Source organism: Kitasatospora sp. NPDC085879 (assembly GCF_040686255.1).
GTDB lineage: Bacteria > Actinomycetota > Actinomycetes > Streptomycetales > Streptomycetaceae > Kitasatospora.
In genome coordinates this window covers 6,705-64,375 of sequence record NZ_JBFBJZ010000037.1, presented here as the reverse complement: position 1 = coordinate 64,375, position 57,671 = coordinate 6,705, and the positions used below count along the sequence as shown (strand labels likewise).

At 69.6% G+C, this 57,671-nt stretch carries 45 protein-coding genes (1 of these 45 only partly in view); 21 read left to right on the top strand and 24 right to left on the bottom strand.

Features of this window, described 5'->3' with window-relative positions:
• From ltrA to AB0P35_RS26050, 9 genes are all read right to left on the bottom strand, one after another.
• A protein-coding gene (gene ltrA / locus AB0P35_RS26090; RefSeq protein ID WP_363515065.1) for a group II intron reverse transcriptase/maturase crosses the window boundary here: on the bottom strand, positions 1-676 show its 5' portion. Its footprint begins 527 nt before the window's first position; 676 of the gene's 1,203 nt are visible here — the first part of the coding sequence; it begins with the start codon at positions 674-676; its stop codon lies beyond the left edge, outside the window.
• Between the two features lie 798 nt (positions 677-1,474).
• Positions 1,475-1,906 (bottom strand): hypothetical protein, encoded by a 432-nt coding sequence (locus AB0P35_RS26085; protein WP_363515014.1) that lies wholly within the window; start codon positions 1,904-1,906, stop codon positions 1,475-1,477.
• Between the two features lie 33 nt (positions 1,907-1,939).
• A complete protein-coding gene (locus tag AB0P35_RS26080) occupies positions 1,940-3,751 on the bottom strand; it encodes a hybrid sensor histidine kinase/response regulator (protein ID WP_363515011.1) in 1,812 nt (603 codons plus the stop codon).
• On the bottom strand, positions 3,738-4,274 hold the full coding sequence (locus tag AB0P35_RS26075; protein ID WP_363515008.1) for a response regulator: 537 nt from the start codon (positions 4,272-4,274) through the stop codon (positions 3,738-3,740). Before AB0P35_RS26075 ends, AB0P35_RS26080 begins: the two co-directional genes overlap by 14 nt.
• A gap of 23 nt (positions 4,275-4,297) precedes the next feature.
• On the bottom strand, positions 4,298-5,119 hold the full coding sequence (locus AB0P35_RS26070) for a methyltransferase (protein ID WP_363515005.1): 822 nt from the start codon (positions 5,117-5,119) through the stop codon (positions 4,298-4,300).
• A gap of 181 nt (positions 5,120-5,300) precedes the next feature.
• Positions 5,301-5,924 carry a hypothetical protein gene (locus tag AB0P35_RS26065; RefSeq protein WP_363515002.1) on the bottom strand — a complete coding sequence of 208 codons (624 nt, stop codon included), beginning with the start codon at positions 5,922-5,924 and terminating at the stop codon, positions 5,301-5,303.
• A 318-nt stretch (positions 5,925-6,242) separates the two neighbouring features.
• Positions 6,243-8,927 (bottom strand): helix-turn-helix transcriptional regulator, encoded by a 2,685-nt coding sequence (locus AB0P35_RS26060; RefSeq protein ID WP_363514999.1) that lies wholly within the window; start codon positions 8,925-8,927, stop codon positions 6,243-6,245.
• 250 nt (positions 8,928-9,177) lie between these two features.
• The gene (locus AB0P35_RS26055) at positions 9,178-9,960 is read right to left on the bottom strand and encodes a hypothetical protein (protein ID WP_363514996.1); all 783 of its coding nucleotides are present in this window, start codon (positions 9,958-9,960) and stop codon (positions 9,178-9,180) included.
• 112 nt (positions 9,961-10,072) lie between these two features.
• The gene (locus AB0P35_RS26050) at positions 10,073-11,122 is read right to left on the bottom strand and encodes a GRAS family protein (RefSeq protein ID WP_363514993.1); all 1,050 of its coding nucleotides are present in this window, start codon (positions 11,120-11,122) and stop codon (positions 10,073-10,075) included.
• A 928-nt stretch (positions 11,123-12,050) separates the two neighbouring features.
• On the opposite strand from AB0P35_RS26050, the gene AB0P35_RS26045 reads away from it, so the two are divergent.
• The 5 genes from AB0P35_RS26045 (at position 12,051) to AB0P35_RS26025 (ending at position 18,023) form a co-directional block, all read left to right on the top strand.
• Positions 12,051-14,351 (top strand): zinc dependent phospholipase C family protein, encoded by a 2,301-nt coding sequence (locus AB0P35_RS26045; protein ID WP_363514990.1) that lies wholly within the window; start codon positions 12,051-12,053, stop codon positions 14,349-14,351.
• A complete protein-coding gene (locus AB0P35_RS26040) occupies positions 14,348-15,310 on the top strand; it encodes a hypothetical protein (protein ID WP_363514986.1) in 963 nt (320 codons plus the stop codon). The genes AB0P35_RS26045 and AB0P35_RS26040 overlap by 4 nt, the downstream gene beginning before the upstream one ends.
• A gap of 117 nt (positions 15,311-15,427) precedes the next feature.
• Positions 15,428-16,534 (top strand): lactonase family protein, encoded by a 1,107-nt coding sequence (locus AB0P35_RS26035; RefSeq protein WP_363514983.1) that lies wholly within the window; start codon positions 15,428-15,430, stop codon positions 16,532-16,534.
• 165 nt (positions 16,535-16,699) lie between these two features.
• On the top strand, positions 16,700-17,194 hold the full coding sequence (locus tag AB0P35_RS26030) for a hypothetical protein (RefSeq protein WP_363514980.1): 495 nt from the start codon (positions 16,700-16,702) through the stop codon (positions 17,192-17,194).
• A gap of 115 nt (positions 17,195-17,309) precedes the next feature.
• Positions 17,310-18,023 carry a hypothetical protein gene (locus tag AB0P35_RS26025; RefSeq protein WP_363514977.1) on the top strand — a complete coding sequence of 238 codons (714 nt, stop codon included), beginning with the start codon at positions 17,310-17,312 and terminating at the stop codon, positions 18,021-18,023.
• 322 nt (positions 18,024-18,345) lie between these two features.
• Here AB0P35_RS26025 and AB0P35_RS26020 read toward each other — a convergent pair whose 3' ends face one another.
• Together AB0P35_RS26020 and AB0P35_RS26015 are read right to left on the bottom strand one after the other, a co-directional pair.
• On the bottom strand, positions 18,346-18,492 hold the full coding sequence (locus AB0P35_RS26020; RefSeq protein ID WP_363515062.1) for a carbohydrate-binding module family 20 domain-containing protein: 147 nt from the start codon (positions 18,490-18,492) through the stop codon (positions 18,346-18,348).
• Positions 18,489-20,318 carry a carbohydrate binding domain-containing protein gene (locus AB0P35_RS26015; protein ID WP_363515059.1) on the bottom strand — a complete coding sequence of 610 codons (1,830 nt, stop codon included), beginning with the start codon at positions 20,316-20,318 and terminating at the stop codon, positions 18,489-18,491. The genes AB0P35_RS26020 and AB0P35_RS26015 overlap by 4 nt, the downstream gene beginning before the upstream one ends.
• A 440-nt stretch (positions 20,319-20,758) precedes the next feature.
• On the opposite strand from AB0P35_RS26015, the gene AB0P35_RS26010 reads away from it, so the two are divergent.
• Both AB0P35_RS26010 and AB0P35_RS26005 read left to right on the top strand, forming a co-directional pair.
• Positions 20,759-21,406: an RNA polymerase sigma factor gene (locus tag AB0P35_RS26010; protein ID WP_363515056.1), complete on the top strand. Its 648-nt coding sequence runs from the start codon at positions 20,759-20,761 to the stop codon at positions 21,404-21,406.
• The gene (locus tag AB0P35_RS26005; protein WP_363514974.1) at positions 21,403-22,179 is read left to right on the top strand and encodes a hypothetical protein; all 777 of its coding nucleotides are present in this window, start codon (positions 21,403-21,405) and stop codon (positions 22,177-22,179) included. Before AB0P35_RS26010 ends, AB0P35_RS26005 begins: the two co-directional genes overlap by 4 nt.
• Before the next feature lie 19 nt (positions 22,180-22,198).
• Here the strand turns inward: AB0P35_RS26005 and AB0P35_RS26000 are convergent, their stop codons facing one another.
• From AB0P35_RS26000 to AB0P35_RS25980, 5 genes are all read right to left on the bottom strand, one after another.
• Complete coding sequence (locus AB0P35_RS26000) at positions 22,199-22,498, bottom strand: hypothetical protein (RefSeq protein ID WP_363514971.1); 300 nt, start codon at positions 22,496-22,498, stop codon at positions 22,199-22,201.
• Positions 22,499-22,504: 6 nt separating this feature from the next.
• Entirely contained in the window at positions 22,505-23,062 is a 558-nt protein-coding gene (locus tag AB0P35_RS25995; RefSeq protein ID WP_363514969.1) for a GNAT family protein, read from the bottom strand.
• Positions 23,063-23,141: 79 nt separating this feature from the next.
• Positions 23,142-23,801 carry a hypothetical protein gene (locus tag AB0P35_RS25990; protein WP_363514966.1) on the bottom strand — a complete coding sequence of 220 codons (660 nt, stop codon included), beginning with the start codon at positions 23,799-23,801 and terminating at the stop codon, positions 23,142-23,144.
• A 139-nt stretch (positions 23,802-23,940) separates the two neighbouring features.
• Positions 23,941-26,115 (bottom strand): endonuclease/exonuclease/phosphatase family protein, encoded by a 2,175-nt coding sequence (locus AB0P35_RS25985; protein WP_363514963.1) that lies wholly within the window; start codon positions 26,113-26,115, stop codon positions 23,941-23,943.
• A gap of 84 nt (positions 26,116-26,199) precedes the next feature.
• Positions 26,200-27,363, bottom strand: coding sequence for a class I SAM-dependent methyltransferase family protein (locus AB0P35_RS25980; protein ID WP_363514960.1), 1,164 nt, complete (start codon positions 27,361-27,363; stop codon positions 26,200-26,202).
• Between the two features lie 353 nt (positions 27,364-27,716).
• Between AB0P35_RS25980 and AB0P35_RS25975 the strand changes: the two genes are divergently transcribed.
• The 6 genes from AB0P35_RS25975 (at position 27,717) to AB0P35_RS25950 (ending at position 37,034) form a co-directional block, all read left to right on the top strand.
• A complete protein-coding gene (locus AB0P35_RS25975) occupies positions 27,717-30,608 on the top strand; it encodes an AAA family ATPase (RefSeq protein WP_363514957.1) in 2,892 nt (963 codons plus the stop codon).
• Between the two features lie 683 nt (positions 30,609-31,291).
• Positions 31,292-31,918 (top strand): DUF1349 domain-containing protein, encoded by a 627-nt coding sequence (locus AB0P35_RS25970; protein WP_363514954.1) that lies wholly within the window; start codon positions 31,292-31,294, stop codon positions 31,916-31,918.
• Positions 31,918-32,652: an aspartate/glutamate racemase family protein gene (locus tag AB0P35_RS25965; RefSeq protein WP_363514951.1), complete on the top strand. Its 735-nt coding sequence runs from the start codon at positions 31,918-31,920 to the stop codon at positions 32,650-32,652. Before AB0P35_RS25970 ends, AB0P35_RS25965 begins: the two co-directional genes overlap by 1 nt.
• 42 nt (positions 32,653-32,694) lie before the next feature.
• Positions 32,695-35,397 carry an AAA family ATPase gene (locus AB0P35_RS25960; protein ID WP_363514948.1) on the top strand — a complete coding sequence of 901 codons (2,703 nt, stop codon included), beginning with the start codon at positions 32,695-32,697 and terminating at the stop codon, positions 35,395-35,397.
• A gap of 190 nt (positions 35,398-35,587) precedes the next feature.
• Positions 35,588-35,785, top strand: a complete 198-nt coding sequence (locus AB0P35_RS25955; RefSeq protein ID WP_363514945.1) for a hypothetical protein — start codon at positions 35,588-35,590, stop codon at positions 35,783-35,785.
• Positions 35,786-36,032: 247 nt separating this feature from the next.
• The gene (locus AB0P35_RS25950; protein WP_363514942.1) at positions 36,033-37,034 is read left to right on the top strand and encodes an NlpC/P60 family protein; all 1,002 of its coding nucleotides are present in this window, start codon (positions 36,033-36,035) and stop codon (positions 37,032-37,034) included.
• Positions 37,035-37,331: 297 nt separating this feature from the next.
• Here the strand turns inward: AB0P35_RS25950 and AB0P35_RS25945 are convergent, their stop codons facing one another.
• The 3 genes from AB0P35_RS25945 to AB0P35_RS25935 form a co-directional block, all read right to left on the bottom strand.
• Entirely contained in the window at positions 37,332-38,210 is an 879-nt protein-coding gene (locus AB0P35_RS25945; RefSeq protein WP_363514939.1) for a histidine kinase dimerization/phosphoacceptor domain-containing protein, read from the bottom strand.
• A gap of 1,309 nt (positions 38,211-39,519) precedes the next feature.
• A complete protein-coding gene (locus tag AB0P35_RS25940) occupies positions 39,520-39,948 on the bottom strand; it encodes a DUF6192 family protein (RefSeq protein ID WP_363515053.1) in 429 nt (142 codons plus the stop codon).
• 1,177 nt (positions 39,949-41,125) lie between these two features.
• Positions 41,126-41,515, bottom strand: coding sequence for a WhiB family transcriptional regulator (locus tag AB0P35_RS25935; protein ID WP_363514936.1), 390 nt, complete (start codon positions 41,513-41,515; stop codon positions 41,126-41,128).
• 198 nt (positions 41,516-41,713) lie between these two features.
• Between AB0P35_RS25935 and AB0P35_RS25930 the strand changes: the two genes are divergently transcribed.
• Positions 41,714-41,851, top strand: a complete 138-nt coding sequence (locus AB0P35_RS25930; RefSeq protein ID WP_363514933.1) for a hypothetical protein — start codon at positions 41,714-41,716, stop codon at positions 41,849-41,851.
• 682 nt (positions 41,852-42,533) lie between these two features.
• On the top strand, positions 42,534-43,046 hold the full coding sequence (locus AB0P35_RS25925; RefSeq protein WP_363514930.1) for a L,D-transpeptidase family protein: 513 nt from the start codon (positions 42,534-42,536) through the stop codon (positions 43,044-43,046).
• A 176-nt stretch (positions 43,047-43,222) separates the two neighbouring features.
• Here the strand turns inward: AB0P35_RS25925 and AB0P35_RS25920 are convergent, their stop codons facing one another.
• Positions 43,223-44,068 (bottom strand): tetratricopeptide repeat protein, encoded by an 846-nt coding sequence (locus AB0P35_RS25920; protein WP_363514927.1) that lies wholly within the window; start codon positions 44,066-44,068, stop codon positions 43,223-43,225.
• Positions 44,069-44,685: 617 nt separating this feature from the next.
• Here AB0P35_RS25920 and AB0P35_RS25915 point away from each other — a divergent pair.
• Positions 44,686-47,037: an isoamylase gene (locus tag AB0P35_RS25915; protein ID WP_363514924.1), complete on the top strand. Its 2,352-nt coding sequence runs from the start codon at positions 44,686-44,688 to the stop codon at positions 47,035-47,037.
• Between the two features lie 156 nt (positions 47,038-47,193).
• Here AB0P35_RS25915 and AB0P35_RS25910 read toward each other — a convergent pair whose 3' ends face one another.
• The 3 genes from AB0P35_RS25910 to AB0P35_RS25900 all read right to left on the bottom strand — a co-directional run bounded on the left by AB0P35_RS25910 (position 47,194) and on the right by AB0P35_RS25900 (position 51,421).
• Positions 47,194-47,637 (bottom strand): DUF6009 family protein, encoded by a 444-nt coding sequence (locus AB0P35_RS25910; RefSeq protein ID WP_363514921.1) that lies wholly within the window; start codon positions 47,635-47,637, stop codon positions 47,194-47,196.
• A 135-nt stretch (positions 47,638-47,772) separates the two neighbouring features.
• The gene (locus AB0P35_RS25905; RefSeq protein ID WP_363514918.1) at positions 47,773-49,356 is read right to left on the bottom strand and encodes a phage/plasmid primase, P4 family; all 1,584 of its coding nucleotides are present in this window, start codon (positions 49,354-49,356) and stop codon (positions 47,773-47,775) included.
• Positions 49,357-50,647: 1,291 nt separating this feature from the next.
• Positions 50,648-51,421, bottom strand: a complete 774-nt coding sequence (locus AB0P35_RS25900; protein ID WP_363514915.1) for a ricin-type beta-trefoil lectin domain protein — start codon at positions 51,419-51,421, stop codon at positions 50,648-50,650.
• Between the two features lie 171 nt (positions 51,422-51,592).
• Here AB0P35_RS25900 and AB0P35_RS25895 point away from each other — a divergent pair, with 171 nt between their 5' ends.
• The 5 genes from AB0P35_RS25895 (at position 51,593) to AB0P35_RS25875 (ending at position 56,540) form a co-directional block, all read left to right on the top strand.
• A complete protein-coding gene (locus tag AB0P35_RS25895) occupies positions 51,593-54,742 on the top strand; it encodes a BTAD domain-containing putative transcriptional regulator (protein WP_363514912.1) in 3,150 nt (1,049 codons plus the stop codon).
• Between the two features lie 143 nt (positions 54,743-54,885).
• Positions 54,886-55,257 (top strand): DUF4259 domain-containing protein, encoded by a 372-nt coding sequence (locus tag AB0P35_RS25890; RefSeq protein WP_363514909.1) that lies wholly within the window; start codon positions 54,886-54,888, stop codon positions 55,255-55,257.
• A 73-nt stretch (positions 55,258-55,330) separates the two neighbouring features.
• Positions 55,331-55,834, top strand: coding sequence for a PaaI family thioesterase (locus AB0P35_RS25885; RefSeq protein ID WP_363514906.1), 504 nt, complete (start codon positions 55,331-55,333; stop codon positions 55,832-55,834).
• Between the two features lie 65 nt (positions 55,835-55,899).
• Positions 55,900-56,169: a hypothetical protein gene (locus AB0P35_RS25880; protein WP_363514903.1), complete on the top strand. Its 270-nt coding sequence runs from the start codon at positions 55,900-55,902 to the stop codon at positions 56,167-56,169.
• Between the two features lie 29 nt (positions 56,170-56,198).
• Positions 56,199-56,540, top strand: coding sequence for a hypothetical protein (locus AB0P35_RS25875; RefSeq protein ID WP_363514900.1), 342 nt, complete (start codon positions 56,199-56,201; stop codon positions 56,538-56,540).
• A gap of 175 nt (positions 56,541-56,715) precedes the next feature.
• On the opposite strand, the gene AB0P35_RS25870 is transcribed toward AB0P35_RS25875, so the two are convergent.
• Positions 56,716-57,399 (bottom strand): tetratricopeptide repeat protein, encoded by a 684-nt coding sequence (locus AB0P35_RS25870; RefSeq protein ID WP_363514897.1) that lies wholly within the window; start codon positions 57,397-57,399, stop codon positions 56,716-56,718.
• Positions 57,400-57,671: the final 272 nt, after the last annotated feature.

Here is a 57,671-nt window from a genome sequence, read left to right as displayed (position 1 = left end):
ACAGGACCACGAAGTCATCGCAGTAGCGCACCAACGTCCCCAGCCGCCGGCCGTGCGTCTGCCACGCCTCGTCGAGGACGTGCAGGGCCACGTTGGCCAACAGCGGAGAAATCGGTGAGCCCTGCGGGGTCCCCGCCCCGGTCGGGGAGGTCACCCCGCCCTCCAGCACTCCCATCCGCAGCCACGCCCGGATCAGCTTCAGCATCGACCGGTCCACCACACGCCTGGCCACCTGGGCCATCAGCGCGTCGTGATCGATCGTCCCGAAGCAGTCCCGGATGTCGGCCTCGAACACCCACTCCTGCCGCTGGTTCGCCGCGACGCGCACAGCCTCGCACGCGTCGATCGCGGACCGTTTGGGCCGGAACCCGTAGCTCGCGTCAGTGAAGTGGGCCTCGAAGACCGGTTCGAGAACAAGTTTCGCGGCCGTCATCACCACCCGGTCCGCCACGGTGGGGATCGACAGCGGCCGCAACTCCCCCGGCCGCCCCGGCTTGGGGATCTGGACCCGCCGCAGCACCGACGGACGATACGTATGCGTCCGCAACCGCTCCGACAGGTCCTGGAGGAACTCATCCACCCCGGTGGCGGCCACCGCGTCGACGGTCACGCCGTCCACGCCGGGGGCTCCCCGGTTCGCACATACGCTGGACCACGCCCGCCACAAGACGTCCATGCGGTGGACGTGGCCGTACAGGGCGTGGAACCGGCGTTCGGGTTCTTGCTTGGCACAGCGGTAGAGCGTCCACTGCAAGGCTCGGACCTTGTCCAGAGGACGCCGCTCAGCGCGGCCTGTGTCCTCCCGGCGGGCGGATCTAGCCGTTTCGGCACTCACCCGGGCACCTCCTTGTTCGTGTCACGCATCGATGAAGCAGGGGCCCTTCGCTCCTGACGGGTTGTGTTGTCCCGCCGATCGGCACTACTACGACCCCCTCCGACTGCCTCTCGACAGCCCGCCACTTCCCGGTTCCGCCGGTTATAGGCGAGCCACACTCCCGGGCCGCATGCCCGGGGCCGAGTAGGCCCTCTCCAGTTCCCTGGACACCCTTCCGACCATTCCACGCCCCTTACACCGGGAGGTTCTTGAGCGCCCGCTCCAGGATCCGGGACGCCTTCCATGGCCTTCGCCCTACAAGCACAGGCTCGGCTCCTCCTTGGCCCACCCCTTTCGGAGCGGGGGTTAAATGACGGTGCTGCAGGCTTCACTTCATGTTGCGGACTGGTCGGTCGCACGCCTCCGAAGGGCGCTTGTCACTCCACTTCGACGCCGCCCTCTCGAACGACGCCGGGAGTCAGCTACCGGGGACCCTGGCGTCTCCCCGGACCGGACTCGCACCGGCTGGCTGCCCTGAGCTTGACGCCCGGTTACATCCGAACCTCCTCTCACCTGCTCGAATGCCCGAGCTGCTGGACGTACGCTTGATCTTCAACCTCTGCCCGTGGGCCTGGGGCTGCCGGGGTCTCGTCCGACTGATCAGGAGGGCGCTTGGGTGAACTTTGCTGTGACGATGTCCGCCATGGTGGAGGCCAGTTCGCTGTCGATCCTCAGGGCGTGCTGCAGGCCGGCCAGCAGGCTTTCCGCCTTGGCGGTCACTCCCCCGGTTGCGTGGGCGAGTTCGAGGCAGCAGTGGAAGGTCTTGTGCCGCAACTGTCCGGATTCGATGCTCTCGACGGCGGAGATCGCCAGATCGAGGCTGCCACGGGCTTCGGTGGCCTTGGCCTTGGCCGCCTGGTAGTACTGCTGGAAGTCCCTTCCGTGGAACTCCGGAAGGCCTTTGGCGTAGGACTCGATCAGGGCGAGCTGCTGCGAGGCCACGTGGCCGTCGATGAAGCAGACCAGCATCATGGCGTGCACCATGATCACTTTTTGCTGGGTCGCCTCCGCTGATTCCGCGGGTAGAGGCATGGGCGTTCGGTCTCCTGTCGAAGCGCAGGTGGATCAGGCCGGGGCGGTAATGGCGGCGGCAACGGCGACGCCTGACTTGTCCTCGCACACGCGGGGAAGGTCGATCGTGAAGCGGGTCCCCTCGCCGGAAGCGGTGTCGCATGCGATCGAGCCGCCCAGGATGTCCGCCATGATGTTGCGGACGATCGCCAGGCCCAGTCCCGTGCCGCCGAGTTCCCGCCCCGACGTCACGAACGGCTCGAACATTCTGGGTCTGATCTCCTCGCTGACGCCCCGCCCCTCGTCGGCGAAGACGAGCCGGAATCCCTCCCCGTCCGGTCCTGCACCGATGTCGATGGCCACCGGTCCGCCCTCGCCGGGCTCGTACGCGTAGCGGATGGCGTTCTGCAGCAGGTTGATGACGACCTGGCTGAGATACCCGGGGTAGCCGTTCCACCCGAGGTCCAGCTCCGGCGCTGCGGTGACCACCACGTCGATACGGTGCTTCTTGAGCTCTGGTCCGATGGTCTCCACGCAGTCGTCCACGACCGTCCTGATGTCCACCAGGACGTGCTGGTCGGACATCTGCGAGGTCGACAGCGAGCGGAAGCTCCGGATCAGTCGGTGCGCGCGGTCCAGGTTCTTGTTCATCAGGCGGACGGACTCGCCCAGGTCCCCCACCAGCTCTTGTTCCTCCTGCTCCCTCGCACGGTCTCCCGGCCCGACCGACGCGATGAACCTCGTGGCGAGATCGCCGATGAGGGAGCCTGCCGTGCGGGCCACCCCCAGCGGGGTGTTCAGCTCGTGCGCGACACCGGTGACCATCGCCGCGATGCTCTCCAACCGGTCGTGGTACATCCGCTCGCGCAGCTCCTGCTCGTGCGCCAGCCGCTCACGCAGGCGCAGCGTCGCATAGGCGATGCACCAGTTCTCGGTGAAGAGACGTGCGTCTGCCAGGAGGTCCCGGCGGGCGTTGTCCGAGATCGCGTGGCTGTGGGTGACGAACACCAGGCCGCCCCGCGTCGGCGGCACCGTGGTGCTCTTCACCGCGGTCGCGCCGGAGGCCGCATCGGCCCGGTCCTCCTCCCGTGCCTCGAAGATGAGCACCGAGGTGTCGGGCTCCAGCCCGCGAAGGCCCAGCGCGGCCCCGTGGTGTGCCTCCATCAGTGCCAGCCCCTGCTCGTGCGCGCTGCGCAGCGCCGACAGTGCCGCGTCGAACCGGTGCCGCTCGCGTGCCGGCGAGTTCGCGGTGCTGATGAAGGCATCCGACTCGGCGTCCAGGTCGTAGTTGAAGACGGCGGTGCACTTGTGCTTGAGCTCGAGGAACTGCAGGGCCTCCCCCATGAAGACCTTCAGGTCGTCTGCGGTGCTGACGTGCTGAAGGGCCTTGGTGAAGCTCTGGAGCTGCTTGCCGTAGGCCAGCAGTGTGGAGATGTCCTGCGCGCTGCGCAGGCAGGCCCGTACGACGGAGAACAGCCTGCTGGGGTCCATGTCCAGTTTGTGCATGTAGTAGTCGATGTCGTACTCGTTGAGGATCGTCTCCTCCGGGACGGATCCGGCCTGGCCGGTGCGCAGGATGATGCGTGTCGACCGTGGGCACCTGGACCGGATGAGCCCGCACAGCTCCAGGCCCGAGTTCTCCCGTTCCATCACGACGTCGACGATGGCGACGTGGTAGGCCTCCGCCCCGCCGGCCAGCAGGCTCTCCGCCTCCTTCTGGCTGAAGACACTGGTCAGTTCGAACCCCTGGTCCCGCCAGCGCTTGTTCCTCAGGACGAGCTGGGTGACCGCGTGGACGTCGGGGTCGTCGTCGACGACCAGGACCCGCCAGGCCTGGGCACCGGCTTGTCTCTCACGGTGATTCAACACGGAACTCCGCCCAGGTGGAGTCGGAGTCCATCTCCCGTACGCTCTCGTGGGCCGTCTCCAGACCCCGGCGGCGTGCTTCCAGGCGGACAAGCTCGTCGTACGCCTTGAGCGCGGTGCGCACCACGGTGATCAGCCGGGTCGAGGTCAGCTCGGCCTTGGGGAGGTAGCCGTCGACGCCGTAGGCTTCGACGACCGTCTCCTCCGGCGCGCGACCGGGCTGGCCGGTGCGCAGCAGGATCCGTACGAAGGTGTTGCCCAGTTGGTCGCGGATGGCCCGGCAGGTGTCCAGTCCCGCGTGGTCGGATTCCATGACCACGTCCAGCAGGACGACCCCGATGTCGGGATGCTCCCGCATCAGCTGCAGGGCTTCGGTGGCGGACCGGGCCGACAGCAGCTCGACAGGCCGGCCCTCGTGGCTCAGCGTTCGCAGGGCGATCCTGGTGATGTGCTGGACGTCCTCGTCGTCGTCGACGACCAGCACCGTCGGCGGGTGCTGCGGCGAATGTGTGCGGATGTGCATGAGGCTGCCCCTGTTCCTCGGATTCAGCTCTTCGTGGCAGACAGGAGGATCTGTGGATACGTCGCGACGAACCGCGCCAGGTGGCTGTCCCGGTCGGCCTGGAATCCCTGGTGGATGCTGTGGAGTTCGGTGACCGGCAGGAGTTCCGGGCTGGTGTGATGGAGCACGCGGGAGGCCTGACAGAAGAGGTCGAGGAAGTCGTTGCCCATCTCCACGTTGTTCCGCAGCACGATGTCGTAGTCGGTCACCTCGAACCCTGCCTCCGTTACGAGGCCCGGGAGTTTGCGTCCGACGGACCCGTCGCTGCCGCCTGCCTGGTAGACCCGGGACCAGGCGGAGGTGGCCTTGTCGTACGGCGCCCATGCGGGGCCGGCGGCGAAGTAGAAGTGGTCCTCCTCGATGATGTAGAGGCGCCCGCCCGGGGGGAGGGCGTCGTGCACGGCCCTCAGGAGATCGACCGGGTCCGAGACGTGCTGGAGGACGAACCGGAGGAAGCACTGGTCGAATGCGCCGGAGAGTTTCACCGGCAGCGGGTCGCTGCCGACCGTGCAGAGGTCGATGCTGTAGTTGCTCGGCGCACGGGCGGCGTCGAATCGGGCGATCAGGTTGCCGTTCGCCTCGAGGCCGTGAATACGCAGGTCGGGAAAGCACTGCGCCAGGTAGGAGCCGTAGTGGCCGTCACCGCTCCCGGGCTCGATCACTCCCCGGCCACCACGGCCGAACCCCTTGGCCCGCAGCCAGTCGACTTCGCCCGGGCCGAGCAGCCTGGTCTGTAGGTCCAGCATCGCCTCCCATGCGTTCAGGAGGGCCGGATCCTTGATCTGGTCCATGATCCCGAGCTTCATCCATGGATTGTCGCCGTCTCGGACGATGTCATCGACGAGGTTTCCCGAGAGGTCTAATCCGGGCAGGTCAGGGAATTGATTCATGTCGGTCCTCTGTTCGGTTCGCCGGTTTCTGTGCAGGATCAGGCCGCCATCAGGTCACATGCGACGGTCCATCCGGGTTCGGGGCGGGGCCGGCCTGTCACCGCGACTGCTCCTCGACGGACAGGTGGCATTCCGTTTCGTCGTCGGGCCTGAACGTGAAGGTCGTCGTTCTCACCGACCCGTTGAAGGTGACCGGCGCGGTGACGCGGGTGCCGACGCAGATGTTGTCGTCGCCGAAGCTGTCGTAGTCCCTCAGGCTCACCCGGAAGCGGACGACGTCGCCCGGGGCGACGGGAAGGTCCGCCCAGTTCGCGTGGTACCCGGTCTTCGTGTGGCCCGTCTCGCCCGGCGTGGTGTTCGGCAGTGTCACCAGCCGCGCATACGCGTCGGAGAACCTGTAGTAGGTATTGCGGGTGACGTACTTCGGAATGCGGTAATACCTTTCGTTCCATTCAACGTGGCCCGAGTTGTCCTCATCCGCGAGGATGAACGTGTATCCGCCCGGTCGGCCGATGCCGTCGGGCCGCATGACGTCGACGGTGATCCGGCCGTACAGGTCCGCCGTCCGCTGGCAGGGAAAGAGCCAGCCTCCGCCGTCGTCGCACAGGTGCGGGAACATGACGTCCTTCAGCCAGAACCGATACATGCCGGTCGGCGCCAACGGCGCACTGATCGGCGCGTCGGGCGGCGTGTCCGGGTCGTCCGGCTCCTCTGAGTCCACGGCCCCCGCCGTACCCGACAGTGTCGAAAGCATCGTCGCTGCACCGGCGAGAGCGAGCCCTGCCCGCCACCATGACGTCATCGGCGTGTCCAATCCCCCGAGATCTGCACGAGGATCGTCAGCTTCCAGCAACTCGGCGCCGACCTGGAGGGTAGTGAATACTCATCGCCGGAATCGACCTGCGGGCTGATGCCGTCTACTGACAGAGTCCCAGAACCGTCCTTGCCGAGACCGTGGACCGCTCACCTTCGCAGCCCTGCCCGTTGCCGGGGCGACCTGTCCATGTCGCCCCGACAACTGCACGATGCCGGCCACAGGTCAGCGGTCTGCCGGGTCCCCCGCCGCCGGGCCGAGCAGACCGAGTGCGCCCGCGAGCTGCCGGCGGGAGGTCACTCCCAACTTGCCGAAGACACGCTGGAGATGGTTGTCCACGGTACGGACCGACAGGTGCAGATCCGCCGCGATGTCCCGGCTGGGGGCGCCGCCCGCCGCAAGGACCGCCACCTCGCGTTCGCGGCCGCTCAGCGGCTCCGGAGCCTCGATGATCATCAGCCCGGGCGTCGTCGCTCCCTGGCAGCGGGCGGCCAGTTCCGTCGAGCGCAGCGCCGCCGCGCTGGCCGCTCGGGCTCCCCCGTCCTGCCGCAGTACGCACGCGGCGGCGGCCGCGGCCTCCGCGGCGAGGAGCAGTGCGCCGATGGATTCGAGCTCCTCGGCCACCGCCAGCAGGGCGGGGCCGTCTCCGGCCGCCAGCGCATGGGCGAACCGCGCCCTGGCTCCGGCGAACACGCCGTCACAGGTGGCGGCCAGTTCCGCCAGCCGGCCGGCCGCCTGCTTCGCCCCGCCGAGCCTCGACGCCTCGGTCAGCAGCAGCATCTCGGAGGTGGCATACCCGGCGTCGGCCGCCCGGTCCGCGCCCTCGAACAGCAGCCGGCGGGCGTCGCTGCTCCGCCCCCGGGCGGCCAGGAGCCAGGCCGGACCGAGCCGGTCCTCGCCGGGCAGGAAGCACATGTCGGGGAAGGTGTCGTGGTCGGCGAGCGCCGACTCGGCCGGGCCGAACAGGCCGAGGACGGCAGCCGATGCGGCCAGGCCCGACGCGGCGGGCCGCAGCACCAACGGAATGCCCTCGTCCAGCCCGACTGCCAGCGTCTCCGAGAACCAGCGGTAGGCGTCGCCGATCCTGCCCTGGAGCCAGGCCGTGCGCCCCAGATCGAACGAGAGCCATGCCGCCGGCTGGACCGCGTTGTCGGCCAGGGCGTCGTGGTGGCCGCGTTCGGCCGCGCGCCGCGAGCCGGCGAGGTCCCCGTGGGCTGCGTAGGCCAGCGAGAGGACGGAGAGGCCGGCCGACGGATGTTGAATGATGATGCGACGGCTGGCCTCGACGTGCGCGTCGTAGGCCTGCTCCCCGAGCGCGACCGCCTCCGTGGTCCTGCCGACCGCGCTCAGTCCGAGCACCTTCATCGCGGTCGCGTAGATGCGTACCCGCTCGTCGGGCACCCGCTCGATGTCGCGGAGAATGTCCAGGCCCTCCCGCGGCTGCCCCGCGAATATCCGCATGGCCCCCTCGTTGGCGAGCAGGGCGTCGCGCACACCGGAGTCCGAGGTACGGCCGAGCGCCCTCGTGTTCACCTCGATCGCCTCGGCGGCGCGGGCCGCTCCCCAGAACAGGTTCTGGGTGCGTTCCACCGTCACCCGGAACAGCTCGCCGTCCGTCTGTACGGCGTCGCACGCCTCGGCGAACACCCGCTCGGAGTCGGCGAAGCGTCCGAGCAGGTAGTAGGCCTCGCCCAGCTGGAGCCTGCTGTCCTGCGTCGCCGCCTCGGGGGCGAGTCGCTCCAGCAGGTCGACCACCTGCGGGTAGTCGTGGCCGTGCCGGGCGAGCCGGGCAGCCTGCAGGATGATGTCCGGATCGACGGAACCGGCCGCGCCCAGCTGCCAGGTCGCCACCCGTAGCGTGTCCTCGAGGCGACGGGCGCCCTGGGCCAGCACGCGTTCCGCGCAGTCGGCGAGGATCTCTCGACGGCGGCTGACGGGCATCAGCCCGCGCAGAACCTCGCCGTACAGGGGATGGGACAGGGTCACCGACGTCCGGCGTTCGGAGCCGTGCACATGGATCAGGTCGGCGGCCTCCAGGTGGGCCAGGACGTCGGTGGACGCCCTCCGGGCGAGCTCGCTCAGGCTGATGGGCTCCGCCGCGGCCAGCGTTTCCAGTACCTTCCGGCCCTGTTCCCCGACCCCGTCCAGGCGGGCCCGGACCAGGGAGTGCAGGCGTGGCGTCCCGGACCGAGCCCCGGCGAACGTGCCGGCCAACCGCCACACACCTCCGCTGCGGACCAGCGTCCCGGCCGCGAGCAGGCCGACGACCAGCTCCCGGAGGTAAAGCAGGTTGCCGCCGCTGTACCGGTGCAGCTCGTACCCGGTGCGCCGTTCGACGACCCCGCCCAGAGCGGCGGCGAGCACCGTCTCGACCTCCTGCCGGTCGAGGTCGCCGAGGCCGACATGGACCGTCTGGTCGGTCCGGTCCAGCGCCGCGACGGCGTCGGACAGCGGCTCGTCCGACCGTAGGGTGCTGATCAAGAACACCCGGTCGGAATCCAGCAGTTGACCGATCAGCATGGCCGAGGTGGAGTCCAGCAGGTGGAGGTCGTCGACCAGCAGATGATAGCGCTGCCCGCCGGCATCGGCCATCGATGCGGCGACGGCGTGGAAGGCCGCCGGTGGATCGGCCAGGTCCAGGCCGGGCGGCAGCAGGTGGGCGACCGCACCGAGGGGGATCGCGGCCGCGGCGGCGGTGGCCGTGGCTCGCCCGCCCCGGTGGCCCGCATCGAGGGCCTGCTGCCAGACGGCTCCGGCGAGCCGCGTCTTGCCGACGCCGGACCGGCCGCGGATCAGGATTCCCCGACAGGCGCGGTCCTCGACAGCCGTACGGCTGGCCGCCAGCTCGGTGGCCCGGCCGGTGAGCGGCCAGATCTGCTCCACGGCGTAGCGGCCGGATGGGGAAATCATGATCAGGGAAACCGCCTCGGAGGTCACGGGCTCGACAGGGTGCCGAGCACCCTACCCGCCGGCCCGGACAACGGCCGCGTCCCTGTCAGGGCCCGCAGTGGCCCGGCCTGCGGCCGCTCCATGGTCCCCCGCAGCCGTTGAGATGTCATCTCACTTGTGGCGAAGGCTGCGACGTGGTCGCCGTCGCAGTCGTGGCGACGGTGAGCCTGCGGGAGCCGCCGTGCGGTGCGACGGTCCGTTCGGCGGCAGCCTATCGAGTACCAGCCGGGCCGAACAGAGCCGCCATGTGCTGCTGGAGACTTATCACATCCGTCACCGTATATCCCGGGCCATGGGCGGATTCACTTCCCCGCGGTCCTTCTGGATACGCCGCTGCTACGGCCTTGACCTGTTGAGCAGGATCCGGCAGATAAGTCAGGCCCGAAACGTGGAGGCGGGCATGGGCTGCGGGTCGCGCAGCCCTGCGGCGCATCAGATCGGACATGGTGGGGGGCTCGGTGAACGTGCCTGCATAGAACTCAAGCCTGGGTGTTTCGTTGAATCCGGAAACGCCCCACACGTAAGCGGCGTGAAAGCGTCCGCCCAACTCGATGGAGAGGACGTCACCTGCGCGCAGGAACGTAGTGGGTCTGGAAACACTCGGTTTGCGAGTGAGTGGCAAGGGAGGTGCTGATAGGAATTTCTTGATGTCATCCGACTGCCGCTCGAAAGCGTCGGACAGGACAACATCACGGTTGAGCTCATCGATCGCCGTGACCGCCTGCGCGGTAATATCCGCATCCTGGAATCCATACTTGTGCAATACAGTGGCGAGCGCCACCCGTACCACGTTCTTCCTCGAGGGGAGGGCATCGTCACCGTCCAGCAGGCAACGCCAACGGGCGAGTATCGGGATGATGACCTTGCAGGCAAGTTCCTCGCGTGCAGCCGGCCGGGCGTACATCTGCTGGCGTACCCGGTGCGCGACTTCCCAGTCCAGCGCCTGCACTGCCCCTCTCGCGGCCAATTTGTCCAAAATCTGCTGATGCCTCACGCCGTCCCTCACTGTCGTCACCCGTGATCCGCGCGTAGCCGCGAGTGGCCGACCCACCTGCGGCCACGTCAGGCCCAGAGGGCTGTTCCGGTCCATTCCTGCAGGGCAGCGGTCAGCGAACGGGTTCAGCCACGATCACCGCAGCGACGGGCGTGTTCTCGTAGGCCAACTCGAGGTGCGTACGACGGGCGACAGTCGTGAAGCCCTCGGGCTGACCGGTGGGCGGCTGCGGCAAGGAGACGGGAGTGAAACCGCAGTCAGTCAGACGGTTGATCCATGTGAGTGTCGGTTCGTGCCGTTCGTAGCGGGTCTCCTCACTGGTGGCACCCACGACGTTCTCGATCTCCCGACCGAAGAATCGCTTCATCTCGTCCTTCTGATCGCGGGTGGCGCCAGTGGCGTCGATCGCCGCGAAAACGGTGCCGTAGTGGCGCCAGGCGTTGGCCAGCCGGACCGGCAATGGAACACGGTGGTGATCGCTGTCGGGTTCACACAGTGCCAGTGCGGTCGGCTCAAGCAGGCGCAGTCGCCGCAGAAGTGCCGTGCGGGCGTCCCCTTCTCCCGGACGGTCCAGCATGTGGTGAAGGGCGAAGGAGGCCGTAATCAGGAGAGGGCGAGGCAAGTGCTCGATCATCGCCCATACATCGTCGCCTATGCCCTCGCTGGCGGCCAGGACGGGGCGAAAGTCGACCGCGGCACGGACGGGACTCTCCGGGCCTGTCAGAACCCGTTCCGCCGCGTCAAGGATCTGCCCGGAGACATCGACGCCGACGATGGTCACCTTCTCCAATGCAGATCGAGCGACCAGGTCCATCTCCTGACGCCCCTGGCCGATCCCGAGGGAGAGGATGGTGGCACTTTGGTGGCCTGCGCAATATTCCAGCAGGGCATCATTGGCCAGTGTGCCGGCCTGCAGGAAGGGCAGGTGCTGGTGCATGAGATAGAACAAGTCGATCTGTGGCGCCCCCTTGACCCTGAGGTAGAGATTGGCATGCCGTTCACCCTTGAGATGGGCAGCCAGCCCGGAAACGAAGTAGTCACTCAGGCCCGGGCTGACCTCGGAGGGCTCACCCGCCTCCCGCAGACACATGCGCAACTCTTCCAGATCGCCCGAATCTGCGGCCGATGCAGCCCTCTCGATAACCGGATACACATTGTCCACGGTGGAACCTGAACCTATCGGTCGAAGTAAATCGGCAAGAAATGCAGAGCAGTCAACAGTGGCCCGAGCATTCCGCAGCGACAAGAGTGACGGCTACTCAATCGGTGCACCGGTCCTGTCGCTGCGCCCGGCCACGGCTTCGAGCCGATCCCGCGTCAGGGCGGCGCGGCGCAGCTTCTCCGGGTTCGACGGCTGAGTAGCGATCGCTCATGTCCGCTACGGGCCGGCCGTGTTGGGATGAGGCCAGGAGATGCGCACTGGTGCGGATATCCGATGTAACGCAGCGTGTTCAACGTTTACCGAATGGTGACTCCACCAGATCATCCCGAGGAAAACCGTGATCAAGCTTCGGACCCGCACCACCCTGATCGCCGCTCCGACATGCTCGGCACCGGCTCTGCGCCCTGGCTCTCCTGCATCGATCCAGCCTCGTCCACCGGCTTCGCCCACTGCCCGACGCCCTCGGCCCAAGCATGACAGGGTCACGACATCCGAGGGTCATCGTCCGGTGATCAGGTGGGCTGTCGGCTCCGTCTGCGCCTTCTCGATCTGCAGTACCTGACCGTCACCAAAACCATGATGGCGCGTCTGATCCCGGACCGGCGCTGCGGGAATCTCCGGGGCCGGCCGAAGGCCCCGATGCCATCCTCTGCGCCTGCTGTCCTCCTGCTCCCGGTTCGTCCGCCGAGGACGACCTGACACTGTGCACCGCCATTGCTCGGCTTGTGCCGGCCTCGGCTTGCCGACCCAGCGGCAGCACCGCCGCGTTCACCGGGATCGGCCGCCGGCCGACGGACAGTCACTGCTTTGCGTCTCGCACCGACACCGGCCCCGTGCTCAAGCGGGTCCGGACACCGGGAGGGGCCTGCCTGCCGTGCAGCTGCCCCGTACTCCCGTACTTCATTCCGTTCACCGAAGGGGATCCGAAGTGCCTGGCCTCTATGCCCATATGGACATCGCCCGCAAGGCGCTGTCCAACCTCAGCGCCAACCCCGGGGCCGCGGCCCTGTTCGCGTCGGGCGGCCCGTCGGCCGCCACCCTGGAGAACATCGCCAAGAAGAATCCCGCCTACACGGCGCTGGGCGCGATCGGCCCGGACATGTTCTTCCTGCTGCCCGACTTCAAGAAGGGCATGGCCGAAGGTCTCTGGGGGGCATCCCAGACGATCAAGGACCTCTACACGTGGTGGGACGAGAACTTCCTGGAGCCCTGGGAGGAGACCCTCGGCCCGGTCGCCATGAACAACGCCGACACCTTGGGCGCCCTCACCGGCGGCGTCCTCACACAGCTCGGGGATCTCGCCTCCAACGCTCTCTCGTTCCTGATCACGTTCGTCGAGGACTTCGCCGTCCGGCAGTTCGACGCCTTCGGTCTGCTCGGAAGCGGAGTCCCGTCCGGCTACGACGAGCAGACGTTCTTCTGGAGCGACATGTTCCACTACCGGAAGACGTTCGAGTTCGGCCATCACCTCTTCAAGAAGGCCAAGGAGGCCGGCAACGAGGCGCACATGGCCTTCGCCCTGGGCTGGATGAGTCACCTCGCCACGGACGTCACCGGGCACGCCTTCACCAACGAGAAGTGCGGCGGCCCGTACCGGCTGCACTGGCAGCGCCACCACCTCGTCGAGAACCACATGGACGCCAGGCTCTGCGACAGCGAACACGGCGACGACGACATCTACAACATGCTCAACAACTCGGCCCAGCACCTGTGGATCGCCTTCAACGGCGACGGATCCTCCCGGCACGACTTCTTCGCGGCGCAGCCCGGCCCGTCCTACGCGACCGGGGACACGACACCGGACATCCTCGACCGTGCCTCCAAGTGGGACGTGGACTCCGATCTGCCACCGGACCTCGCGGAGTTCGTCTCCGGGGCGGCCCGGGAGTTCTTCACCGCGGAGAACCTGCACGTGGATCAGCCGACCGGGGCGAGCGCCGCTCACCCCACGATCATCGCGGACCACGACCACGCCTCCGCCGGCTACGCCGACGCCGAGGCGGTGACCACCCTGTACTGGTGGCTTTACCACTATCTGAAGTGGACCACCACGGACTACTACAAGATGCGGCGGCCGGAGTTCTCCGTCGTCGTCGTCCCCCCGTACCCCTCCCCGCCGGGATCGGGCATCGCCGCCCCGGGCCCCGGTGACGACGACAGCTCGATCTGGCAGGACGCCTTCAGCCTCCTGCTGGCGATCCTCGCCTGGATCCTCTACATCGGCCAGGTGATCTCCTGGGGTGTCACCGCGCTGACCTCGATCGTCACGTCGTTCAGCACCGCCCCGCTGCGCTACTTGGTCTACGAGTACCTGGAGCTCCCCCTCTACAACGCCTGGAGCTCACTGCACTGGTACCTGGCCCACACCGGCTTCGTGCTGCCGACGAAGGCCGAGACGAGCCCGGGCCTGATGACCCTGGGCCTGGCCCCCCAGGACTCCTGGTCGGAGCTCGAAAGGGCGCTCGACAACCTCTCGGGCGGCATCGACGGTGCCCGCGGCACGGGCCCGACGGCCGCCACGGAGCCCTCCGGCGACCCCCACGAGGAGCTGCCCAAGGAGGTTGTGGTGGACCCGCCCGGCTTCCTCCCCGAGGCCGCGACCCTGCAACAGGGCCTGACGGGATCGGGAACCCCCGGAGGCCAGATACCCAGCGAGTTCCTGCGACCGTGGCTGTACCCGTCGAAGAACCAGGACGGCAGCGCGGTGAAGACAGAGCCGTCTGCCTCTTCCGACGCCCGCGTGCATCTCAGTCCGTACGGGATCGGCCAGGACGCCACGGTGCTGCTCCAGCCGACGCGGGGCGACGCTGGCGCGAGGACGCATTTCGAAGGGGCACGGAGCGAGGCGCAGACCCTGGAGTACCAGCGCACCCACCTGCCCAGGAACGAGACGCTGGGAGGACCGATCGACTTCACCGGCTACGTCGTCGCCAAACTGACCCGCGACGACCCCGGCGCCATCCCCAACTTCAACCTCGACTCCGACCGCGGCTACGCCTATCTGTGCTGGGACTGGCTGCGCACGAAGGACTCGCTGGCTGCCCCGGGGCCCTATCAGGACGCCGCGAACCCGGCCCGGTCCGGTCACCAGTACCACCCTCCCGTCGCGCCGGGCCACGGCTGGAACGACGACGACGTCATCAGCGGCCCGACGCCGCCCCAGCACGACCCCAAAACCCCGCAGCCGGTACGCCTGCGCTACATCGACCGGGAAGAGAAGTTCGCATGAGCAAGCAGCCACCTTCCGACCCGACCTTCGACAATGCGCCCGGCCGCAGCGTGGGGACCAGCACGGATCCGCTCGACTGGTACGGGCTCCCCCGCGACGAGTTGGAGCGCAAGCAGCTCCAGACGATCCAGCGTCGGATGCAGCGCCGCATGGACTCCAACACCACGGTGTTCCGGCCGCACCTGCTGACGCGCACCCGCACCGCGGACCGCGGGGCGCGGCCCCTCTCGGGGGTGTTCTGGGAGAGCCCCGACATCTGGGTGGCCGTGGGCGCCCCGGACTCGAACCCCGCGATCCCCACCACCACGAGGGTCAGCAACCCGACCGTGGGCAAGCCACACACCCTCTACGCCCACGCGTGGAACCTCGGACTGGCACCCGCGATCGGGATCACCGTGGAATTCCTGGTCTTCAACCCCTCCATCGCCTTCGACGGCCAGCGGCCTCTCTTCCGCGCAGTGACCAGGGTCGACCTCGCCGGGCGGACCACGCCCGCCGAGTGCCACCGCCTGGTGAAGTGCCCGACCGCCTGGGTGCCCACCTCGGACAACAACGGCCACGAGTGCATCATCGTCCGCGTGTCGGGGGTCGGCGACACGCTCCAGCCCGCCCATCGGTTCGAGCCGGCGTTCGACCGGCACGTGGCGCAGCGGAACCTGCAGGTCTCGCTCTTCGGTGACAACCAGAGCGCCCTGCTCGGGTCGCTCTCCGGCACCCTGCCCAAGGGCGGCCGGCTGAAGTACGTCGTGGCGGGCGCCGAGGCGCAGCAGACCGTCGACCTGGTGGCGCCCGGCCTGCTCGTCGACCCCCGGGCCACGCCGCGGGTCGTGCAGGACATCAAGGAGGCGCCCAAGCCCGCGCCGGGACGAGCCACTGTGGTGCGGATCGAGGGTGTGGGTCCCGGAGGGGACACCGTGGGCGGCTACAGCATCGTGATGACCGCTCAGCCGCTGGGCTGAGGTCGGGCCGGGCCGGCCGTCGGACCCGGCCCGGTCCTCCACCTCATGGGAGGTCGCGCGTCGCGGCCTCCGTATCCGGCCCATTCCAGCCGGTTCGACACTATTGGAGAAGAATTGATGAGTACGGACATCTCACGCCGGGGTGCCCTGCAGCTCACCGGCGCGGTCGCCGGTGGCCTGGTTCTCGCCGGCGCCTTCCCTGCGGCCGCCGGCGGCAAGCAGCGGATGTATGTGGGGAGCTACACTGGCTCGGGCGGCCCGGGCGTGGGCGTCGGCCGCATCGACGCGGCCACCGGTGCGTTGGAGGTCGACTCCTGGCTGCAGGGGCCGACGAATCCCTCGTGGGTGGCACTGTCACCGGACCGGCGGACGCTCTGGGCCGTGAGCGAGTCGGTGCCCGGCGGGCTGATCGCCACCTTCCGCCCGGGGTCCGCCGATCGTCCGGGTCCGGCTGACGGTGTGCCGACCGGAAGCGGCCCTGTGCACCTCAGTGTCCATCCGTCCGGCCGCTACCTCTTCGCCTCGATGTACGACGGAGGGGAGATCGCCGTACATCCCGTCGGGCCGGACGGAGGAGTCGGCCCCGCGACCGAGACCGTTCGGCCCTCGACGTCCGGGCAGTCACGGATACATCAGACGATTGTCGACCCGTCCGAGCGATGGCTGCTGTCCGCAGATCTGGGCCGAGACCGGGTTCTGGTTCACCGGCTGGACGACAACGGCCGGCTCCACGCGGCGGGGGAAGCCCGGCTGCCGGCCGGAGCCGCGCCGCGCCACCTCGCATTCCACCCCCAGGGCCGGCACGCCTACTCGGCCAATGAGGGAGACTCCACCGTGACGGTCTTCCGCTGGGACAACGGGAGGCTGACCGCCCCCCGTTCCTTTCCCACTCTGCTCGGGCGCCCCGCTGTGCGCAACCACCCCGGGGGGCTCGCCGTCTCGCCGGACGGGCGTCACCTGTACGTCAGCAACCGCGGCGACAACAGCATCGCCGTCTTCGCCGTCGAGGACGACGGCGCGCGCCTGCGGCTGGTCGCCACGCCGTCCTGCGGAGGCGACTGGCCGCGGCATCTGGCGATCGACACCTCTGGGCGGTGGCTGTGCGTGGCGAACCAGCGATCGGACGAGGTGGTGTGCTTCGCCCTGGACCGCGAGACCGGGACACCTGTCCGTGAGGCCGGCCGACTGGCCGTACCCGCCGTGGCGCAGGTCCTGCTTGCCTGAGGGGGGAACGGGTCGTGGCGCACGGCCTGGACGTCGATGCCGGGGGCGGCGCCGCGGTCGGTGGTCGTGGTGCGGTGCGGGCATCGGCGGGGGGCGTGAATCCCCCGACGGCAGGTCAATGCCCGCATCGTATGGCGGCCGTTGACGCATCTGTAGTCTGTCGCCATGCGGATGCGGTCGATCGAATTTCACCTCGTTCCCCACCCTGCCGCCCGGCATGTCGAAAGCACCGCGCCGATCGTGGACATCCTGGTGGACGGTGTCCGCCTTGTGGAACTGGCGCGGACGGCCGAGCTGCCGTTTGCGGAGGCCGAGCAGTTGGAGAGGGCCGAAGAATTCTCTCCGGACGCCGCTCCACTGCTCGCCGGTGACTACATGCCTCTGTCGTCGGCCTTCGGCTGGCCCCGCCGGCACTTCCTTGGCGAGCCGAGGACCCTGCCGTGGGGCGGGGAGGAGGGCGAGGTCATGCTGCTGGGCTGCACGTGCGGCATCGACGAATGCTGGGCGCTGATGGCCAGGATCACCGTGGCGCCGCAGACGGTGACCTGGTCGGCATTTCGAAACAATTGCCGCGACTGGGATCTGAGCTCCATGGGCAGCTTCGTCTTCGCGCGTCAGCAGTACGAGGGTTCCCTGCGTGAAGCAGCACTGCACTCCTGACGGCACTTCCGCTGACTCTACGAAAATACGGCGGGCGCCGATGCGGGGCTGCCCGTACCGCGGGGGCGTTGCAAAAGGAGTGTGAGGCCGCCGGCACGCGTGTTGTACTTGGCGAATGCGGGTTGATGACGGCCGGATGCGGTTGCGGGTGACAAGCCATCCTGTTGCCGATGCCCGATCCGGGCTCCGCCGGATCCTGAGCACCGGTCCGATGCTCGGCCAGACTTTCGTATATCCGCCCGACCACCGAGTCGGGTATCTGCACGCCAGCCGCGCCGATCTCCTTCGGCTCGGCGCTCTGTTCCGTGTCGCCGCGGCGAGCTCGCACAGCGCGATCCACATCCCGGTCCCGCCGGGCGCCCGACCGATGACCTACGCCGACGGCGCCATCCATCCGCTGCCTGTACTCCTGGCCCGTGAGGACACCGGACTGCGGCCTTCCAGCTGGCCCGATCTGCGGCAGAGGATGCACCGTGCGTCGACGCCTGTGAAGGTGACCGCTCCAGCGGTACGGTCCCCCGACCGTCCCGACGACGTTCGTCGCCGCGCCGATGGCCGTCCTGCCCGCTTCGCCGAGCACGCCGCGACGATCGTCATCACCGCCCGTGCCGAACTCCTGTTCTGGATGGGCGACTGGCTCACCGCCATCGGCGACCGCGTCGCCCAGGACCCCCATGTCCACCGGCACGGCGAGAGCCTCCTCGGTGACATGGTCGGCTTCTTCGACCCCCACCGCACGGACCGTCCCATGCACGCGTTCTGCGTCGTCGCCGTCGAACCGATCTTCCACCGGGACCGCTGGCGGAAGCAGCGAACACCCATCGGATAGCCCGATGCCGGGCATTCCGTCATCGGCAGGCGGCGGGCAGGTGACTTCGTCCCCGGCACAGCGTCCGCCGGTACCGGAGAGAACCCGCACCAGCGCCGCCACTCCGGATGGCGGAAACGTCTGCAGGATCGGCGGATGGCGCAGCTCCCTTGACCGTTCCGGCCCGCGTGATGCGATATCCGTAACAGCGCATCAGCGGCCCCAGAACCTCTTCTCCGGGGACACGTCGTAGGGGGTAGCAACTGCCACACACTTTCCGGTCATTCTCGGTCGTCTCACCCTGTGGGCCCGTCCCGAGAGGGACGGGCCACTGGGGCATGGGTCAATTGCGCCAGGTGTCGGCCAGGGTGACCCGGCCTGAAGCCGGGACGACCGCTGTGCGGTTCGCCCCGGACTCCCAGGTGATGTGGCCTGCGGCGTCCGTTCGGACGTACTTGTATTTGAGGACGGTACCGGCCGGGAGTGTCAGGTCGCCCTTCCAGACCGGGTGGGCGGCAGGGTCGAGCTTGAAGGCAGCAGAAGGACCCAGTTGCCGAGGGCGGCGCTGTTGCCGACGACCCGGATGTCCTGGCCGACAACGGTGCTGCCCGTGGAAGCGAAGGAGACGCCGGCCGGTTCCTGGCCGTGGCAGGGGTTGCCGACGGTGACGGCGCCGGCCCTGACAGCGCTGGCGCCGGTGCCCAGGGTGTAGTCGGCGGTGCGGTTGTTGTCCCAGGTGCCGGCACCATTGGTGAAGGCGACCTTGAGGGCAGTGGCGGATCCGAGGGGGACCGTCTTTCGCATCCAGCCCGCGCAGGCGGCTTCGAGGGCGGCGCCGGGCAGGGTGGTCCAGGTACCTCCGTCGGGGCGGAAGTGGGCGTAGTAGGCCGACCAGTTCCGGTCGGTCGAGTAGTAGATCGTGGCGGTGTTGCTCGGGGGCCTGTGGCCGCCGGCACCGACATAGAGGGCGACGGCATCGTTGGAGCCGACAGTGGCGCTGAACCTCCCACCGCTGTCGACGGTGTAGGTGGGGCCGGTGCAGCCGCCGTCCTCGGTCGGGTCGCCGTGCTGCACGTCGCAGTAGGTTCCGGCCGGCAGCGAGGTCTGGAAGGTACGGGCGACCGCTTCGCCGCCGTGGTTGATCGCGACGTATGTCCGGTCGCCTCGGCCGAAGCCGATGGCGTTGTCGCCGTCGTCCCACCAGTTGGTGATGCCCCTGTCGCCGGCGGCATTGCGGAAGCCGACCATGTTGGCGATCTGCCGCCACGCGTGCTGGCACTTCCAGCCGTCGCTGTAGCAGGAGTTGACCGTGCCGCCGTTGGGGGCGCCGTCGCCGTTGCCGGAGAACTCGTAGCCCGAGTGGACGGACGGTGTGCCGTAGGGGTGGGCCAGCATGAAGACGTGGGCGAGGGTGTAGTTCGCGCCGTCCCGGTAGCTGAGGCTGGAGCCGTTGCGCTCGGTGTCGTGGTTGGCGACCATCGTTCCGGACCGGCCGGAGGGCATGTAGCCCCAGGGCTCTCCGAAGTTCCTCAGGTAGGAGAGCTTCTCGTTGGTGAAGACTCGCTTGAGGTCCTTGGTGTAACGGAACTCCTGGACGTCTCCGACACCGAGGTACTCGTCCGGCGAGACGGCCTCTCCCTCGCCGTGGATCGCCTCCTGCACCCAGTAGATGTCCCGGTTGCTGAGTTTGGCGCGGATTGCCGTGAGGTCGCCCACCGGGATGTGCTTGACCGCGTCCACCCGGAAGCCGTCGGCGCCGAGGGAGATCAGGTCGTTCATGTAGTCGGCGATCTTGCCACGGACGTAGTCGCTGCCGGTGTCGAGGTCGGACAGGGAGGGTTCGCCCGCCCCGCCGAGCTCGCATTCCTGCACGTTGTAGCGGCTCCGGTAGTCGCTGCCGATGGGGTTGCGGCAGCGGTGGAAGTCCCAGTCGGAGTAGAGACCGGGATAGTCGTACTTGGTGTATGCGGTCCCGTCAGTACCGGTGCCGGACCCGGACGTCATGTGGTTGATCACCGTGTCGACGATGACGTCGACGCCGGCGTCGTGGCAGGACCTCACCATCGCCCGGAAGGCCGTGCGGTCGCCGAGAGGCCCGGCGATCCTGTAGCTGACGGGCTGGTAGCCGGCCCACCAGGCGGTGCCCTGGATACGCTCCTGCGGCGGAGACACCTGCACGTAGCCGTACCCCTTCGGCCCCAGGGTGTTGGTGCACTCCTGGGCGATGGAGTCGAACTTCCACTCGAACAGGACTGCGGTGACCTTCTTGCCGTCCCGGCCCACAGGCGCGGCGGCCGCCGGCTGGGCCGGGGCCATCGAGGCGGTGGCCAGCGCCAGCACGAGGCCGATGCCGGCCGTCGACGCAACTCTGGAGTGTCTGCTGCCTAATCGCACGGGCGAGGACGTGTCAGAGGCGCTCATGTCTTCTCCTTCGGTGGGGGCGGTGCCCGGCCGAGCGGGAACCGGAAAGGTGAGACGGCGGCAGGCGCATTGCGCTCATGCCGGCATGGGAAATCTGGATGAAATCTTTCTGCAACTTTCCAGAAGTTTGGCAAACCCTAGAGTTGCAAACTTGATCCGTCAACGCCTGTGCGGCTCGTGCAGGCTTGTTGACGTTCCGTTACCCTGACCGTTCTCGTCGACCGTCGGAGGTCGACGACGATGGGGTGGGGATCGCCCTGAGGCGTCTGCGCCGAAGTGTCGCGAATGTGGTGCAGATCACTGGAATTCGGCTCGCCGGACGGACAAGACAGCACGTGGATTTTTCTTTACATGCCCGGATCCGGGCCGGCGATCCTGAGGCCTTCAGGGAGATGTTCAACGACCATGCCCAGCTGGTGTATCGGCATGCGATGCGAGTGACCGGCGACTGGTCCCTTGCCCAGGACATCGTCTCCCTGACGTTCCTGGAGGCCTGGCGACTGCGTGTCAGACTCCGGGACGAGGGCAACAGCCCGCGGCCGTGGCTGATGGGCATCGCGACGAACGTGCTGCGTAACACGACACGGGCCGCCCGCCGCCACGAGCGCGTACTGGCACGCCTTCCCGTAAAGGACGCCGTGCCGGACTTCGCCGATGAGCTGGTCGGACGAATGACGGACGCTGAGCAGCTCTCGGCAGCTCGGGCCGGGTTGGCGCAGCTCCGGCGCTCCGAGCGGGAGGTCTTCACCATGTGCGTGTGGTCGGGTCTCGGCTATGCGGAGGCCGCAGCTGCCCTTGGAGTCCCGGTCGGTACGGTCAGGTCGCGGCTTTCGCGCGCCCGGACGCGGCTGCGCAAGCTCGCCGACAAGGAGCTGAAGAAGCGACGGGCCCGCCAGGAAAGTGTGGAACCGGTGGCCGGAGGCGGACAAGTACCGGGTGGCCGCACCGAGGCGGCCTGGTCGAACGAGGAGAGGAACCGATGACCTTCCATCCGTGGCGACGGCAGGAACCGCTGGACCACACGGAGCTGGCTCGGCTGTTGCCGGCGCCTGGTGATCCGGTTCTGCCTCACGATCTCCAACTCACTCTGGAGGCAAACCTGATGAACGCCATGCTCGATGAATCGTCCCGCCCCGCCCGGCGCCGGAGTCCGGGAGTGCGTATCGTCCTCCCGGCGGGACTGGCCGCAGCCGCGGCTGCCGCTGTCTTCGCGCTGGGCCACTCCGGCGCACCGGTCACCGCAGCCGGGACCGCTCCGTCCCAGAGCGCGGCCACGGCCGGCGGTGCCGGTTCGCCGCTCAAGATCAGCACGGTGTCCTACAGCATCGAAAAGAGCCCCACGGGCACCGTGAAGCTTATTGCGGACAACTTCTCTTCCCCGGCCATCGACGTGAAGGGCCTGCGCGCCGACCTGGCCAGGATGGGAATCCCCGCCCGGATCTACGTCGGCGACCGTGCCTGCAAGGAAGGGTATCCACCCCACCCCACCACCCAGGAACAGGCCCATCGAGACCAAGCCACCCTGGACGCCGCAATGACCCTGACCACCGACCGCGAGCACGGCTTCATGATCTGGACCATTGACCCCGCAAAGATTCCGGCGGACCGTACCCTCGCCCTCTACTACCCTCATGGCACCACAGGCTCCGGGAGGCTCGGCGTCGTAACGCTCCTCCTACCCGGGGACGGGCCCAGCTGTGCCCCTTACTACCCTGCGCCCGGGGACCCGGCACCTGCCTCCACCGGACGCGGCTGATCGGAACCTCAGGCTGCCTTCAGTGCGGCGGCGCTGGCTGAGGACACCGCCCGGCCGACCTCTCCACGACCCAGCGGCGGGGCAGGACGATGAAGCCCTGGGCGTCCGGCGGCCGCTCGACCACCTCGATGGTGATGCCGAGTTCTCGCCGGACCCGGGCGACGAGTTCGCCCACGTACGCGGAATCCGCCCACACGACGGCATTCCCGGGGTGGACGGCGTACAGCCGGGTGAGGAGCTGGCGAGCACCGTCGGGATCGCCTCCGCCCTCGCCCGGCTCCGCCGCACCGTCCGCCACTGGCAGGAACGCTTCGTGCACAGCGTCTCAGGCCGGATGACGATCGTTCAGAATCCGCTGGAACAGCAGGTGGTCCCGCCACTCGCCATCGATGTGCAGGTACCTGCTTGCCTCGCCGATGAGGTCGAACCCGCTCTTGGCGAGCACTCGCTGGGATGCCGCATTCTCGAGCACGGTGCCGGCTTCGACCCGGTGCAACCGGAGATGGTCGTCGGCCGCTTGGCAGGCCAGGTCGACCGCTGCTGTGGCCAGGCCCTGCCCCATGTGCGCGGCATCGATCCAGTACCCGAGATTCGCGCTGCGGAACGGCCCCAGCGACACGTTGGACAGCGTCACCCCGCCAATGATCTCGCCGTCCCGATCCAGGACCCAGGGAACCAGGCGCCCGGCTTCACGCTGCTCCAGCTGAGCCCGCAGGCGCGCTGCCTGTCCTGCATCGGTGAAGAAGTCTGCGCCACGCCGGGGTTCCCAGGGTCGCAGATGGTCCCTGTTGCGCAGATATGCCCGGCAGAGAGCCCGGGAGTCTTCCTGCCGCACAGGGCGCAGCAGTACATCGGGACGAATGGCAGCAGATAATTCGATCACCGCCCCATGCTATGTCAGCTCCCGTGGATCCGTTGACCTGCGTGATCGGACATCTGTTCCGCCGGCCGGCCAGGGGCGATCAGCGGATGTCGAAGCGGTCGTGAACGTTCCAGGCGGCCGCTTCCTGGACGTCGGGCTCGTTGAGCTGAAGGCCATTCTGTTGGAAGTCGCAGAACAGGGCGACGGGCGCTCCGTCGTCCATGCCGAAGAAGGAGACATGGCCTCTGGCGCCGAGCTCCTCGGCGGCTGTCCCTGCAAAGATCAACGGGCGGCGGTAGTCGCAGTATGTGTCGAAGTCGCGAAATGATCCGCCCACCCTCACATCGGCGTGATTGTTCAGCGAGATGCCGTCGACCCTCAGCCGGGCCGGGGCGGGATTGGCGTGCAGGTGGTCGAGGAGGGCGTTCACCCGTGAGTCCCGCCTCAGCTTTCGAGTCTCAAGGAGGTAGATTCCCGGCATCCCTTCGTCGTCCACCGCCGGTCGCCATTCCGAGATGTCGTCCGCCGTGATCTCGTGGCCGACGCGCCGCAGCTCGGCCAGAGCCTCTTCCAGGGTGGTGGCGTCCTCGACGATCAGGTCGGTCAGCAGGTCCTCCTCGAACTCGTCGAACTGTTCCGCGAACCGGTGGATCGACTCCAGTCGCACCCGCTGCTCGATGAGGACCCGCTCTCGCCACACCTCGAATGCTTCGCGGGCGTCGAATATGATCTGCATCTGAAAGGCTATGTCGAACGGCATTGAGTGGTCTCCTGGTTCCGACGGCCGGATCCGGTCGTTCCAGCCGCTCCGGGGGCGCAGCACCGACGGAACAGCACCCCACCCGCCGGTGGCCGTCATGCGTCGTCGCCGTCGGGCGATCATATTCCTGCAGTCACGGTCAGTCGTCGAGCCTGCCGGTCACCCGGTAGAACAGGTAGTACTCGCCGTCGCGGGTGAACGCCATGTAGTCGTCGACCTGCGAGCCGTCGGCGTTGGCCCGGACGATGCTGCTGCCCACCGCGTCGTCGCCGCCGTTGAGGCCGTCGTCCTCCTCGATGACGCGCGCCCTGATCTCGTGGTTGAAGCCGATCTCCCGCATCCAGGCCGGCGCCTCCTTGGTCTGCTTCTCGCTCATCTTGGAGAGGAAATCGTGCCGTTCGCTGCCGCCGTCGACGGATGTGTAGAGGTGCGGCTCGTCGTGGCCCAGGTGGTCGTTCTGGACGGAGATGTAGAACTGCTGGAACCGGGCCTGCCGGTAGTCGGAGGTGCGTGTGATGCTGTAGGTGCCCAGGGCCGGGCCCTCCCGCTCCACCGTGAAGTAGAGCCGCTGGGCGTCCCCCAGGATCGGGGATGTGGCCGGGTCCACGCTCAGGGTGGTTCCGGAGTAGCCGGCGGCGCTCTGCAGCGCCGGCGAGAAGGCGTTCCCGGAGGCGTCCAGGGCCTGGATCCTGAGTTTGAGTCCGAGGCTCTGACTGCCAGTGGTGAAGGTCAGTTTCTGCTTCTGTCCGCTCAGCAGCGGGTGCTGCCGGTACATGTACCAGACCTTGGTCATCGGAGCGGTGACGAAGGGACTCATCTGCCGCTCGTCGGCCCGCACCTCGAAGGGGTCGAGGACCACGGCATCGTCCTTGGTCGCTCCCATGTGCCGGTGCAGGGTGAGGTCGTAGGCGCCGGTCCATCCGGGATCGGCCGAGACTCGCACGTAGAAGGGTCTGTTCGGGGCGTAGACGACGCGTTTGGCGGGCTTGTCGAGGTACTCGGCACCCTCGGCCGCTGTGAGCGGTGTGGAGAGGTCGTCGGCCGCGAACGCCTGGACGTGGAAGCCCGAGTGGACGCCGTTCTTGCTGTGGGCGGAGAAGTCGTAGGTTCCGGGCTCGAATCGGTACCACTGGTACCCGTGATCGTGCTGGATCGTCCGGCGGTGGGTACCGGTGTCCAGGCCGACCGCCGCCCTGGCGGGGCTGCACTGGGCGGCGTCCTTTCCGACGACGGCGGAGACGCCGTAGTGGTCGGAGAGATCGGTGGACACCCACGGGCCGCCGATGGTGAACGGGCTGTCGCCCTGGTAGAACATCTGCCGCTGCAGCCAGGCGTGCTGGAAGCAGGAGGGCACCTCCGCGTTCTTCGCCTGCCGGAAGAGGATGTAGTCGAGCCGGTTGTCCCTGGCGGGGTCCGGCGGGGCGCCGCCGGCCAGGACGGAATTCCGGGTGGAGACCGAGTACTGGTGGTCCTCGGGGGCCGTGAAGGTCCGGCTGTCCACGAATCCGAGGGGGCGGAGCCTGCCCTCCACCGTTCGAAGGTATTCCGCGGACGGCGTCGCCGAGGGCTGGGTCTCGGCGGGCACGTTCAGGTCGCCCATGAGCACGGCGTCGTGGTGCGGGTCGGAGTAGCGCGTGGTGAAGGCGGCCATCTCGTCGAACTGGTCGCTCCGGGTGGCGGTGTTCGTCGGCTCGTCGCCGCGGTTGTCGGACTGCGTGTGGGTGAAGAACACGTCCAGCGGCCGGCCCGCGGCGGGATTGTCGACCTGGACATGGGCGATGCCCTTCTGCGCCAGGTCGTCGGGGTGGTCCCCGGCCTCGTACCGGTGGAACTGGGCCCGGCAGTCCATGAGATGCGTTCCGGCGTGCGGCGCGGGGTCCACGCACTCGAGGGCGTTCTGCTCGCCGGTGCGCCTGATGGGAAACCTGGAGAACAGCATCAGCCCGGAGTCCTCCTCGACGCCGCTGCCGGGGCTCAGCAACTGGTCCACGTGGTGCGGGTAGGCCGGGGACAGCATGGCGAGGAGGACACGCCGCACGTCCTCGTCGAAGGCCTCGTTCAGGGTGATGATGTCGTAGTCCTCGGCCAGGATCCGGTCGGCGATGAGCCGGGCCCGGTTCTCCTGGTCCATGCCGTAGACCTGGGAGAGGTCTCCCGACCCCGCCGACGGCGGCAGGGCCTGAATGTTGTACGTCATGACGCGGTAGGTCTCGCCCGTGTGGGCCGACGCCGGGGGCGTCGACGTCACCGTGGACGCAGCGGCGAGGATCGAGGTGGCCGCGGCTCGGGCGAGGACCCTCTTCGCCGTCCTCATGATCAGCTGTGCCTTTCTGCCGTTGGGGATGGTGCCGGGCCGGGGATGTCGGAACCTGCCGCATGCCGCCGCCGGATCGACGGCTCAGCGCTTCACGCACTCGGCGAACAGGTTGATGCCCTGGGCCTCGTACCGGATCCGCGTCGCGGATCGGCCGAACCGCGAGGCCAGGAAGAGGCGGTGGAGGTCGTCCTCGGTCCGGTGGATGAGTCGCCAGTGCAGCACGTGGTCCATGAGGGCCCTCGACGTGTTGCGCGGGTGGAAGTTGCCGAGGATCAGCCGGCCGCCGGAACACAGCATCCGGTGGGCCACGTTCATCAGGGAGACGACGAAGCGGTCGGGGAAGTAATCGATGAGCCCCATCGAGTAGACCAGGTCCTGGTCGGTCACCGGGATCGGCCGGCGGCCGGTGGTCAGTCGCACCAGGTCCTCGCGGATCAGCGTGACCTGCGCGGCGAGGTGCGGGGTGTCGAGGTGCCGCGCCACGTGGTCGAGGGCTTCCTGGTCGTGGTCGAGCAGCGTCGCGACCAGGTCGCCGGGATCGGTCAGGCCTGCGAGGACGTCGCGGACCTCTTGGGCCGGTCCGCAGGCCAGGCTGGTCACGTGTGCCGGGCGGCCGTGGGCGGCTGTGACGGTCGCTCGGATCTCTTCGGCCAGCAGGGGCCGCCGGTTCTTCACCGCACGGGCTGCCTGGATCTCCAGGAACCCCCGGTCGAGGGCCGGTCCCAGCCGTCCTACGCCGCGCGCACGGTCCTCGTACACCTGGGCGATGGTCAGGTAGTCCCCGGCGTAGCCGCGCGGCTTGGAGTACCACCGTTCCGCGTGGTGCGACATCAGGACGTACGGCAGCAGTTCCGCGTGGACGCGTGCGCCGATCTCCAGCGCGGCGGACTCGTCGCCCTCGGCCTCCGCGGAGATCACCGTGTCCAGCAGCACCTCGAACTCCGCGAGGGCCGTCCGCACCTGCTCGGTGAAGTCGGAGGGCAGGTGACCGGTGTCCAGTGCGGAGCGGTCTCCGTCGGCCAGCAGCCGCTTGAAGGCGTTCAGCTCGGGCGCCAACCGCGCCCAGGCCCGGTCGACCCGGTCGGGAGTGGTGGGGGTGTCGCCCGGGCCGGTGGTGTCGCCGGATTCCGCTGGTGCGCGCAGGCCCTCTCCGTCCGAGCGGTCCATGGTTGCGACGCCGTTGGTCCGACCCTTCTGCGCAGCCGGGTCGGGCATGTCTGCGAGGCCCCCGTCGGCGACCGTCATGAAGTCCTGCCTTTCTTGCGGTTGGTGTGGGCCGGCGCCGCACGCTGCGTGGGCGGGACGTCGGATCCTCCGTCCGTCACAGGGCGCCGGTGGGCGCCGAGCCTGCCAGGAGGGCGGGGCCGGGCCATCGGGAATTCCCCCGACAAATCCGCGTTCCGGTGCCGCGGCGCACCGCTGTCCGACGATGCGTAGTGGGGCAGGTGCGCAGCGTGAGATTCGAATTGTCGGGGTGTCCGGATTGCCTGTCGCCGGGGGTCGTACCAAGGACCCGGAAATCCGGGGAATAGACTTGTGCGGCACATGGCGGCGGGTGGGCCCGTCGACCGTGGCGCAGAACGGACGAGAGGTGAACGGTGCGATTTCCCGGGCCGCCGGACGGGAGCGAGGAAATCCGGATTCTTGAGCGGAACGGGGAACGGTCCGCTCTGGAACGGTTCCTGCGTGGCACCGCGGAAGGCGCCGGTCGCGCTGTCCTTGTCGAGGGTGCCCCGGGCATCGGGAAGTCGACGCTTCTGCACTGGGCCGCTGCGGCGGCCTCCGGTGAAGGGCTGAACGTCCTGCGGGCGCGGAGTACCGAGATGGAGCGCAGATTTGCGTTCGGCATCGTCCGTCAGATGTTCGGTGACATTGTCCGGCACGCCGACGGCCGGGAGTCGTGGCTCCGGGCCGCCGACCTCGTGCCGGCTCTCGCCGCTCTCGGGAGCGTGGACGACGAACGGTTCTCGGAGGGGGACTTCGCCGTTCTGCACTCCCTGCACCAGCTGGTGGTCCGCTACACGGAGGCGCACGGGCCGGTCGTGCTGGTGGCGGACGACGCCCACTGGGGCGACAGCGCGTCTCTGCGGTTCCTCGCCTACCTGCTGCCGCGCCTGGGCGGCCTGCCCGTCCTCCTGCTGATGTCCAGCAGGATCCCGACCGGGCCGGAGGCGGTCGCCGTCCCGCAGCTCGCGCAGGACCCGGACTGCGAGGTCGTCCGTCTGCGGCCTTTGAGCCTGTCGGCCGCCGAGGACTTCCTCCGGGTCTCCTTGACGCGGCCCGCCGAGCCGGAGTTCGTCGACGCCTGTCACGCGGTGTCGGGCGGCAATCCCTATCTGCTGACCGAGCTTGTACGTGTGCTGTCCGCGGAGGGGATCGAGCCCACGGCCGCGAACGCCCCCTGGGTGACGGGGCCGGGCGTCGGGGCCGTTCACCGCCGGGTCGCCCTGTGGCTGCAGAGGCACACCGAGAGTGCCGGCGACGTCGCCCGGGCGGCCGCTGTGCTGGGGCCTGACGCGTCCTTGGGCCGGATCGGCGCGATGACCGGCCTTGCCGTCGTCGATGTCGCCCGGGCCGTCCAGACTCTCGAACAGATGGAGTTCGTCCGGCAGGTGCGGACCCACTGCCCCACCCGGAGCGAGACCGTCGTCGAGTTCGTGCACCCCCTGGTCCGCGCCGCCGTGTACGAGAGCGTCGGCCTCGACGAGCGCATCCGGGCGCACCTTGCCGCGGCGGACCTCCTGCGGGCCGAAGGGCTCAGCGCCGAACACGCCGCGGCGCACCTGATGTCGACGCCCGGTGCGGGTTCGCCCGAGCATGCGGCGGTGCTGCACCGTGCCGGCACCGACGCGCTGCGCCGGGGAGCGCCCCAGGTGGCGCTCGACCTCCTGAGGCGCTGCCGGGCCGAGGGCGGCCCGGCCGACCGGCACACCGCGCTGCTGGGCGATCTCGCCGCGGCCGCCGAGCTGGTCGACACCACCGCCACCCTCGGGTACCTGAGGGAAATGCTGGCGCTCACCACGGATCCGCTGGAGAGGGCCGTGGTCACCGCCCGGGCCGGCATCGCGCTGTTCAACACCGGTGGCTGGGAGGAGTTCCGGAGCCTGACCGAGCAGTCGCTGCGCGAACTGGCCGCGGCGGCCGTCGACTCGGACCTCGCCCGCGCCCTCGAGGACGCGATGCAGGCAAGCATGGTGACCGCCGACTACTTCGCCGTCGGGGGGTCGGCGCCGCCCCAACCGCTCCAGGGCTTCCGGGAGGAGCCGCCCCGTCCGGGTTGGGGAGGCCGGGTCCTGGACGCCCTGGTCGCCACCGTGGACCTGCACAGCTGCCGGGCCGACGCGCCGGCCAGAGCGCGCCGGGCGCTGGCGGGGGACGAGCTGCTCCTGGCCTGGGGTGCCGACGGGGCCGTCTCCGCGGCGTGGTTCACGTTGATCGCGGCGGAGGACGTCAGTGTGCCGCCGCGCCTGGACGCCGCGCTCGAACGCGCCGGACGACACGGCGCCCTCCGCAACGCGGCGGCGGCACGCAGCGCCCGGGCGCTGGTTGCCCTGCGACGGGGTGAGCTGCCGACCGCGGCCGCCGAGGCGAAGGAGGCGGCTCGCGCCGCCTCGGCCGCCAACAACCACGTCATCACGGTTGTGGCCCACCACGCCATGGCCGAGGCGGCGCTGGACCGCGACGACCTGGCCGCTGCCGAGGCCGTTCTCTCCACCGACATCGTCAGGGACATCGTCGAGGGCTCGTTCAGTGTCTACTCCCTTGTCCTGAAGGGAAGTTCCTGTCGGCTGCTGCAGGCCCGGGGGCACCTCCAGGAGGCTGCCGACAGGTGGCTCGAACTCGGCGCGGAGTACGCCGCGACGCCCCTCGCGGGACGCAACCCGGCGTTCCTGCCCTGGCGCACGGGTGCTGCCGCATGTCTTCGGGCCACCGGTGCGATCCGGGAGGCCCGGCGGCTCGCCGAACAGGACCTCGCCGCCGCCAGGCAGTGGGAGGCCCCCTCCCCGATCGGGCGCGCCCTCCGCAGTCTGGCCTCCACCCTGCCGGCGGCGGACGCTCTGCCGCTCCTGGCGGAGTCCGCGGACGTGCTGCAGCACTCCTGGGCCCGGCTGGAGTACGCCAGGACGCTCCACGCGCAGGGAGTCGTGCTGCGCGACAGGGGCAGCCGAAGTGACGCCCGAAAGGCGCTGGAGAGCGGACTGGCACTCTCGCAGGCCTGCGGCGCGGTCCACCTGGCCGAGCGGATCCGGGTCGACCTACGGCTGGCCGGCGGCCGGCCGCCGAGAACGGGCGTCCTGGGCGTCGACTCCCTGACCCCGCGGGAGCGGCGCGTCGGTGACCTGGCCGCGGCCGGCAGGTCCAACCAGGAGATATCCGAGGTCCTGTTCATCACGCCCAAGACGGTCGAGACCCACCTGGCCGCGGTCTACCGCAAACTCACGGTCACCCGGCGCGAGCTGATCGCGCGGGGAACCGTGGAGGAGGCCTGAGACGCTGTGCCGCGCGCCCGCCGCAGCTGCCGCGGGCGCGCAACACGGGCTTCCCGGCACGGTCCCGCGCGTGCGTCACCTGCCGAGTGCCTCCGCAGGCCGATCGAGGTCCAGCAGGACGTTGCCCCGGTTGAACCAGGCCATACCCGGCCAACCATCACGCTCTCCGTACCGGGGAACCGCGGAAGCCACGCGATCGTAGTCGGCCAGCGCCTCTTCACGACGGCCCAGCTTAGCCCGCGAGTTGGCCCGGTTGACGTAGTCGTAGCCGCACCCGGCCTCGAATGGTTCGCTCGCTCCCGGCCTTCAAGCCTCCCCGGAGCCGCTGCGCTCCGGTCCCCCGCGGTCTGTACCGGGAACCACCCGCCCGGCTCGGCAGTACGTCACGCCGCCGGGCCCCTCGATCCGGCCGACGGACCGGTCCCCTGCCCGAAGCAAGCCTGACACACTCACCCGCGGACACGGCACCGGGGCGAACCCCTTACAACGACTCGGCCCCACCCCACGGATGCGACGCACCGTCCGGGCCGACGCGACCGGCGACCGGCGACCGAACCGTACCGCTCCCGGCAGGACCAGGGCCGATGTCGGGGATTGCACTGATGTCACCGGTCATGCGGGACCGCAGACTGCGAACACGCGCCCCCGCACAACGGGCGGCCGATCGATCAGGAGCGGCACCGATGCACCAGCCACACGACGTCACCCTCGCCTCGACCGGGCAACTGTCCTGGCTCAACGAACCGACGAACTGGCGGCTGGAGGGCGACCGGCTGACGGTCACCCCGGAGACCGGCTCGGACTTCTGGCAGGGCACCCACTACGGCTTCCGTGAGGACACCGGGCACTTCCTCCACACCCGCCGCACGGACGACTTCCTGCTGCAGACCCGAGTGCACCTTCAGCCGCGCTACCAGTACGACCAGGCCGGGTTGATGGTCCGCCTCTCGGCGGACACCTGGATCAAGACCTCACTCGAGTACGAGCCGACCGGCCCCAGCCGACTGGGAGCGGTCGTCACCAACCACGGCTGGTCGGACTGGTCGACCCAGGACATGGAGGTGCCCGACGACGCCATCGGCTTCGCGATCACGAGGTCCGGCGCCGACTTCGTGATCGAGGCCGAGATCGCCGGCCGCTGGAGCCAGCTTCGCATCGCGCGCCTCCACGACATGGACGACCGCGCTCCGCTGCAGTGCGGCGTGTACGCGTGCAGCCCCAAGGGCGCCGGTCTCCGGGCCACCTTCCACGACCTGTCGATCGGCACGACGGCGGCGCCCGACATGCCGGCCGCAGGAGAGACGCCGTGATGAACCGGCCGACCATCGGAATCCTCGCCGGGATGGGACCTTCGTCCACCGGCCCCTTCGTCGACCTGGTCGTGGCGGAGTGCAGGGCCCGCTACGGGGCTCGCGACGACATCGACTTCCCCAAGATGGTGATCCTCTCCCAGCCGGCGCCCTTCTATCACGACCGGGAGATGGACAGCGCCGCCGTGGAAGCCGCAACCGTGGAGGGACTGCAGCACCTCGAGCGGGCCGGGGCGGATCTGATCGGCATGGCCTGCAACTCCGTGCACATGTACTTCGACCGGCTGGCCGCATCGATCAGTGTGCCGTTGCTCGACATCGTCGCGGATGCGCTCGATGCACTGCCCCCCGGGACGCGGTCCGTGGCGATTGCGGCATCCCGCCCGCTCGCGGCGTCCGGGCTCTACCAGCGTGCCGCGGCCGACCGGGGACTGACGGTGGTCGAGCCCGCGTGGCAGTGCCGGATCGACGCCCTGCAGGAGATGGTGAAGGGCGAGACGGACGCGCACCTGTGCGCCCTCGCCTGGCGCGAGCTGTTCCAGCGGCTCGAGGACTGCGACCACGTGGACGCCGTGATCATCGCATGCCTGGACATCTCGGGCGTCTTCCGTTTCGCGGACCCGCCGGTGGCCACGGTGGACTCGGCCCGTTCCCTGGCGGCACGGCTCGTCGAGGACTGGCTCGCGGGCTGCACGCGCCGTCCGCTCCCGTCGTCGCGCTCGGGCCCCGCGTAGCGGGACCGGGGTGACCCGGGTTCCCGACAGTTCAGCTTCACGGTGGCCGATCTGCACAACCCGGCCCGTGTCGGTCCGTACATCCCGGAGGTCTTCTTGTCAGCCCGCACGCCCGATCCTGGTGCGGCACACGGGCGCTGGCCGTTCATCGGACGTGAGGCCCAGAAGGCCAGGCTCCGCTCCGCCTGGGACGATCCCGCCTGCCGAGGAGTGGTCATCTACGGGGATGCGGGAGTCGGGAAGAGCCGACTCGCCGAGCGGCTCTGGGAGGAACTGGTAGCGGACGGCTTCCGAGGCGGAAGGACCGTGGCGAGCGCCGCGGCAGCCACGATTCCGCTGGGTGCGGTCGCGCACCTGCTGCCGCCGGGCCTGGGCCTGTCGGATCCTCCCGCCGCCTTCCGGGCAGCAGCCAAATCCTTTGAGACCGGTGGCCGGGGCCGCTTCGTCCTGCTCGTCGACGACCTGCACCACCTGGACCCCGCCTCGGTCCTCCTGGTGACACAACTGCTGGCCGCCGGGGCCGTGTTCCTCGTGGCCACCGTGCCCTCGGGCCACGCGGCCGCCGATGCGGTTCGGGCCCTGAACCACGGCGACCGGATGCACCGCATCGACCTGACGACACTTCGGCCGGAGGAGACCGAGGCTGTTCTCTCCTCCGCCCTCGGCAACAGTGTCGAGCGCCGGTCGAGTCTTGAGCTGCACCGGGCGAGCAAGGGCAATCTGCTGTTCCTGAGGGAACTGGTCCTCGGCGCCCTGGAACGGGGCACCCTGGCCTGCCACGGCGAGTTGTGGCGCATGTCGGATCGGCCGACGGGCACTCGGTGGCTGACCGAACTGATTGAGGACCGGCTCGCCACCATTGACGCGGCCGGCCGCCGCGCTCTTCAGCTTCTTGCCCTCGCCGAGCCGCTCAGCGTGCACGACCTCACCGCCCATGTACCCCTCGTCACGGTGGCCGAACTCGAAGCCGCCGACCTGATCCACGTCCACCTGGACGGCCGGCGCACCAATGTGACGCTCGCACACCCCCTCTACGGCCAGGTCATCAGCGCGCTGCTTCCCGTTGTCGCCCGTCGCGATCTGCTGCGCGGGCTGCTGGAGAGCCTGGAGGCCCGGGAGCCACGCCGGCAGGAAGACACCCTCCGGATGGCCTCCTGGCAGCTCATGGCCACCGGAACCGCCGACCCCGAGCTGATACTCCTGGCCGCCAGACTCGCCCGCCACGGCCATGACTACGCACGGGTCCTGACCTTTCTGGAAGCGCTGCCGGACGCGCACCGGTCGGTCGACAGCTGGATCCTCGAAGGGGAGTCGCTGCACCAGCTCGGCCGCCTGGGCGAAGCGGAGACGGTACTGTCGCACGCACACGCCCTGGCCCGCACCGACGAGGAACGCCTCATCGTGACGGTGGAGCGAACACGGAATCTGCTGTGGGGCTCGGGAAGGTCCGAGAAGGCTGTTCAGACCCACCACGAAGGGCGCGCCGGCATCAGGGATCCCGGCCTGCGCGCAGCCCTCGACATCAACCGGGCGGCGATCCATGTCGTCCGGGGACAGCCGCACGTCGGGCTGCGCCTCCTGCAGGAAGCGGAGAACGTGACGGACGATCGCGTCCGCAGCTACGGGATCCGGATGAAGGTGCTGGGCCTGGGGTTCACCGGTCGCACGGCCGAGGCCATCGTGCTGGGGCACGCCGCCTACGAGGAGCATGCGCGTGCCGGCAGGCGTGAGGCCGTCCAGCATCCCTCGATGTCGCTGTCCGACCTCTCCCTGGCCTATGCGGCCGCCGGCGACCTCGAGAGCGCCCGCCGCATCGCGGAGAGCGGTCACGCGAACGCCGTCGAGGCGGGTGCCGTCCAGCCGGCCGCCTGGCTGGCCTGGGGGCTCGGGCGCATTCACTGGCTGGCCGGCCGGGTCGCGGACTCCCGACGCTGGTACGCCGAGGCGTTCGCCGTCGCCCACCAGCAGAATCTCTCCGTTCTTCTGCGGCTCACCGCGTCCGGACTGACCGCCTCGGCCGCCCTCATGGGCGATACGGAAACCGCGGAGTCCGTCCACGCGGATTTCGACAGCTACCCGGACTTTCCGCTGCTGGCCGGGGAGGACAGCCTGGGACGTGCCTGGCTGCTGGCGGCCAAGGGTGATCTGGTGGCCGGCCGCAAGGTCCTGCTCCAGGCCGCGGCCCGTGCTCGCGCCGCCCAGCACAGCAGTTCGGAGATGCTCCTCCTGACCGAGGTGGCGCGCATCGGCGGTGCCCGACAGGTCTGCGAACGCCTCACCACGCTGGCGGCCTCGTGCGACGGGAACTTCGCCGGTGCGCGGGCGGGCCTGGTCTCCGCCATGGCCGCCCGGGACGCCGAAGGACTGCTCAAGGCAACCGATCGGCTGCACGCCATCGGGGCCCACCTGCTTGCGGCCGAGGCGGCGGCCGAGGCAGCCGGAATCCTCCGTGGCGACGGCCTGCCACGAGCGGCCACCGCGGCGGAGGCACGGGTGAGCCGGTTCACCCGGACCTGCCAGGGCGCCGTCACCCCGATGCTGGCGTTCACCTCCGCCCCCCTGCCCCTGACAAGAAGGGAATCGGAGATCGCGCTCCTGGCCGCGTCGAGGCTCTCCAGCAAGGAGATAGCCGTTCGGCTGACGCTGTCCGTTCGGACGGTGGACAACCATCTGCGCCAGGTGTTCACGAAGTTGGGGATCACCAGCCGCCGCGAGCTGGTCGGCGCGTTGCGGCGGAATGAGTAGCCGTCGTCGTACGGCAGATTTCACCTCCTGATTGAGTACCGCCTGCCCAGGTGCCGAACACAGAACAGTGATCTGCTGGGCTTGCCACTCCAACGATTCGTGCGCGCCACGCCGGTGGAGATGCCAGCCCCTCACCTGTTCCCACGGACACGCGTGGTCGAGGTCGCCCCGGAAGGGAAGGCAACGGGAAATGTTCGACGACCAAGCAGGACAGTTTTCTCGCGAGGATCTGCTGAGCCTGGCCCACGAGAAGGGCCTGGAACATGTGGAACGGCTCGTCAAGGACTACGTGACCTGTGCAGAAATATTCACGGAGATGATCGAGGAGGAGAACCGGAGGCTACAGGAGAAGATCGACCGGCTTCTGGCCGAGCTGGAGGATTTATGACGCCCCGGAGCAGCCGGGCGCCGACGGGTCCGAGTGCCGCCGCAGGCCGCCGTCGAACCAGATGAGCACTCTTTACTCATCGCCTGCAGGGCAGCTCGTGATTCCCTGTCGTAGGAAGATCGAATCCTCGAAGGGGCCCCGGGGCCCCGCGGCGCTTGGGACAAGGTGCCTGCAACCGCCGTCGCCCGTACTCGATGAGGCTCGCTGATTCCGGCGGGCCGTACGACAGCAGGAGTGACCACACGCCATGGGGACCCGACGCAAGCCCGCTCCGCCCAGCCGCGCCCGTATCGCCCTGGCGACGGCCCTCACCGGCTCGGCCCTGCTCGCCTCCGCGGGCGGCGCCCATGCCGAGCCGTCCGCCGACGTGGCCTCCGTCAAGACCCAGGTGGACGAGCTGAACGAGCAGGCCGAGGCATCCACCGAGAAGTACAACAAGTTCGAGGAGGACCAGCAGCACCTGCGCAAGGAGGCCGGCCAGCTGCAGGACCAGGTGGCCACCGGGCAGGAGCGGATGAGTGGGCTGAAGGAGTGCCTGGCGGCCGTGGCCGGCGAGCAGTACCGCACCGGCAACGTGGACCCGACGGTCGCACTGATGTTGTCCTCCGACCCGGACAACTACCTGCGGCGGGCCTCCGCCCAGGACATCGCGGCCAGCTCGCAGCGCGACCTGCTTCGCCTGCTCCAGTCCCAGCAGCGCCGGCTGGACCAGCGCCGGTCCGAGGCGACGGCGCTGCTCGCGCGGCTCGACGAGACGGAGCGCGCGCTCGCCGCCGAGAAGAAGCGGGTGCAGGCCAAACTGGCCGAGGCGACCCGGCTGCTCAACACCCTGTCGGCCGCCGACCGTGCCGGGTACAACGCTCAGGACCTGCAGTCCTTCCGCGAGACGTACAACGGCCCGGCGTCCGGACGCGCGGCGGCGGCCGTCCAGTTCGCCTTCGCCCAGCTCGGCAAGCCCTACAAGTGGGGTGCCGTCGGGCCGGGGAAGTTCGACTGCTCGGGCCTGACCGGCGCCGCCTGGAGCGCGGCCGGGGTATCCCTGCCGCGGGTCTCGCAGAGCCAGTGGAACGCCGGCCGGCGCATCGCTAAGAGCGACCTGCAGCCCGGGGACCTGGTGTTCTTCTCCAGCCTGCAGCACGTCGGCATCTACATCGGCGGCGGCAGGATGATCCATGCGCCGCGCACCGGCAAGAACGTCGAGATCACCCGGATCGACGTCATGGCCTATGTGGGCGCCGTACGCCCCTGAGCCGACCGTCGCGTGCCGAGCATCGCCCGCGGCGCCACCGAGCCTCTCAACGCCTGGCCGCGTCTTTGACTGATCGCGCTCGTCCTCCGCGCCAAGCGCGCCGTCTCGTCACCTTGGAGACCCTCTCGGATCAGGGTCCGGTCGTCGGCGATCAGGACGCGGACGGGCGGGTCACCGCGGCTCCTCGGTTCCGGCGGCTGGGAGGAAAGCGGGGGTGGGCTGCGGGTCGAGGAGCTCGCCGTCCGTGGTGTCGGAACGCAACAGGCCTAGGATGCGGTGCAGTTCGGCGAGGCCGTCCTAGGCGTTCCGGCGGATGACGGCCAGGGTCTCGGGGGTGCCTCCCGGCGTGTGTTCGATGCGGTGGGCGGCGGCTTCGGCATGGACGGCGATGACGGTCAGATGGTGGGCGATCACGTCGTGCAGCTCCCGCGCAAGGGTGGAGCGCTCCTGGAGAAGAACCCTGAGGGAGTGTTCGCTGGTGGTTGCGGTCTCCTGCACCGGAAGGAGACGGGCGGGTTCCCCACTGCCTCGCAACGCCATCCCGGTGGCCAGGGCGGCTCCGGACAGTATCGTCAGCAGCATCCCGTTGCCGTGCAGCCAGCCGAGGTGGAAGCCGAATTCGGAGTGGGCGGCAGTGCCCATACGCTCTCGCAGGGAAGCCGTGCGTTCGGTCTGGGCAATGGCAATGTACGAGCCCAGCCCAACGGTCAGGCCGGCGCCGAACACGACGGTGACGATCCACGCGGCTACAGCGCCCCGCGGCCGGACTCCCAGCCCGACCAGGAACAGCACCCCCACCTCGATGAGCAGCCCGGCCGCAGTCCAGGGCAGCGACACCACATACAGACGACCTGTCCCCGTCACGAGCAGCCATGCGGTGACGGCGGTCATCGCCAGGGACAGCCACCAACCGACCATCGGACGCCGTAGCGCCACGGGTAAGCATGCTGCGTGAGCCGCTGCGAGCGCCCCCGCCTCCGCGGGCGGCACCGCCGCCTCGGTGTCCGGGAGGCCGACCACCATGAGGAACAGAGCACTTGCCCCGACCGCCACCGACAACCAGCGCCTCCGGCCGGCCGACCCCGCTCCCCGGTGCGGAATCTCCTCCCATGAAAGCAAGTCTTTGACAGAACTGCGCGCGGCCGACACGCCTGAAGAAATGAGGAAGATAGTCACCCGGACAACATAGCCGAACCCCTCATTCCGCCGCTTCCCTCCGAAGGTGGAGGGCGCTCCGGCTATCACGAGCCACACTTTTCGGCCGACCCGTACCGCAGCCGGAATATTCAGTCGATCGTGTGTGGTGAAAGAGTATTGAATACTCCCCTGCAGCACCACAACCGCCTTCTTCGGGAAATCTCATGTCACGGATGCGCCGCACCGGGGCGCGGGCCGCACGGGTAGCTGTCGACCCAGGCCCGCACCCGCGACAGGAGTCGGCCCGAAATGGCCCGGCGCGTGCCAGGTCCCTGCGCGCATCGGGGTCGGAGGACACCCCGGTGCCCACTGCACGAAATACACCCAGCTCCGGACGATCCACCTCCGCCGCCGGACGCGCACGACGGTCCCGACAGCCGTCACATCGCGGTAGTGGACGACTCGGTCACCGACCCGGAACTCGGGCATGGCCATGCAAAACATTCCGATCCCGCCGAGAGCAGCGCGGCGCTAAAGGGACACCAGGCGCCGAACACCCTAAGGATTCGGCCGCGGAACCGATTGAGTAGCGTCAGCTCAACTTCAAGTCCGGAAGCCCAGGTTGCCCTGCAACGACGCCCGATCGGTCGGCGCGATGCCCCGGCGGCGAAGGATCCGGCCCCCACCCAGGGACCGCCCAGGGTCATCCCGGGGCGGCCGGTCCTTGTGCCTGAACCCTGCGGGTCTTCAGAGCAGCAGGACGGGCAGGCGGGAACGCTCGATCGGGACGAGGTGGGCCGGTCCGCGCGCCTGGAGCTTTCGACGGGCAAGACTGAGTAGAAGCTGCTGAGTCGAGAGGGCACTCCGCCTGGAACGATGCCGACTGCAAACATCGGTGGTCAGCCATCTCATCGTCGACGGAGGCGCTCATGTCGCAGGATCAGCCGGAAGGTCCGGGTCGCGCGCACTTCGTTCGCACCGGGGTGGAGGAGCCCGCAGCGGCGCCGTCTTCGCGATGGGGGCGATTCATCCGGTTCGTTTCCTCGGTGGTGGTGGCCCTGCGGTCGGACGCCAGAAACCCGTCTGCGCCGACCGGGGAAGACGCATCCGCCGGCCGCTACTACTACAGGGGTTTCAACGCCAACGGCCGCGACCGCGGGGGTGCTTGATCGGCCCGGTGGCCACCGGGCCGATGTGATCAGGCGACTCCCCCGGCTCGTCGGGGCGTCGCCGCGGCAGCCGAGCGCACCCGTTGGCAAACTGACGCGCCTGGTCATCAGAGTGGTCGCGGCGCAAGGGATCAGCGACTCGGCGCTCCGGATGAGGCGTTCGTAGTCGCGGGCGCGCGTCAGCCAGGCCAGCGAGCTCTCGACCCGGCGGCGGGACAGCACGACGAACCCGACTGCGTCCTTCGGGCGGCTGACCTTCTTGACCGTGCGGAGCCGGTCGTGGATCTGTCCGACGACGCCGGCAGCGGGCCCAGCGGGCCAGGAATCCGTCGACCGCGTGCCAGAGCGGGAAGTGCCCTGGCAGGGCCCGCCACTTGAAGCCGTGTCGACGACGTACCGTCAGAAGACGGGCCGGCTCGTCTTCGACGTCCACCGTGCCAGTGGCGGACCGCGGTCCCGAGCCAGTCGCGAGTCGCCCGCATCCGGGCGAGGTTCTCGTGCGTGATCACGCGCTCGTCGCCGAGCCCGCGGTCGCACAGGCCCGGAACGGTTCGACCGGCCGCGCCGACGATCGCGTGGCAGGCCGTGACCAGGTCGAAGGACTCCACCGTCCGGTCGATCCGCCTGACCGCCTGCGTGGCGGGGCCGGTCTGCCCGAAGTGCCCGCGTCGACAGCCCGTGAATCCGGGCACCCCAAGATTCCTGGAACCCGGCTCTCGGCAAGGCCCGTCGATCGTGCGCCTTGTTGGCCATATTCGTGGACTTGCCCGATTTTTGAGTACCGATCACTCATACGGCGCAGCAGATTCCGGGTGATCATGGTGATGAGCGCCGCCTCCCGATCTCCCCCCTTCGGGAGGCGGCGCCAGTCCACTCCAGCTGCAGACCGTGATCTCCATGCTGCACCTGGGGCGGCTTGATGGTGGTAGCGGCAGGTCGGTGCCAGTTGGCGATCACACCGCAACCGATCCGCCCCGGAGAGTCGTCTGCGATCGTGGCATCTGACGTGACAGGTGATCAGGACCCATGCCGTCAGGTCGGCGCATGGGGTGGTGGAGCGAACGGGGGCGTGCCATGCGTCGAGCGGTGGGCACAGTGCTGGGGGTCGGGGTCCTGACGGTGCTCGTGGGGGCCGGGGTGGGTCTGTACCCGAACCCGTACGGCAACGACGGACACAGCACGCTCTACTGCGGTGCCGGCTTCCGAGGCCCCGGATACTCGGCCGACTTCAACCCGGGGTGCCCCGGCGAGCGGGAGGAGATGCGCCGGACCGCGTGGCAACTGATCGGGGCGGGGGCCGCCGTGGCGGCTGGTGCGCCGGCGCTGGTGCTGATCCGGCGCGCCGGTGGCCGCCGCCCAGGCAGCGGGCCCCGTTCGGACGGTACGTCGACCGTAGATCTTGCTGGGTGAGACCGGCGACCTGAAGAAAGGCACCCACAGTGTCGCGGCCGCCCCGCGACCGCTCTCACACGTCGTCGGCTGACCAACCCACATCCCCTCACGTGTCGTACAAGCCGTCCCACGGCGCGCTGAACCCGAGCCGATTCGGATCAGTCATGGCCGCACCCTACGTGCCGACCACGACAGCACGGATGCCTTCTCGTGGTGGAGCTTGCCGGGCCGGCTGCGCCGGGCCGCGCAGACCCTCCTCCGTGACGTGTTTTCAGCCGCTCTCATCCGATGGGCAATCAAGCCGAGGAGGGATCGACGGCATCCACCGCCGAGCGGTGCCGACCCCGGGCGCTGCTCCCGAGAGCCACCCGGATCCGGGCCCGTTGGCCCGGGTCATTCCTTGTGGTCGAGATAGCCCGCTCGTCGTCGGTCTCGGGGAAGTTCGCCGCCCCACACGCCGTAGGGTGTGCGCAGGACGCGGCCGGCAGCGCGGCACGACCTGGCTACGGGGCAGGATTGGCACCAGGCCGCCGCTCTGCGCTGGTCGGCCGCCAGCCTGGAGAACCAGAGCTCGCCGCCGCGGGTGAGACAGGGAATGCGGTCGGCGGGGTAGGTCAGGACCAGGTCACGCAGTGACTCGGCAGTGACGGTCCTTTCCTCGGCGCCCTGGACCGCGCAGCGCTCGTCATGGGGACGAGGGTGCCCCAAGGCCGTGCAGCTACTTGTTTCTGTGCCGTGGCGCGCCTGGGCCCGGCCGCTCTCACCGCGCGCGGCGGTCGCCATCGTCACTCACTTTGTGTGCGGTATCCGACCGGTGCTCCGTCGCGGGATCGGCGAAATGCATCCGTGCCACCCGGTTGCAAGCGGTACGGGAATCTCTCGTCAACGCCATGATCGCATCCTATGAGATCTGCCCACTGAAATACAGACCGGCCTCGCGGCGGCACCGCCGGAAGCGACCATTGCTCGAGAATTACGAGCTTGTCGACAGTTGCCGAGGAAATCGACGCGGCCAAGAACGGGCTGCTTTCGAGCCGCGCCGAACGACGGGCCCTGTCGGCCAGTGCCGCGTCGGGCCGCTCGCGCGGGCCGACGGCCGAGTACAGCAGTACGTTCTGATGCGCACACGGTCGTCGGGTCACCGCCGGCTGCCCGGTCCAGCGTCCACGCCCGGAGCCCGGACGGGAGTGCGAGAGGCGGCCGCCGGCCCTGATCAGTGAGTCCGCCCCGGCACCCCGCGGAAGAAATGAGTAGAACCTACTCATCAATTCACGAGAAGACCTGCATAGCATTCATTGTCACCACCCTCCGGGCACCGGTGCGCCATTCCTGCCATGAACGTCATGAATGCAAAAGCCATAAAGGCTGATAGCATCCCGGAATGATCAGAATTGATCCTACCCGGATTTTGCGGAATGCTGCACTGACTTCCTCCGTGGTACTCGCTGCTGCTGCCATTGCGGCATGCGGGCCTCAATCCCGGCCCTCCGAACGTGCAATTACGGCGGATGGCTCGGAGCTACCGTCAGCCATTTCGGGAACACCGGTGCCGACCGCAGCGGGCCCCGAGGTGTCAGCCCTGACAGCTGATCCCTCCGCAAACCCATCCACGTCCCAGGCCGCGTCCGAACCGCGGCCTTCCGGTTCTCCCGCCAAGGGTCCGACAGGAGCCGCCCCGAAACCGAGCGGGTCGTCGGCGACCGGGTCGGGAGTTCCGAAGCCGGATTTCCCGGTCCCGGCCGCAGTCGGCGACTCTCGGCAGCTCATCACGGTCAAGGCCTCGGGCTCGTACGCCGCCGTGATGGCGTGGGAGCTGGAGGGAGCGACGTGGCAGGTCAAATTCTCCACCGGCTCGGGCCGGATCGGGTCACGTGGGCTGGTGGATCCCGGCACTCGACGTCAGGGCACCTACACCACCCCGCGTGGCACCTACTCGATCACCGAGGGCTTCGGCCTGCAGGCGACGGAAACCCGGATCCCGTATCACCGGGTGACGGCGAAAGACTGGTGGGTCGGAGATCCCGACTCCACGTCGTACAACTCGATGCGAACGGAGGAGGGGGCGGACTTCCCGCTCGTCGAGAAAGGGGACCACGGAAGCGAGCACCTCGTGAACTACCCCACTCAGTACGCCGAGGCCCTGGTCATCAACTTCAACAGGTGGCCCGCCGTTCCATGGCGGGGCTCGGGGATATTCCTCCACGTGAACGGCGCCGGGGCCACTGCCGGATGCGTCTCCGTGCCGCGCCCCGTGATGGATCAGATCATGCACTGGATAGATCCGTCCAAAAATCCGAAGATTGCCATCGGATAGGTTCACGTCTGCGCGACCCGCGCATCCACACCCTTCCTCCGGACCGCGCCCGTCAGGGGCGCGGTCCAGGCCCGGTCGGTGTGAGCGCCCTGCGATCAGGTGCGCGGACGTCGCAGCTGCGTGCGAACATCCGCCGCGCCGCGCGCCGCCACCAGAACGCGCTCGCCCAACTGCCGCTACTGTTGGCCCGGGTGGGCCACCCGCTGCTGTTCCGTGGCCTTTCCGGCTCGTTCGAACCAGGCGTTCGCCTCGGTCTCACGGCCGGTCTTTCGCAGCAGCACTCCGTAGTTGACCATCCCGCTTGCGTGCCCGCTCCCGGCGGCCTGCCTCAGCCACGGCTCAGCCCCGACGAGATCTCCTTGTCCCGCAAGGAGAACGCCGATGTTGGTCGCGGCTCCGGCATGCCCGCCATCTGCGGCCCGGCCGTACCAGCGCTGAGCCTCTGCAGCATCCGTTCCCGCAAGACCGACTGCCAGGTTGTACGCTGCGCGGATGTCGCCGGCTTCCGCGGCGCACCGCCACCAGTGGAGTTCGGCGGCGAGGTCGCCATGAAGTGCGTGGTGTACGGCGAGGTTGCACATGGCCCGTGACTCGCCGCCGGTCGCGGCCCGTTCGTACCAGTTGAGCGCCGCTACGGAGTCACCTGCATCGGCGTGCAGGACTGCCAGTCCGAATGCCGCCTGCGCGTCACCGGCATCGGCGGCCTTCCGGTACCAGGGCTCGGCAGCTTCGGCGTCGCCCCGGCTGAACATCGCATCGGCCAGGGCAACCATGGATCGGACATGACCGGCCTCTCCCGCCCGGCGCCACCACGATTCCGCTTCCGCACCGGCGTCTCGGTGGCGGCAGAGCAGGAGACCCAAGTTGTACATGCCGCTTGGATGACCACCCCGCGCCGCGCGCACGTACCAGGACTCGGCCTCGTCGACCTGGCCCCGCTTCATGAGCTGCGTGCCCAGTCGACTCATGGCGTCCACCTCCCCCTCCTCGGCTCGCGCCTTCACATCCTCGATGTCTTCCATGCGATCCTTCTGGCGTCCCCACGGTGCCGGCCTGACGGCAGCGTGGAGTGTCGGGTTGTGGGCGGGTCGGGGTGTGTGGCGCCGACTGGGACTGAGGAGCCGCCAAATGACTTTCCATCAGCAGCCACCCTCGCGGGTCGCCTGACGCAGTGTCCGGGTCATGTCGACGGCAGTGGAGAAGACCACGCCGGTGGTGATCAGGTCGAGGAACATCGACCGCGTTCGTCCTGCTGGTCCGGGCCGCGGCCGGCCAGCCGGCCGGCCTTGCCGAAGTGCAGCCACTCGGCGAACCCGTTGGGAAGCCTCGGCCTTGTCAGGTGATGCGCAGCGGGCGGCCGACCTCGTGAAGGGCCCGGTGGCCACGGCATGCGCGAACTCCCCAGGGCCGCGAGATCAATATACCGGCCCCCACCGGCGGTACAGCCGTGACCGCACTCGCCGCCGGACCCCGGCCCGCCGGTCGCCGCGTCAATTGTCGTATACCGGCCGTGCGAAACACCTTTACTCCGACTGCCCCCACCGCTATCTTGCAGCAAGATCCTGCAATTGTTTGCAGGAAGTCGGTGCGGCCATCTGAACATCCGCGGCCGCCCCCACCCCGACTTCAGGAGTTTGCCATGTCCTTGCCCAATTCCGCCCGTGTGCGGAGATCAACCCGTCTCAGGTCGCTCGCTCTTGCCACCGCGACCGCGCTCGCTGCCACCCTGGCCGGTTCCGGGGGCTTTGCCGCTCCGGCTGCCGCAGTCACCAGCCCTGCCCTCGGCGCCCACTACAACGGCACCGGGACGAGCATCGACTTCCGGCTCTATTCCTCCCGTGCCACCAGGATCGAGCTCTACCTCTACGCGGCGGCCTCCGGCCGTCAGGAAGCCGTCCGATTACCCCTCACCAAGAACGCCGCATCCGGCGTGTGGTCGGTGAGCGTGCCGACGGCGACCCTCCGGAGCCACGGCATCCTCGGACCGGTCTACTACGGCTACCGCGCCTGGGGGCCGAACTGGCCCTACGACGCCTCCTGGACGAAGGGCTCCTCAGCCGGCTTCCTCTCCGACGTCGACGCCGCAGGCAACCGCTTCAACCCCAACAAGCTGCTCACCGATCCCTACGCCCTCGAGCTCAGCCACGACCCGCTCACCCCCGGCGGCCCGCCGAAGACCGTGTACGGCACCGGTCCGGAGTTCCGGGCACTCGACAACGGCACGCAGGCCCCGAAGGGCATCGTGCTGGTCACCGACACCGCGGGCACCGGGAGCAAGCCGACCCGGGCGTTGAAGGACGACGTGATCTATGAGGTGCACGTCCGCGGCCTGACCAAGAACGACCCCGCCGTGCCCGCCGACTACCAGGGCACCTACAAGGGCGCGGCGATGAAGGCCGCCCATCTGGCGAGCCTCGGTGTGACGGCAGTGGAGTTCCTGCCCGTGCAGGAGAGCCAGAACGACGCGAACGACGTCGAGGCGACCCGCACCAACGGTGACTACTGGGGCTACGAGACGCTCAACTTCTTCGCTCCCGAGCGCCGTTACTCCTCGGACAAGACCGCGGGCGGCCCCACCCGTGAGTTCAAGGACATGGTCAGGGCCTACCACGATGTCGGGATCAAGGTCTTCACCGACGTCGTGTACAACCACGCCGCCGAGGGCGGCCCGTGGCACGCCGACGACACGAGCACCTACAGCCTGCTGAACATGCGCGGCCTGGACAACCCCACCTACTACTCGCTCACCGGCGACATGCAGGCCTCCTGGGACAACACCGGGGTCAACGGCAACCTCAACACCTACAACCCCGTCACCCGCAAACTCGTCATCGACTCCCTGGCCCACTGGAAGGGTGCCCTCGGCGTCGACGGCTTCCGCTTCGACCTCGCCCCCGTCCTCGGCAACACCTGCCAGCACGGCTGCTTCCACTACAGCCGCACCGACCCCGACACCGCCCTGAACCGCATCACGGCCGCCATGCCGGGTCGCCCCACCGACGGCGGTGTCGGCACCGACTGGATCGCCGAGCCGTGGGCGATCGGCGACGGCACCTACCAGGTCGGCAACCTCCCCGACGGCTGGTCGGAATGGAACGACAAGTTCCGCGACACCGTGCGCCGCGACCAGAACGCCATGGGCGTCGAGAGCGTCACCCCGAGCGACCTGGCCACCCGCTTCGCCGGCTCCGCCGACCTCTACCAGGCCGCCGGCCGGAAGCCCTCGGCCTCCGTCAACTTCGTGGTCGCCCACGACGGGTTCACCCTCAAGGACCTCTACTCCTGCAACGGCAAGAACAACGACCAGCCCTGGCCGTACGGCCCCTCCGACGGGGGCTCGAACCACAACATCTCCTGGGACCAGGGCAGCGACGCCGCCGATCAGCGCAGGGCCGCCCGCAACGGCTTCGCCCTGCTGATGCTCTCCGCTGGCACCCCCATGATGACCGGCGGCGACGAGTACCTGCGCTCACTCAACTGCAACAACAACCCCCACAACATCGACTCCTCCGCCAACTGGCTCACCACCTCGTGGACCGCGGACCAGAGCACCTTCCGCACCTACGCCCAGCGCATGATCGCCTTCCGCAAGGCGCATCCCGCGCTGCACCCGGCGGACTTCTACTCCGCCGGCGACGGCAACGGCAACGGCATGGGCCAGCTCGACTGGTTCACTCCCGCCGGTACCGCCCCCGACGGCGCCTACTGGAGCAACCCGAACAACCACGCGCTGGCCTGGCGCTACGACGGCACCGAACTCGGTGACCCGAACAGTGCCATCTACGTCGGCTACAACGGCTGGTCCGGCGACGTGGACTTCACCCTCCCCTCCCCGGGGCCGGACAAGAACTGGTACACCGTCACCGACACCTCGACCTGGGCCGAAGGCACGGACCAGGTCGCCCGGCCCGGGGCCGAGGTGCTCATCGGCGGTGCCGGCACCGTCTACCGCCTGCACGGGCGTGCCACCCTCCTCCTCCTGGCCAAGTAGCCCGAGCGTGCTTCAGCACGCCCCGAGCCGCTGAGCAGTCAGCGAGAAGCCGAGCCGGAGCCCTCCGCGTGCCACCCCGCGTGGAGGGCTCCACCGGGCCACCGCCGGCCCGCGTGGAGGGCTCCACCGGGCCACAGCCACCCGAAGGTCCGGCAACTACGCCGGCCGGCCCGGCGAAGTGGCCTGGGCGCCTTCCCTCACATTCCGGCCGGGACCGGCGCCGGGGTTGCGGGCGCCCTTGGCGCTGCCGGTCTGTGAGCGACGCGTCTTCTCACCGACCCGCCTGGGTTCGACAGTCCGGGGGTCGACGGCCTCGCCCGGGGCCGCGGCGGCGTACAGGCCGTCGGGCTCGTGGTCCCGGTCGTGCGGGAGGAGGAAGAAGACCCGGCGACGGTAGAGACCGCTGTCGGGGTCGGCATGGGCGTTGGCGTCAAGTTCCGCATAGCCGACCATGCGGCCGTGGCGTGCCCAGCGGGGCTTGTTGCGGCGCCTGGGGGTCTTGTCCAGGGTCTGGCGGACGTAGTCGAGGTTGGAGGGGTCCTCGAGCCAGACCACGTTGGCTTCATGGGAGAGGTCGCCCTCCACCAGTAGCGAACTCATGACCCGTGGTTCTCCTTCGTCCGTCGGGGCTGGTCCAACGCCGCAGGGCCGGCGTGGAGGGCTGCGTGTGAATGGTAGGTCCGGCGATGGGCCGTCGGGTAGGTCGCCGCGGACGGCCCGCGGGGCGGGGGCTGATCAGTCGGCAAGGAGGCCGATCCCGGGGTAGTGCTTTCGACCATTGCTCTTGATCATTTCGTTGGGTGAGGACAGGCCGAGTTCAAGACGGACGCGGTTGGCGAAGACACGGGCGCTGGCCGGTCGGATGCCCTCACCGGAGGCACACCACGCCGCATAGGCGGCGTAGAGCTGACTCTGTTCCACGCGCAGGTCCGAGGGGCCGGTGGCCGCTCGGCTGCAGCACTCGGTGAGGAAGCGTCCGACGTGGTCCTCGGTGGTGGCGTATGCATCGGTGGCCATCCGGACACGGGCCGGACCGACCAGGGGGTCGGGGACAGTGGAACCCCGGGTCTTTCGCAGGTCCTGGATCCTGCGGTAGCGGCACGCGCCCTGGATCAACCAGTGGAGAATGCCGGGGCCTTCGTCTCGAACAAGTTCGAGCGCAAGATTGTCGATCTTATTGCTGTCCGCAACTGTCCTCTCGAACGGAATCAACCGAATACGCCGCCAGAAGGCCATACCGCCGGTCGTGACTTCAGGGCGGTGGTTTCCGAGCAGCCACAGGTGGTGGGTCGGGGCGAAGGAGAAGAAGTCCTGACGCATGCGGCGGGCCTTGATCCGATCGCCGCCGGTCAGCAGCTTGACTCTCGCTTCGTCGAAGCGGTCGCTGGGTTTGAGCTCACTGCACACCACGATGCGCCGGCCGTGCAGCTCGGTGAGTTCGGTGGAGTGCTCGGCGAAGGAGCCGCGGTCCATCAGGAAGCCCGGCGGCGCAGCGTCCGCGTAGTCGCCCAGGATCTGGATCATGGTGTCCAGCAGAACCGACTTCCCGTTCTTGCCCTGGCCGTAGAGGAAGGGCAGGACCTGGCCGCCGACGTCCCCGGTGATCGAGTACCCCAGGAGCAGGCGGAGAAAGTCGATCATCTCCTGGCCGTCGGGGTCGTCGCCGAAGGTGTCCTCCAGGAAGCGGTCCCACCGCGGGGTCGGCATGTCCGTCGGGGCGACCGACGTGGCTCGGGAGTGGCTGTCGTTGAACGGATCGGGCTTCCGCAGCCGGCCGGTACGCAGATCGACGACCCCGTCGGGTGTGCACAGCGCGTACGGGTCGCCGTCGAGGTCCTCCGCCGCCAGCGACAGCGTCGGCGAGGCCTTGGCCTGCTCCAGCAACGCCTTCATCCCGGCGGTCGACATGGTCCGCTTGCGGTGTGTGTAGATCTCACGGTCGCTCAGGAGGCCGGTCGGATCGCTGGCGGGCATCTGCTCGGCCATCTCGCCCGCAGCCCACAGCACTGCCTTCTCGCCTCCGCGGCGCTTCCACCGGTACCGGTCCCACTGGTACCAGCCGAGCCCGTCGACGTGCCGGAACCGGTCCCCGTACAGCCGGATGAACAGCTTCGCGTTCCCACGGTCGGTCAGAAGATCCGGCAGCAGTCCGCCCCGCGCGAGCGCCGACAGCTGTGGCGCCGACAGTGGTGACACCGACAGCTGTGGCGGCCGAGCCTGAGTGGGCACCAGCGGGACACCGAGCTGCGCATCGAAGCCGAGTATCTGCCGGGCGGCAGCATGCGCATCGAAGCCGCGGGGGCTGTCGGTGGCGGTCATCGCGGTCCTTTGTGTGGAGCGGGTGGCGGGCGTCTGCGGCAAGGGTTTCGGTGGCGGTCCGGGGACGGCGCGTCCTTCCCGATCCGGACGTGCAAGGCCCGCTGCTGCCGTGGCTCGGGCTGATTCCTCGTCTCCGGGTAGGCGTCCTGCGGCTGCGAGTCCGCCCGGGGCGTCGGTGACGCGGTTCGGCCTCTCGGTGGAGCCCGCCACTCCCGGTACGGCCGTACGGGCGGTCACCTCGACGATCGGGGCCCGCGTCCGGCGGGAAGCGGGAGTCTTCCGGCCGGACCCCGGCCGGCGGACCGGCCAGGACGCGGCCGCACACGGCTGTTCGACGGCGTGCGGACGCACGGACCTTGCACGAGTGGCTGACCGGGGCTTGCTGCGGCGCACCTTGCTGTCCTTCACGGTGTTGCTGTCATCGCTGCCTTCGTGGCCACGGGGATCCGGGCAGGTCGAAGGAGGCGGGGTCGGTGGTCGTCCCGCCCGCGATGCGAGGGACCGGAGGGACCGTACGTCGGATGTCTGTCCCGCTCGGAGAGGCACCGGCGGACAGCAGCCGATGGTGCCGCGAGCGAAAGGCCCGCCAGGGCGCAGGGACCGAAGGGATCGAAGTTCTCCCTTATGACTTCTCGGAGCAGGTCGCCCGCATACGCGGGCGGCTGAGGCTGTCGGGCATAACCGGGGATCCGGGTCACTTCAGTCCCTGTGCCGAGGCTGAAGGTGCTGTGAACTGGGAGAACGCCGAGGGACCGACGTGGCGGCCCCGGCCGGCACGCTCCACTCGGCCCTTCGCGGCGCGACGAGCTCACCACCCCGCTCACGCTGGGGCAGGGACCGAGCCGCACCGGCCGCAGACTCCTGCACCGACCACTGCACCCCGTGGCCGGCGGCCGTCCTGGGTCCCTGTCGCTGTCATCTGCGGGGACGGAGGTCCGCGCCCCGGTCCCGGCCCCGAGGCGCGGTCGACGTCCGGCCCTCGACAGGACTGGCGCCTCCGCCAGGCGAGTACGGAGTTCACGGTCGCCGCCGTCACTGCTCGCAGGTTGCTCGGACTGCATCGGACCCCCCTGGACGATCTCAGACACCGGTGCAGGCCTGAACGATCGAGCATCACACCCGGGGTTTGACGGCACATAGAGCAAAGACTGCTCAACCTCGGCTTTGGTCGTTCTGGTGATCTCGTGGCGGGTCTGTGCGCCGGCTACCACGGGGCACCAGGGCGGCCCCGGCGCCGCCGCCGCGTGGGCGGAGCGGCACCGGGGCCGGCCGTACGGTGGTCGGGTCCCGGTCAGTCGATCGGCACCTCCCACAGCTGGTTGGCGAGACCGTTGCAGTCCCAGATGCCCAGCGGCGCCCGGTCCGCGGAGTTGAAGCCGAGGTTGTCCAGGCACTTGCCCGACTGCGGGTTCATCAGGCCGCCGCTGGGGGTGCCGACCCACTCCTGGTTGCCACCGCCGTTGCAGGTGTAGAGCTGGACGACGGTACCGTTGGCGGTGCCGTTGTGCTTGACGTCCAGGCACTTGCCGAGGGCGATGATCTTGTTGTCCGAGGAGATCCACCAGGTCTGCGCGGGGGTTCCGTTGCACGGGAAGATCTGCACCGGAGTGCCGTCCCGGTCGGAACCATTGTTCACGTCGACGCACTTCCCGGAGAAGACACCGACGATCGGCCCGTGGCGGTAGGTCGGCTCCGGCGGGAGCGTCACGATCTGCGTGCCGCTGACGAAGGTGCGCGAGATCGTGCACCGGGCCGAGGAGGTACCCGTGCCGGTGACGATGTTGCCGGCGACCGAGTAGCCGGGATCGGCCACGTCCCACGAGCGACAGATTCCGCGCACGTACCACCGCGTCCCGGCGTCCATGGTGCAGGAGGCGTAGACGTACGACCCCTGCACCGTCGGCTTGCAGGCGGCGGCCTGCGCCTGGGCCACCTGCGGCGTCTGCCCGCCGGAGGTGCTCTGCGCCATCGCCGGTGCGCCGCCCAGCAGCGCCAGGCACATCCCCATCAGTACCGTCAGCACCAGGCGCCGGAGCGCCGGCGGACCGGCCGTCCGTCCTCCCATGGAGTCCTCCCCTTCGTCGTCGCCGCGCCACCGTCCGTGGCCCGGTGCGCCCATCCTGGGTGGGCCCCGTACACGCGCATGCATATGAGCTCATATGCGATCGCGCGATACTGACGCCGCGTCATGACGGCCGACTGCCGTCACCCCGTGACCCCGAGCCGGAGGAGAGCCGTGCAGCTTCGCGTCCTTGGTCCGCTGGAGACCCACTCCGGTGACCGTGTCCTGCCCCCGCCGCGCCGCCTGGCCAGGGTGTTCCTGGGGACCGTCGCGCTACGCGCCAACACCGCCACCCCCGCGGACCTGCTCACCGATGCGCTGTGGCCGGACGCCCCGCCCCGCTCGGCCGCTGCCAACCTGCGGCAGTACGCGGCCGATCTGCGCCGCCTGCTCGCCGCCGCCGCGCCGCACGGACCGGCCCTGCGGTCGGCCGGCGGCTCGTACACGCTGACGGCCGGTCCGGACGGCCTGGACGCACTCGCCTTCACCGCCCTGGCCTCGGCAGGCCGTCGGGCCCTGGCGGAGGGCCGCGCCGACGCCGCCGCCGAGGCCTTCACCCGGGCACTCGGCCTGTGGCGCGGCCCGGTCCTGGCCGGACTGCCGGTCCCCCCGGCGGTGCAGGAGCAGGCGCGGGCGCTGGAGGACGCCCGGATCGGCGCGCTGGAGGACCACGTGGACGCCCGGCTGGCGCTCGGCCGCCATGCCGACCTGGTCGGCGAACTGCACGGCCTGGTCCGGGAGCACGGCTTACGCGAGCGGCTGTGGTGCCAGCTGATCCTCGCGCTGTACCGCTGCGGGCGCCAGCACGAGGCCCTGGACGCCTATCAGCGCCTGTACGGCCTGCTGGACGAGGAACTCGGGGTCTCCCCCGGCCCCGCCGGCCGGGAACTGCACCGGCGCATCCTGCGCGGCGACCCCGCGTTGGACCTGCCCCGCACCGGCCCGGCCCCGGCGGCCGGCCTGCAGGCGCCCTGGCAACTCCCGCCCGGGCAGCAGCCGTTCGTGGGACGCGCCGCCGAACTGGCGGACCTCTCGAAGATCATGTCGGAGGTGGGCCCGTTCCCCGGTCCGGCGGTCGTGGTGGCCGTCACCGGCCCGGCGGGGGTCGGCAAGTCGGCCCTGGTCCTGCACTGGGCACACCAGGCCCGCGAGCAGTTCCCGGACGGTTGCCTCTACGTCGACCTGCGCGGCTACGGGCCCGACCGGCCGCGCCGGCCCGACAACGTGCTGGCCGAGTTCCTGCCCGCCCTCGGCCTCGAGGTGCCCGGGGACGGCGCCGCGACGACGGCCGCCCTGGCCGGCCGGTTCCGTACCGCCGTCTCCGGGCGCCGGATGCTCGTCGTCCTCGACAACGCATACTGCGCCGAGCAGGTCAGGCCGCTGCTGCCCGGCGACTCCTGCGGCGTCCTGATCACCAGCCGGGAGAGCCTCGGCGGCCTGGTGGCCCGGGACGGCGCCCGCCGGATCACGCTGGACCTGCTCCCGCTCGACGACGCCGTCCGGCTGCTCGGGGACCTGGTCGGCGACCGCGAGGACGCGACCGGCAGCACCCTCGCACCGCTCGCCGAGCGCTGCGCCCGGCTGCCGCTGGCCCTGCGCATCGCGGCCGAGCTCGCGGCGTTCCGCAGCGGCGCGGCGCTGACCGAGCTGACCGCCGAACTCGCCGACGAGCGCGGGCGACTGGACCTGCTCGGGACCGCGCACGACCCGTTCACCGATCTGCGCTCGGTGCTGTCCTGGTCGAACCGGCACCTGCCGCCGCCGGCGGCCCGGGCGTTCCGGCTGCTGGGCCTGCACCCCGGACGGCACATCGACCACTACGCCCTCGCGGCCCTGACCGGCTCCTCCCCCGCCGACGCGAGCCGCGTCCTGGACCAGCTGGTGCAGGCCCATCTGACCCGGCACCTGGGCCCCGGCCGGTACACCTCCCACGACCTACTGCGCGACTACGCCCGGGAGCTGACGGCCCGCCACGACCTGCCCGCCGAACGGCACGCGGCCATGGAACGGCTGCTGGACCAGTCGGCCCACACCGTCGCCGCGGCCGTCCGGCTGCTCTACCCGTACGAGAGCGACCACCGCCCGGAGGTCCGTGTCCCGGCGGTGCCCGGGCCCGTGCTGGACCGGCCCGACCTGGCCCGCGCCTGGCTCGACGTGCAGGGTGCCAACCTGCTCGCGCTGGCCGCGGCCGCCGGGGACGGCGGCTGGCACGACCGGCTCGCCACGCTGTCCGCGCTGCTCCACCGCCATCTGCACGTCACCGGCCGCTACCGGGAGGCGCACACGCTGCACAGCCTGGCCCTGACGGCGGCGCGGACGGACCCGGAGCGGACGGCCGCGCTGCTGCAGCTCGGCGTCACCGAGTACCGGATGGCCCGCTACCCCGAGGCGCTGGAGCGGCTCACGGCCGGCCTCGAACTGGCCGTCGGACTCGGCGACCGGAGGGCGGAGAGCACCGCGCTGCACGGTCTCGCCCAGGTCCATGAGCGGCTGGGCCGGATGCCGGAGACCTTCGACCACCACCGGCGGGCACTGACGATCAGGAGGGAGATCGGCGACCGGCCGGGCGAGGGGTCCTCGCTGGGCAACCTCGGTCTGGTCCACGAACGGCTCGGCCGGTACGCGCAGGCGTTGGACCACTACCAGCAGGCGCTGGGCATCCACCGGGCCACGGGCTTCCGCTCGGCGGAGGGCGACATGCTCAACAACATCGCCATCGTGCACCGCCAGTCGGGCCGCTTGGACGAGGCCGCCGCCAGCCTGGAGGCCGCGCTGCGGATCTACGAGGAGATCGGCGACCGCGGCGGGGCGGGCGCCGCGCTGAACAACCTCGGGCTGGTCGGGATCAACCGGCGCCGCTGGGAAGCCGCCGGGCGGTACCTGGAGCGGGCGCTGGAGGTGCACCGCGCGATCCGCAGTCCGGCGGCGGAGACCGAGACCCTCAACATCCTCGGCCTGCTGCACCTGGAGTCGGGCCGCCACGCCCAGGGCTCGGCCCGTTTCCGGCAGGCCCTCGCGCTGGCCGAACGGCTCGGCGACCCCGGCAGCCGGACCAACGCCCACCACGGCCTCGGGGAGACCCTGTTCGCCCTGGGCGAGGCCGGGCAGGCGCTCGAGCACCATCGCACCTCACTCGACCTGGCCCGGAGCACCGGCAGCCGTCCCGACCAGGCGCGCGCCCTGGCGGCCTCGGCCCGCTGCCTGGACCGCCTGGCCCGGGCCGGTGAGGCGCGCGCCGACCGGCGGGCCGCGCTGGAGATCTACACCGAGCTGGGCCGGCCGGAGGCGGCCGACCTGGCCGCCGCGCTCGACGGCCCGGTCTGAGACCTCCGCCGGACCGCTCGGTGGACTTCCCGCTGGATGACCTGCTCCGGGGGTTGACCGCGCACGCTCCGGCCGACGGTGTCAGTGCGGGGTGGTTCAGTGGGAGTGCAATGGCATGCCGTCGCAGATACGAGGAGAACCTGGTGGGAACGTGGGGCAGCGGGAACTTCGAGAGTGACACGGCTTTGGATCACCTGTCGACCTTCGTGGACCGGCTCGTTGCGGAGGTCGCCGAGGCGATGGCCAGCGATCCCGTTGAGATCGAGCCCGACGAGTACTGGGGCGTCGCTGTGCCGTGCAATCTGGAGCTGCTGCACGTCCTGGCTCGGGCCGGCCACGTCTCGGCCTCACTCCAACCCCAGGTGATCGCAGAGTGGAAGCGGACATTCATGGCCGTTTGGGAGCGGACCATCGACGACCTGGAGCCTTCACCGGCCTACAAGGAAGGCCGGCGCGACGTACTGACCCGGACGTTCGACCAGCTGGCCGCGGCCGCTGCTCCCCCCGTGCCGTAGCCGTCGCACCCGGAGCCGGGCCAGGTACCGGCTACTCATGTGCCGGCGGGAGCCTACGGAGAAAGATCGGGCCATGACGACACCCGCCACCCGAACCCACTCCTGGATTCCGCTCGAGCCGACCGAGGACATGGAGCGTATGTCCGGTGCCGAGCTGCTGGCGGCGGTGATCGAGGGACGGATCGCCCCGCCCCCGATGGCCGGGACTCTCGGGTTCGCCCTGACCGGCGCTCGGCCCGGCTTCGCCGAGGCGACCGGAGAGACCGGCCCCCACCTCGCCAACATGCGGGGCACGGTGCACGGCGGTTACGTCGCGACACTGCTGGACTCCGTGCTGGGGGCCAGCGTGCTGACCCTGCTGCCGCCCAGGACCGGTATCTCCACGGTGCAGCTCAACGTCAACTACGTCCGTCCGGTGGTGGTCGGCTCCGGGCTGCTGCGATGCAGCGCGGAGGTGGTCCACCAGGGGCGGCGGCTGTCCACCGCGCGCGCCCGCGTGGTCGCCGTCGACAGCGACAAGCTGTATGCGCACGCCACGGCCACCATCGCCGTCTCCGCGCACGACTTTCCCTGCTGAGCGCCCCGCGGCGGGACCGCCGCAGAGACTGAAGAGGTGGAGCGTGCGGCACCGAGAGGGCTGATGTGGGCGAGCGCGAGCTGGAGCGGGTCGATCTGGGTGAGATTCCCTACATCGAGGCGGTTGAGCAGATGGACACCTGGGTCCGCTGGCGGCAGCAGGAGTTGATAGCGGATCGGCTGGCCTTACTCACCCATCCGCCCGTGATCACCTTCAGCGCCCGGACACCGCGTCACGAACTGCCCGCGCACACCGGGATTCCTCTCGTTGAGGTGGACAGGGGCGGTCAGGCGACCTGCCACGGTCCGGGGCAGCTGATCGGCTACCTCGTGTGAATCTCCGTCAGCGCGGTCCTGGGGACATCGTGCGTTGGCTGGAGGAGGGGCTGGTCACCGCCCTGGACTCGCTGGGTCTGCAGGCCGTCCGACGTGACACCCCGCCCAAGGCCCAGAGTCTGGTCGGGGTCTGGACGCCGGAGCACCGGAAGGTCGCCTCGATCGGCATGCGGATCCGCGGCGGTGTGACCAGTCACGGGTTTGCTCTGAACATCGCGCCGGACCTGGGCGCGTTCTCGACGTTCACGGCCTGCGGACTGCCCGAAGTCGCCATGACCTCCCTCTCGGACATGGCAGCTGCCCTGGGCAGGCCCGCCCCTACCGAGCAGGCGGTCCGCGACGCCGTGGCCGCGGCGCTCGGGGCGGTCTGACGCCGCAGCACGGACGCCTGCCGCGGTCCGTGCCTGCTCCGCTCTCGTCGTCAGTGCGCGCAGTCCATCGTGGTGTACACCGGAGTGGACCAGGTGCATGCGCGGCCCTGCCGTGCTTGCGGCCTGTCCCGATCAGGGCGCGCCTGACCGAGCCGATGGCGGCGTGGTCACGATCTCAGAAGCCCGGAACGGTACGACCGGCGAGGGCGCTCAGGTCTGCGGTGCAGTGCTTGCCGCTTCGGTGGGTGAGGGCCGCGAGGTTGCCCAGCACGTCACCGCGGGCGTGGGCGAGGCCGGCGATGGTGCGCCAGAGCGTGGCCAGGTCCACGTGGTCGGCGGGCAGGACACTCGCGAGCAGACCCAAGGCCTTCTGGTAGTGATGGACGGCCCGATCGAAGTCGCCGCTGAATCCGGCGACGATGCCGAGTTCGTTGTGGAGCAGGGCAAGGTCCTCCGGGGCGGTGGCAGCGTCACACGCGAGGGTCGCGTCCAGGGCGTGTCGGAGGACTTGCGCGGCCTCGTCGTACCGGCCGCCGGCACAGTGCAGGGCGGCGAGTTCGATGTGGGCGCAGGCATGGACCCGGGCTCCGCTCGGCTCGGAGAGGTGACGGCTTGCCAGGGTCGCGGCGGCAGCGAAAGCGTCCTGGGCCGAGGCGAGGTCGCCGGTGGTCCGGTGGACCGTGCCGGAGACCAGCACTGCGCCGGCGAAGGCGACCGGTCCGGCGGAGACCGCCCCGGTCAGGGCACGGTCGGCCAGCTCCCGGGCTGCCCGCAGGTCCCCTGCCGCGATCGCCTCGACACAGGCGGCCAGCAGGTCCGGCAGTGACGGCCGGGCATCAGTGACGGGAGTAGTGGTCATGGCTGTTCCTCCTGGTGTCCGCCGGTCACGGTCGCGGCGGCGAAGTCCCTGCCGCGGTGCGTGCCTCGGTGGGCGGCCTCCGGGTTCTTCCAGGTCCTGTGGATTCGCTGACCTCGGTGGCTCCTCGCATGGGACGCCCGGGTCAGTGATCGTCACGAGTCGTCCGGACCGGCGATCGCCGGGGAGACTCTGGAGGGGTTCGGGCAGACCCTGCCGTACCGGTCCTGCGCACCGGGAGGTGGCAGTCGTATGCACATGTAGGTGTCCAGAGA

What these genes read in the sequence shown, in the direction of transcription:
- AB0P35_RS25915 (WP_363514924.1), top strand. Translation starts at nt 44,686, where the DNA reads ATGTCCTTGCCCAATTCCGCCCGTGTGCGGAGATCAACCCGTCTCAGG.
- AB0P35_RS26075 (WP_363515008.1), bottom strand. Translation starts at nt 4,274, where the DNA reads ATGCACATCCGCACACATTCGCCGCAGCACCCGCCGACGGTGCTGGTC.
- AB0P35_RS26040 (WP_363514986.1), top strand. Translation starts at nt 14,348, where the DNA reads ATGAGCAAGCAGCCACCTTCCGACCCGACCTTCGACAATGCGCCCGGC.
- AB0P35_RS26035 (WP_363514983.1), top strand. Translation starts at nt 15,428, where the DNA reads ATGAGTACGGACATCTCACGCCGGGGTGCCCTGCAGCTCACCGGCGCG.
- AB0P35_RS25970 (WP_363514954.1), top strand. Translation starts at nt 31,292, where the DNA reads ATGCACCAGCCACACGACGTCACCCTCGCCTCGACCGGGCAACTGTCC.
- AB0P35_RS25935 (WP_363514936.1), bottom strand. Translation starts at nt 41,515, where the DNA reads ATGGCGACCGCCGCGCGCGGTGAGAGCGGCCGGGCCCAGGCGCGCCAC.
- AB0P35_RS26025 (WP_363514977.1), top strand. Translation starts at nt 17,310, where the DNA reads ATGCGGGTTGATGACGGCCGGATGCGGTTGCGGGTGACAAGCCATCCT.
- AB0P35_RS25985 (WP_363514963.1), bottom strand. Translation starts at nt 26,115, where the DNA reads ATGAGGACGGCGAAGAGGGTCCTCGCCCGAGCCGCGGCCACCTCGATC.
- AB0P35_RS25955 (WP_363514945.1), top strand. Translation starts at nt 35,588, where the DNA reads ATGTTCGACGACCAAGCAGGACAGTTTTCTCGCGAGGATCTGCTGAGC.
- AB0P35_RS25965 (WP_363514951.1), top strand. Translation starts at nt 31,918, where the DNA reads ATGAACCGGCCGACCATCGGAATCCTCGCCGGGATGGGACCTTCGTCC.
- AB0P35_RS25990 (WP_363514966.1), bottom strand. Translation starts at nt 23,801, where the DNA reads ATGCCGTTCGACATAGCCTTTCAGATGCAGATCATATTCGACGCCCGC.
- AB0P35_RS25870 (WP_363514897.1), bottom strand. Translation starts at nt 57,399, where the DNA reads ATGACCACTACTCCCGTCACTGATGCCCGGCCGTCACTGCCGGACCTG.
- AB0P35_RS25920 (WP_363514927.1), bottom strand. Translation starts at nt 44,068, where the DNA reads ATGGAAGACATCGAGGATGTGAAGGCGCGAGCCGAGGAGGGGGAGGTG.
- AB0P35_RS25900 (WP_363514915.1), bottom strand. Translation starts at nt 51,421, where the DNA reads ATGGGAGGACGGACGGCCGGTCCGCCGGCGCTCCGGCGCCTGGTGCTG.
- AB0P35_RS26030 (WP_363514980.1), top strand. Translation starts at nt 16,700, where the DNA reads ATGCGGATGCGGTCGATCGAATTTCACCTCGTTCCCCACCCTGCCGCC.
- AB0P35_RS25950 (WP_363514942.1), top strand. Translation starts at nt 36,033, where the DNA reads ATGGGGACCCGACGCAAGCCCGCTCCGCCCAGCCGCGCCCGTATCGCC.
- AB0P35_RS26070 (WP_363515005.1), bottom strand. Translation starts at nt 5,119, where the DNA reads ATGAAGCTCGGGATCATGGACCAGATCAAGGATCCGGCCCTCCTGAAC.
- AB0P35_RS26015 (WP_363515059.1), bottom strand. Translation starts at nt 20,318, where the DNA reads ATGGCCCCGGCCCAGCCGGCGGCCGCCGCGCCTGTGGGCCGGGACGGC.
- AB0P35_RS25925 (WP_363514930.1), top strand. Translation starts at nt 42,534, where the DNA reads ATGGCGTGGGAGCTGGAGGGAGCGACGTGGCAGGTCAAATTCTCCACC.
- AB0P35_RS26085 (WP_363515014.1), bottom strand. Translation starts at nt 1,906, where the DNA reads ATGCCTCTACCCGCGGAATCAGCGGAGGCGACCCAGCAAAAAGTGATC.
- AB0P35_RS26005 (WP_363514974.1), top strand. Translation starts at nt 21,403, where the DNA reads ATGACCTTCCATCCGTGGCGACGGCAGGAACCGCTGGACCACACGGAG.
- AB0P35_RS25980 (WP_363514960.1), bottom strand. Translation starts at nt 27,363, where the DNA reads ATGACGGTCGCCGACGGGGGCCTCGCAGACATGCCCGACCCGGCTGCG.
- AB0P35_RS26060 (WP_363514999.1), bottom strand. Translation starts at nt 8,927, where the DNA reads ATGATTTCCCCATCCGGCCGCTACGCCGTGGAGCAGATCTGGCCGCTC.
- AB0P35_RS25905 (WP_363514918.1), bottom strand. Translation starts at nt 49,356, where the DNA reads ATGACCGCCACCGACAGCCCCCGCGGCTTCGATGCGCATGCTGCCGCC.
- AB0P35_RS25910 (WP_363514921.1), bottom strand. Translation starts at nt 47,637, where the DNA reads ATGAGTTCGCTACTGGTGGAGGGCGACCTCTCCCATGAAGCCAACGTG.
- AB0P35_RS25885 (WP_363514906.1), top strand. Translation starts at nt 55,331, where the DNA reads ATGACGACACCCGCCACCCGAACCCACTCCTGGATTCCGCTCGAGCCG.